Below are 52506 nucleotides of genomic sequence, written 5' to 3'. Positions count from 1 at the left end.
GACCCCCGGGAAGGTGTGTCATCCCGGTGGGCGCCTGACGACCTTGGGGTCGGGGCGTTCGGTGGAAGCCTTCGGGGGGAGTGCCCCCGTGCGCTTCTTCGCATTAATCCGAATGCCGGGGATACATTTAACCCCGTTGATTTAGTGGCTCTGTGAGAAAAATAGACACGAGGCGTGCCATAACTTCACGCGCGGTCAGTTGTGACATCAATTAGACTGAGCGAGAAATCAATGTATTAGTTTCGCGTGCGTGCGAGGTGTCGATAGAATCGACCCGTTGAAGTCGGTTTATAACGGGTCGCTTTATAAGGCCGGAGGTACGATTCACGTGCGAGCAATGAGTGGGCCGGCAGACTCCATCGAGATTCAGAACGTAGTCGCATCGACCGGGATCGGTCAGGAGCTCGACCTCGAAGCCCTCGCCGACGACCTCCCCGGTGCAGATTTCAACCCGGACAACTTCCCGGGCCTCGTCTATCGCACCCAGGACCCGAAAGCCGCTGCGCTCATCTTCCGCTCGGGGAAGATCGTGTGCACGGGCGCAAAGAGTATCGACGACGTGCACGACGCACTCGGAATCATCTTCGACAAGCTCCGCGAGCTGAAGATTCCCGTCGATGACGAGCCAGAGATAACCGTCCAGAACATCGTCTCCAGCGCGGACCTCGGACACAACTTGAACCTGAACGCGCTGGCTATCGGACTCGGTCTCGAAGACGTCGAGTACGAGCCCGAGCAGTTCCCCGGCCTCGTCTATCGGATGGACGAGCCGAAGGTCGTCATCCTGCTTTTCGGTTCCGGGAAAATCGTCATTACCGGCGGAAAGCGGACCGACGACGCGGAGACCGCGGTCGAAGAGATCGTCGAGCGCATCGACGCGCTCGGACTGCTCGGATAGACGCTCCCGAACTATCGATTTTTCGCCGCGTTACGGACCTGAACACCCGCAAGTGTAAAATACGGAACAGTCTAACGGATGGCACATGAGTGCGCGGGAGGACGTTGCGTTCCTCGTCGGGTCGCAAAGCAGGGAGGCTATTCTCCAAGCGCTGGCAGTCGAGCCGCGTCGGCCAACTGACCTCGCGGACATCTGTGACTGTGCGAGGGAGACGGCACAGCGGACACTGGCAGGGTTCTGTGACCGCGGATGGGTCAAAAAGACCGAGGGTGTCTACCATCTCACCGCGGGCGGCGTGATGGTCCACGACCAGTACGCGGAGTTCATCGGTACGGTCGAGTGCGCCGATAGAATGAGCGAGTTCCTGGCGAACGCCGCGGAAATCTGTGAGGGCGCACCGCCCGGCGTCCTCAGCCAGATGAATATCACCACCGCTGCCGACAACGACCCTCACGCACCGCTCAACAGATACCTGACCATCGTCGGGAACGAGCCGGTCGACCGCTTCCGCGGTGTCACGCCCATCGTGAGTCGGGTGTTCAACGAGTCGGCCAAAGAGGTATTGGGCCCGGACACGCGGATGGAACTCGTCGTCGACCGCGACGTCCTCGAACGGTCGATGGACGCCTACCCCGAGTCGTTCGAGCGCGCACAGGACCTCGACCAGTTCGAACTCCGAGTCACCGACGAAGACCTCGACTTCGGCCTCCTACTAGTCGACGGCCACGGAGTCGTCTCTGCCTACGACGAACACGGTAACCTGACGTCCCTCGTCGACGGTGACGCCCCGGAGGTCGTCTCGTGGGTCGAGAGCCTGTACGAATCCGTCTGTTCGACATCAATCCCGCTCGAACAACTGGAATCGTGACTCGCCCTCGACAACCGATGGTGTGACCGGTCCGGTCACACGTGATAATTCCAATCACATACTACTGCAATAAAATATAAGAGGTCGCTCGACAGAGGTGTACTTGCAGCGGTGCAGCGTCCCCCACTAGGCGATTCGGCCCTTACGTGCTTTCGGTCGGTCCCCTGATTCCCCGTCAGGTGTCCGCGTTCTCGGTGAGAACGTCTTTCACTACGTCCGGGTCTTCGAGCAGTTGGTGCTTGGTGTAGCTTCCTTCCGCACTTCCGCCGCTGTGTTTCGACTGTTCGATGATATCGAGAAAGGCGTGTTCTTTCAGCAGGTCGCGGACCCGCCGAAGCGACAGGCTATCGGAACCTTGCTGCCGACAGATGTTCTCGTAAACCTCGTAGACGCGACTCGTCCGGAAGCCATCCTGCTGTTGGTTCGAAAGCGAGAGGATAGCCAGCGCTTGTAACACGTAGCGAGAGTGCGGCGTCGACCCGCGAATCAACTCGCGGAAGCGGTCGGTCTCCGCGCGCTGTCGCGCCTGCGTGACGAAGTTCTCTCTGACCGTGCTCGCCCCCATCGACTGGGCAATCTCACCCGCGTATCGCAGGATATCGATAGCCTTCCGCGCGTCCCCATGCTCGCGGGCGGCGAGCGCCGCGGCCCGTGGAATCGTCGACGGGTCCAACACGCCGTCGCGGAACGCGTCGCTGCGCGCGTCCATGATGTCGCGAAGTTGGTTCGCATCGTACGGCGGGAAGACGAATTCGCGCTCGCAGAGGCTGGATTTCACCCGCTCGTCCATCCGGTCTTTGTACTGGATCTTGTTGCTGATTCCGATGACGCCGAGCTTACAGCCGGCGATTTTGCCGGCCTCTCCCGCCCGCGAGAGCTGCATGAGGATGTCGTCGTCGCTCAGTTTGTCGATTTCGTCGAGGATGATGAGGACGACGTCGTACAGCGAATCGAGGATGCGCCACAGTCGTTTGTAGTACGTCGACGTCGAGAGTCCCTTGTCGGGGACTTTGATTCCGGTAATCGCGGTGTCGTTGACGCTGTCGGCGATAGTCTGGACGGCCTGCGTCTCGGTCGTGTCCTGCGCGCAATCAACATAGGCGAACGTCGCTTTCACTCCCTCTTCTTCGGCCGTCTCGACGAGTCGCTGGGAGACGTACTTCGCACAGAGCGATTTCCCCGTCCCCGTCTTCCCGTAGATAAGGACGTTGCTCGGGCTCTGTCCGAAGATGGCGGGGTTCACCGCGGTCGCGAGATCCGAGATCTCGTCGTCGCGACCGACGATGCGACCCTCCCCCGGGAGGTGGTTTATCTCCAACAACTCCTTGTTGGCGAAGATGGGGTCCTCCCGGGTGAAGAGGTCGTCGCTGGCGTTAGGCATGTTCGCAACACACCACGTTTCCGGTGAAAGGACTTACCATTCGACCCAGCACACACACACCACGTTTCCGGTGAACGACCACGAACCCCGGTTTCCCGTCCACACGAAACGCAGGTATTGATTCACCGGAAACACGGTGTGAGGGAGTCTACCTGACCCGGCGAGGGTCGAGGAATCTCGGCTCGTCTCTCGTCCAGTGACGAGGACGAAAACGAAGGCGAGCCCCGAGAGTCCGGCAATATCGGTGGTAGCTACCCTGGACGTGTTCGTTGTCGCCGTGACAGAACTCAATGAACGTCGCCCGCGGTAACCGTCGATACGACCAGTAGAACAGGTTCTCAGAGACCCGCGAGCTCCGATAGGAGCGGTTAGAACACCGAGAACACGCGTCTCAGGACGTTTCGTTCCGGTCGACTAATACTCGAGTTTCGAGTATAGTCGTGTTTGCGAGTGTATCAATGGTCGGTAACACAAATAAACTATTTAACTATTGTTATACGTGGGCTCCTCTACCACCGACACGGAGAAAGTGGTCAGTTGACCGGCGGAAGTTGACACAGTCCAGTCGCTCACCGGAAACGCGGTGTCTCACACCGTTCCGGAGGGTCGAGCCGATATAGATGGTATAGCGTCTCTCGCGCCGTATTTCACCGGAAACGTGGTGTGCTGGTAATAAGTGGACCGATTCAGTTCAGGCCGAAAACCACGGAGAAGGAACGGGCGTCACCTGCCGCTGTTCGGCGCGCTCCCTACCGAGAGACGCTCGGGCCAGTTCATCGGAAACGTGGTGTGCGCGTGACTCCGTTCCCGTAGCTCACCAGCGAGTCGACACCTATTCCGACGTGATTACTGCCTCCCTCCACCGCGTCGTATTTCACCGGAAACGTGGTGTCTGTCAGCGCTGCTACGTTCTCCGCTCGGTCGGTTGGCAGCGGCTGACTCGGGAATCGGCTGACTTCGAAGCGGGACCACCGCTGCAACGGCTGCTGATGCGACGTTCAGCCGATGCGGCGTTCGGACGACGCGACGGTCAGCCATCGGTCTCGACCGGCGGTCCCAACACTCGCGGTTCGAGGTATCCTCGCCGTCGAGGTCGGATTTCAGCCTCGTATATTTCGACCAATTCACCGGAAACGTGGTGTCTCTGACCGTCTCACGCGGAGTTGCGATTCACCGGAAGCGAGGTGTGGTACTTCCCGCGGGAACGGGTCGGTAACTGACCGGTGCCGACCGACTGCAGTCGCCGACTTTTGTCGAGGTCTACGACTCGCGTTTCGTCCTCTCGTTCACCGGAAACGAGGTGTGCATGCGACTCACGCGCACCCCCGCTCGTCCGCGCTCGGAACGTTCTCCCGCGACGGACTGTGTCGATAGCGTGGCGTCAATGCAATTACCCAGGGGAACGAACCGATACCGTATGCGTGCGCTCAGTCGCGTGTGGGTGCGCCTCAGCGAAGCCGTGTCGGGCCGAGGGAACGACCGAGAGTGGTCCCTCGAACGCTCCCGCTCGACGGAGACGCGGTGGTCTCGTTCGGGAGAGCGAGTCGACTGCTTCCGGTTCGACGACGGTTACGTGACCACCGTCCACTACGAAGACCGCGGGGTCACGTGGCAGTTGACCCCCGGACAGGTCCCGCTCGCGAGCGCGCTCGCGATGGCGAAACTGTACCTCGAACACGAACTGACTCCGCAGACCGACCCCGAGGGACGTCCGTTCGTCGGCCTCACCGAACGCGGTCCGGTTCAGGTGTTCGAAGAGATTCCGCCCGAACCGGTCGAATACGTCTACCTCGACGGCGTCCGGACGCTCGAGGAGTTCCCGGAGTTCCTCACCGTCAGCGACGACTTCAGGTCCGTGTTCGACCGGATGGCACCGGCGCAGTCGAGTACGTCCCGATAGTCGAAACCGCCTCGTTCTCGATAGTGCGAGTCGCTCTCGGTGTCGCAAGCCGTTTCCCCGTCGCGGCCGTACCCGCCTTCGATGACTGCCGAGGACGGGGACCCGAGTCCTCCCGACGGAGACGCCGAGACCGACGAGGCCGACGCCTCCGCAGACGTGCTCGACCGACTGGCAGACGCGACCGACGCGTCGCCAACCGCCGCCGAGGGGGCGAGCGAGGCCGACGACGGCGTCTCGCTCGCGTCGTTCTACGAGGCGCTCGAATCAGAGGGCCGACCCGTCGTGACCGCCCAGCAGGTCGCGCGGCGTCTCGGCGTCTCGCAGGCGGACGCGATGGACGGACTCGACGCGCTCGCCGACGCCGGTCGGGTCCAGCGGGTGAACGTCGAGACCGACCCGACCGTCTGGTATCCGACCGAGTGGGGCGAACTCGCCTCGCGGGAGCGGGTCGTTCTCTTCCCGAAGCGCCGCGAAATCGTCGTCGACAACCCGACCCAGTACACGCGGGCGCGACTCTCACAGTTCGCGCACCTCGTCGATACCACCGGCGACCGCGAGGGAAGAGGCCGAGGCTACCTCTATCGAATCCGGCAGGAAGACGTGTGGCAAGCGCCCTTCGACGACGTCGACTCGCTCCTCTCGATGCTCCGGTCGGTCCTCCCCGAGCGGTCGCCGCACCTCGAAGCGTGGGTCGAAGACCAGTGGAAGCGCGCCCACCAGTTCCGCCTCTACTCCCACGAGGAGGGGTACACCGTCCTCGAAGCGGCCACGGAGAGCCTCATGGGCAACGTCGCCCTCCAAAAACTCGACGACGACCACGTCTACGCGCCCATCTCGGACACGGAGGCGTGGGTCAGAGACGAGGAAATCGCGGCGATAAAGCGCATCCTCTACGATTCGGGGTACCCCGTCGAGGACGACCGCGACCTCGAAGAGGGCGAGGAACTCGACGTCTCGCTTCACGTCGACCTCCGCGACTACCAGCGAGACTGGGTCGACCGATTCGTCGACCAGCGCGCTGGCGTCCTCGTGGGTCCGCCCGGTGCGGGGAAGACCATCGCTGGTATCGGCGCGCTCGCCGCGGTCGGCGGCGAGACGCTCGTTCTCGTCCCGAGCCGCGAACTCGCCCGCCAGTGGCGCGAGGAACTCCTCTCGACGACCGACCTCGACGCCGACCAAATCGGCGAGTACCACGGCGGCGCGAAGGAGATTCGACCCGTCACCATCGCGACCTACCAGACCGCCGGGATGGACCGCCACCGCTCGCTTTTCGACTCGCGTCGCTGGGGGCTCATCATCTACGACGAGGCCCACCACATCCCCAGTCGCGTCTTCCAGCGGAGCGCCGACCTCCAGTCTAAGCACCGCCTCGGACTGTCGGCGACGCCCATCCGCGAGGACGACAAGGAGGCCGAGATTTTCACGCTCATCGGTCCGCCTATCGGGACCGACTGGGGGAAGCTCTTCGACGCCGGTTACGTTCAGGAGCCGGAAGTCGAGATTCGCTACGTGGGCTGGGGCGACGACATGGCCAGAAACGAGTGGGCCTCCAGCGACGGCCGCGAGCGGCACATGCTCGCGGCGATGAACCCCGGGAAGATATTCGAGATTCGTCGGCTCCGCGCCCGCCACGCCGACTCGAAGACGCTCGTCTTCGTCGACTATCTCGACCAGGGCGAGGCGATTTCCGAGGCGCTCGACGTCCCCTTCGTCAGCGGCGAGACCCGTCACCACCGCCGCGAGGCGTACTTCGAGGCGTTCCGAGACGGAGACCTCGACACGCTCGTCATCTCCCGCATCGGCGACGAGGGTATCGACCTCCCGAACGCCGGGCTCGCAATCGTCGCCTCCGGCCTCGGCGGCTCTCGTCGGCAGGGCTCCCAGCGCGCCGGTCGAACCATGCGTCCGACGGGGAGCGCGCTCGTCTACGTGCTCGCCACCCGCGGGACCAGCGAGGAGGACTTCGCCCAGCGACAGATGCAACACCTCGCCGGAAAGGGGATTCGCGTCCGCGAGACGAGTTCTGACGACCTCGACACCGAGGCGAGTGACGGTGACCTCGACACCGAGGCGAGTGACGGTGACCTCGACACCGAGGCGAGTGACGGTGACCCCGACTCAGATGGCGAGGAGTCAGCGTCTGCGGACGGTTCGGAGTCGGCGATGTCCGACGAGTAACCGCGCCGTCGTCGGGCGCTTGGCCGCCCGGAATGAGAATTCTTAAGTCTAACCGTAGATTGAGATTCTCTTGACCGCTCTTAGCTCAGCCTGGCAGAGCAGCCGACTGTAGATCGGCTTGTCCCCCGTTCAAATCGGGGAGAGCGGATTTTGCTTGCAAAATCCGGTCGAGCCGGTTTGAGCAGGTCAGTCGCAGCGCGTGAACGAAGTGAACGCGTCGTCTGACTGGGTTCAAATCGGGGAGAGCGGACTGAACTTCAACACCCGCGAGCGCAGCGAGCGGTGTTGCATGTGACGGACTCCTCGACACGATTTGAGCAGCGAGCAACGCGAAGCGCTGCGAGTGAGTTCAAATCGGGGTTCGACTTATCAGCTTCAAATCGGGGATATACCGTCTGTCACTCCCGCCCACCCCACACCGTCTTCTCGACCAACTCGACGGTCATCGGCTCGTCGACGCGAATCTGACAGGAGAGGCGCGGGTAGCCGAACCGCGCCGCGAGGTCGTCGTGCCAGTGGTGGGCTGTCGGTTCGCCCGAACGAATCCGGACGCCGCACGTGGCACAGAGGCCGCGTCCGCCGCAGTTCGCACGCTTCGTGAGCCGCGCGTACGGCGAGATGCCGGCCTCAAGCAGCGCGTCGCGGAGGACGGTCCCGCGTTCGACGCTGAGGTCGGTGACGCGCTTGCCGTCGGTGTCGCGGACGCGGACCGTGACGGTCGGACCGGCCGGGTCGCGCTCGGGTCGAGACTCGGGGTCGTCCATCAGCCGGTCGTTAGGCCCGACTCGATATGGCTGTACCCCTGCTGGTCACCCTCCGAGTCGTGGCTCTCTCGTCGTCTATGTAGACTCCATACCCGAAGATATCAGTATTATAACGGCTTATGCCGGGCGGATTCGTAGGTGAGCGTGATGGTGACCCTCGCGTCCGCGCCGGTGTTGGTGAACGTCCGCGTCGAGATGAACGACCACGAGACGATGACGGTCGAACTGCACGAGACGAACGAAACGCGCCACCTCGTGGCCTACGAGTCAGAGCGCATCCGCGACACCCTTGCGTCCCTCTCCGAGGGCGCTCGCGTTCCGGTCGAGATGGTCCGCGCCGGCTCGCGCTCGAACGTCTGGAAGGCCGTCGCACTCCACGGTCGACGGCCCGCTCCGGCGGACCAGTCCGCTCGGACGGCGAACTGAGGCGTCTGCGGTCCGTCTTCCTCCCCGCACTCGCCCCGCTGTCTTCTTCACTCGTCTCTCTCCTCTCACCCGTCCCCTCGTCCGCTTTCGTTCACCGGGTCCGCCGGAGACAAACCGTCGGTGCTATACTTCTCGCCTGTGTCGCGCACCGCAATGAGCTTCGTCGCCGAGGTGGAAGTCCGGTTCCGCGACCACGACTCGTTCGGACACGTGAACAACGCCGTCTACGCGACCTACTGCGAGCAGGCCCGCGTCCGCTTCTTCGAGGAGGTCATGGACACGCCGCTTTCGGACCCGCACATCGTCGTCGCGCACCTCGAACTCGACTACCGCGCGCCCATCGAGGGCGTCGGTACCGTCGAGGTGGAAGTCGAGGCCGGCGACCCCGGCGGCAAGAGCTTCCCCATCTACTACACGCTCTCCTACGAGGGCGAGGTCGTCGCCACCGGGGAGACGGTCCAGGTCGCCATGGACGGCGAGGGCCGCCCGACCCGCGTCCCCGACCAGTGGCGCGAGGCAATCGCGAATCAACCGTAGCTCGACCGCGTCCACTCAGCTCGTCTTCGGGCGGTCATCTACCGTCGGCATGGTTCCTTTTCCGGGTGGTCCGCGGCTCGTGAGTCGCTGAATTCGACCCACAGAGCCGAGACAGGAGAATTAAATACTCTCGTGATAATCCTCGGATATGCCTCGGGGAACACTAGAGCACGCACGGTCGGCGGAAGCCGACGACGAGACCCCGCTGTCCCGAGCAGGCGAGCGCGTCCTCCACATCGGTCGCGACCGGCCCATCCGCATCAGCGCCGGCCACCGCCTCCTCCACCACGACGGCAAGTGTAGCCGCCCGCACGGGCACAACTACGAGATTTCGGTTCGCGTCGTCGGCGACCTCACGGACGAGGGCTGGGTCGTCGACAAGGGCGTCGTGACCGACGTCATCGACGAGTGGGACCACCGCTTCCTCGTCGAGTCCGGCGACCCGCTCGTTGAGGCGTTCGAGCGCTCCGGCGACGCCGACGGGACGGTCGTCCTCGACGCGCCGCCGACGGCGGAGATGATGGCCGTCATCCTCGAAGAGAAGCTTCTGTCTGTGCTTCCCGACAACGTCTCCGAGGTCTCGGTCTCGGTCAGCGAAACCTCTGAACTCTGCGCCGGCTTCTGATGCCCGTCTCCGACACCGTCGCCCGCGACGACACCGACGCCGAGGGCGACCGCCTCCCGATAAACGAGCTGTTCGCGTCGTTACAGGGCGAAGGCAAACTCGCCGGCGTTCCGAGCACGTTTGTCCGCACCAGCGGCTGTAACCTCCGCTGTTGGTTCTGCGACTCGTTTCACACCTCGTGGGAGCCGACTCACGCGTGGATGAGCCTCGACGAAATCGTCGCCGAGGTCGAGTCGCGCTCTCCCGAGCACGTGGTCGTCACCGGCGGCGAACCCCTCGTCCACGACGAGACCGACGCGCTCCTGTCGGCGCTCGCCGACGACTACCACCTGACCGTCGAGACGAACGGGACGCTCGAAACCGACGCGCCGGTCGACCTGGCGAGCATCAGCCCGAAACTCGCGTCGTCGACGCCGACGCCCGACAACGCCCCGGCCGACGTGGACCCCGGCGTCTGGACCGAGCGACACGAGAACGCCCGCGTCGACCTCGACGCGCTCGCCTCGCTGGTCGAACACGCGGCGGACTTCCAACTGAAGTTCGTCGTCACCGGCCGCGACGACATCGACGAAATCGAGTCGCTCGTCGCCGACGTGCGCGGCGTTGCGGCCCGCGAAGTCCGCGACAGCGACGTGTTGCTCATGCCCGAAGGACAGACCCGCGAGCAACTCGCTCGGACCCGGACCGAGGTCGCCGACCTCGCCGCGGCGTTCGGCTACCGCTACACGCCGAGACTCCACGTCGACCTCTGGAACGACGCGCCCGAGACCTGAGAACCTCCGAAAACACTCCGAACGCACCTCGAACACACTCCGAACGAACCCCGAATCATTCCACGACAACGATGACTACCGATACCGATACAGACACCACGTCCGACGAGAAACGCGCCGTCGTCCTCCTCTCCGGCGGCATGGACAGCGCGACGACCGCCTACGAGGCGAAGGAACGCGGCTACGAACTCTACGCGCTCCACACCTCCTACGGCCAGAAGACCGAGTCGAAGGAGTTCGACTGCGCCCGCGCGCTCGCCGACGAACTCGACGCCCGCGACTTCCTCCACATCGAGACGAGCCACCTGAAGCAAATCGGCGCGTCGTCGCTCACGGACGACTCGATGGCCGTCGCCGACGCCGACATGGACGCCGACGAGATTCCGACCTCGTACGTCCCCTTCCGCAACGCCAACCTCCTGTCGATGGCCGTCTCGTACGCCGAGGCGAACGACTGCGACGCCGTCTTCGTCGGCGCGCACTCCGAGGACTACTCGGGCTACCCCGACTGCCGCCCCGAGTTCTTCGACGCCTTCGAGGCCATGGTCGACGTCGGCACGAAGCCCGACACGACCATCTCGCTGGAAGTTCCCTTCGTCCACGACTCGAAGACCGACATCGCCCGCCGCGGCCTCGAACTCGGCGTCCCCTTCGAGCACACGTGGTCCTGCTACCGCGCCGAGGAGCCGGCCTGCGGCACCTGCGACTCCTGTGCGTTCCGCCTGCAGGCGTTCCAGAACCTCGGCGAGCGCGACCCCATCCCGTACGCCGAGCGCCCGGAGTACGTGGACGCGGACGCGGCGTAGCGTCGCCCCGTGCGCCGACGACGGGAATAGACTCCGCCCGCCGTTCGACCTGTCTCCCCGTTCCCCTTTTTCACCGCCCTCCGCGAACCTCGCCTCATGAGCGACGAGAAACGCCGAACCGCCGCCCAGTTCGGGAGCGCCGCCGAGTCGTACTTCGACAGCGAGGTCCACCGCCTCGGCGAGGACCGCGAGACGCTCGCGTCGTGGTGCCGCGGCGCGACCCGCGCGCTCGACGTGGCGACCGGGGCAGGTCACACCGCGGGCGCGATAGCCGAGGCCGGCGTTCCCTCGGTCGTCGCGGCCGACGCCGCTCCGGAGATGGTCGCCACCGCGGTCCGCGAATACCCCGTCACGGGCGTCGTCGCCGACGCGGAGCGCCTTCCCTTCGCGGACGATTCCTTCGACGCGGCCGCCTGCCGAATCGCCGCGCACCACTTCCCCGACCCCGAGTCGTTCGTCGCGGAGGTCGCGCGCGTCCTCGAACCCGGCGGCGTCCTCGCCTTCGAGGACAACGTCGCGCCCGAGGACACGACTCTCGCCGAGTTCCTCAACGGCGTCGAGGTGCTCCGCGACCCGACCCACGTCGAACTCCACCCGGTTTCGCGGTGGCGCGAGTGGTTCGAGGCCGCGGGCCTGTCGGTCGAAGCGGTCGAGACCGCAGCGATACGCCTCGAGTTCGACCCGTGGACCGAGCGGACGAACGTCTCGCCCGACGACCGGGCCGAACTCGAACGCCGCTTCCGCGAGGCGCCCGACGAGGCGAAAGCGCTGTTCGACGTGGTGTTCGACGGCGACGAGGTCGTCTCGTTCGCCAACCCGAAGGCGCTGATTCGAGCCCGGAAGGAGTAGCGCTGTCGGGGAAAACCCGTCCCCGCTTCCCGACCCGTTCCCGTCCCTGTTTCCCGCCGGCCGGCTGCGACTCACCGAGACCCACAAACGGTAAGCGGACCCCCCGCGACGTGGGGGTGTGTCAACGCCCGACTCCGACGCTCCCATCTCGCCGCTCGCGGGCCTCGGCATCGCCGTCCTCGCGGTCAGCACGAGCGCCATCCTCGTGCGCTGGAGCGCCGCGCCGAGCCTCGTGAAGGCCTTTTACCGAGTTCTGTTCACTGTGGCTCTTCTCGCGCCCGTCGCGCTCGTCCGCCACCGCGACGCGCTGGCGACCATCTCGGGGCGCGACCTCCTCGCGGCCGGGGGCGCGGGCGTCGCGCTCGCGGCCCACTTCGCGTCGTGGTTCGAGAGCCTCAACCACACGACGGTCGCCGCGAGCGTCACGCTCGTACAGTCCCAACCGCTGTTCGTCGCCGTCGGCGCGTGGGCCGTCCTCGACGAGCGCGTGAGCCGCCGCACCGCCGTCGGCATCGGCGTCGCGCTCGCGGGCATGGTGCTCATGTCCGTCTCCGACTTCCTCACCGCCAGCGGCGCGCCGCGCCCGCTTCTCGGAAACGGGCTCGCGGTCGTGGGTGCCGTGACGGCCGCCGCCTACGTCCTCACGGGCCGGAGCGTCCGAAGCAGGGTCTCGCTCGTCCCCTACGTGGTCGTCGTCTACACGGTCTGTGCCGCCGCGCTCCTCGTCGTCGCGGTCGGCCGCGGCGACCCGCTCACCGGCTATCCGGCCCGCGAGTGGCTCCTGTTTCTCGGGATGGCGGTCGGCCCGGGTATCTTCGGACACACCGTCATCAACTGGGCGCTCGCCCACCTCGAATCGAGCGTCGTCTCCATCTCTCTTCTCGGCGAGCCCGTCGGCAGTACGATTCTCGCGCTCTTTCTCCTCGGTGAGATTCCCACGCTCCCGACCGTCCTCGGCGGAGCGGTCGTCCTCGGCGGTATCTACGTCAGCGCGTCCTGACCTGTCCCGCCACGAGGGGGCTGTCCAGCCTCCGAATGGCCGTCCGGCGAAGCGCCTGTTCGTCTCCCGCCCCCGAGTCAGTTATCGACGCTGATAACCGCGTCACAACGCTCATTACGGTGAGCGGTCGCTACTCCGTATGGACGACGGGTCGGGGGCAGACGTACGTGTCCTCCACGTCGACGACGAACCCAGTCTGACGGACCTCGTGTCGATTTACCTCGAACGCGAGGCCGGCGACGTCGACCTGTCGGTCTCGACGTCGAACTCGGGGGCGGACGCCCTCGAACGACTCCGACAGGAACAGGTCGATTGCGTCGTGTCGGACTACGACATGCCCGATATCGACGGGCTGGAGTTCCTCCGCGCGGTCCGTTCCGAACACCCCGACCTCCCTTTCATTCTCTTTACCGGCAAAGGCTCCGAGGAGGTCGCCCGCGACGCCTTCCGCGTCGGCGCGACCGACTACATGCAGAAAGACACCGGCACGGACCAGTACACGGTCCTCGCCAACCGGGTCGTCAACGCCGTCTCGCAGTACCGCGCGAAGGCGGCCTCCGAGCGGTACGGCACCGCCATCGAGGTGCTCGACAGCGGCGTCTACTCGCTCGATTCGTCGGGTCGCTTCACCTCCGCCGACGGCGTCTTCTGCGAGCTCACCGGCTACGACCGGGAAGCAATTATCGGCCGCGAGTTCGCCGACCTCGCCGCCGAGTCCGACGACGAGATTCGCGCGGCCTTCGAGCGGGTCGTCGCCCCTGACGCTCCCGACACGGAACGCTTCGAGACGGTGCTCTCGCCCGGTCCCGCGTATCCGCACGACGACGACCTCCTGTGCGAGGGTCACCTCGCGCTCCGTCCCACCGAGGACGACGAGCCCGCCGTCATCGGCACGCTACAGGACGTGACCGAGCGCCGCCGCCGCCGGAACCGCCTGCGCTACGAGACGCGCCTGAAAGACGCCGTCTTGGACACGTCCACGTCGCTGATGAGCGCCGAGACCGACGAAATCGGCACGAAAATCGAGTGGACGCTCCAGTCCGTCGGCGAGGTGGCCGACCTCGACCGCTGTTCGGTCTACCTCTACGACGACGAGACGAACGTCGCCGCGCTGATGCACGACTGGCGCGGCGGCGACCCGCGCGAGCATCCCGCGCGCGTCGCCCTCGAAGACGCTCGCTGGCTGGTCGAACGGCTCCATCGCTTCGAAAACGTTCGGCTCCACCGAGTCTCGGACCTCCCGCCCGAGGCGTCGGACACGAAGCGCGTGCTCACCGACGCCGAGACCGGCGGCTTCGTCGCCGTCCCGATGGTCTCGAAGTGGGCGCTCGTCGGCTTCGTCGTCTTCGACGTGGTCGAGACGAGTCGGTCGTGGACCGACACCGAGGTCGACCTCCTGCGCTCGGTCGCCAACAACGTCACCCACACGCTGGCCCGCCAGCGACGCGAGCGCGAACTCCAGCGGCAGAACGACCGCCTCGAGGAGTTCGCGTCGGTCGTCTCCCACGACCTCCGAAACCCCCTCAACGTCGCCAAGGGGTTCGTCGAACTCGCCCGCGAGGAGGACGACGTGGCCTACCTCGACCGCGCGCTCGACGGCGTCACCCGGATGGACACGCTCCTCAACGACGTGCTCAAACTGGCCAGACAGGGCCGAAAGGTCGGGGAGACGCGCTCGGTCGCCATCGAGAACGTCGCCGAGCGGGCGTGGAAGGCGGTCGACACCGGCGACGACGCGGTGCTCGTCGTCGAAGACGGCCTCGGGTCCACGCAGGCCGACCAAGGCCGGTTCCAACAGGCGTTCGAGAACCTGTTTCGGAACGCCGTCGAGCATGGCTCGACGGGCAACCAGACTACGTCTGGTGACGCTGTGGAACACGGTTCCACAGGCAACCGGACTGCGTCCGGTGACGCCGTCGAGCACGGCTCGACAGGCCGCCGGGATGCTCCCGGCGACGCCTCCGCAGACGGGGCGTCGAAGGACGCGGCCGACGACCTGACCGTCCGCGTCGGCCCCACCGAGACCGGCTTCTACGTCGCCGACGACGGCCCCGGAATCCCGGTCGACGAGCGCGACACCGTCTTCGAACACGGTCACACGACCTCCGAGTCCGGGACGGGCTTCGGGCTCTCTATCGTCGAGAGCATCGTCGAGGCCCACGGCTGGGACATCGAGGTCACTGCGCCCGAACCCGACCTCGGCGGCGCGCGGTTCGAGTTCGACATCGGCGGCGTCCGCTCCGAGGTCGAACCGCGCTTCTCGCTCAGCGACGACTGAACCGTCGGCGCGTCCGACCTCCCCGTCCCTATTCTTCTTCCAACAGCCGCTTCGTCTCGGCGTGTCGCGCGCGGAACATCCCCTCGAAGCCGACGCCGCCGAAGACGCCCGCGAGGTCGCCGAGCGGGCCGAACGGTAACTCGTACTCCACGCGGTCTTCGAGAATCGTCTCGTCGCCGTCGGCGACGAACCGGTGGGTGTGGACCCACCGCGAGAAGGGGCCGCCGACCATGTCGTCGCGGAACCACGCCGTTCCCTCGCCCGACTCGCGGTCGAGGATGCGCGAGGTCCACCGCTGGCGCGGGCCGACGCTGAACGGTCGCATCGACATCTCGATTTCCGTCCCGGAAACGAGTTCGTCGGGGTCCTCTTCGCCGTCGGGGCCGCGGACCGACTCGATTTCGAGGTTCATCCACGCCGGGGTGAGCGCCTCCAGTCCGGACACCGCGGAGTGGAACTCCCAGACGCGCTCGAGCGGGGCGGCGATTCGGGTTCGACGCTGGTAGACCGGCATACCCGACCGTTAGGCCGGAGACGGAAAAGCGATGCTGGCGGAATCGAAAAAAATCGACCCGAACGAAAGTCGTTCGCGCCGCCTCAGAGCGTGAAGCGCGAGACGGTCGTGCCGGCTTTCGTCAGGTCCTCGTGGGTCGCCGCGGCGACGGTCACCTGGTTCTCGCCGTACTCGATGGCGACTTCGACTTCGAACGTCCCGTCGTCGGGTTCGACGAGTCGGGTCTCGCCGGGCGTCTTGACCGCGACGACGGCGGCGTCGGTCTGTCCGGTGACGACGAGTTTGTCGCCTTTGAAGCGCGTGCTCACGCGGAGCGACGGCCCGTTGGGGCGGTCCGACTCGACGTATCGCTCGCGGAGGAACGCGGGCGTCTCGACGGGTTCGCCGGCCTCGACGCCGTGGGCGAGGCGGATGAACTGGGCCATCGACCACGCCAGCGGCGTCGCGCTGCCGGTTCCCTCGCCGAACTCCCAGTTGTAGTCGGTCGCGTGTTCGCGGTCCCAGACCTGCTCTGCGAGCATGCGGCCGGAGTTGGCGAAGGCGGCCATCGTCCGCAGCAGGTTGTCCGGCGCGAGGTCGCCCTCGTCGGTCCCGGCGAGCAGTTCGTACTCGCCGCGCTCGCCGGTGAAGATCGGCCAGAGCCGACCTTTCCCTTTGGCGTCGACGGACCACGGCGCGCCCTCTTCGTCGCGCTCGCGCTCGCCGTAGCCGTCGCCGTTGTACCGGTAGAACGCCGGCCCGTGGGGCGTATCGACGCGGATGGTCTCGTCGACTTCCTTCACGGAGTTCCGGATTATCTCGTCGTCGGCGGGCTTGATGCCGAGGCGGGTGAGTTCGAGGAAGCCGGCGTCGATTATCTCGCGTTCGTCGAGCGTCGGCCCGTTGTTCGCGAGCGTCCGCAGGTGCCCGGCGTCGGGCTCGCCGTCGCGGGTGACGCGAACGTAGTACGGCGTGTGCGTGTTGCGGTCGGTGCCGGTCCGCGTCGCGGTCCAGTCGTCGACGCGCTCTGTCCAGTCGTCGGCCAGCGCCAGCCAGACGAGCGCGTCCTCGGTGTGGCCCTCGTCCAGCGCGATCGACGCCGCGCAGCCGAGGCCGGCGATTTCGGCCGCGATGGACGACGGCGAGTAACCGGCTTCCTCCTCCCAGCGCTCCTGTGCGGTCGGCGGCCCGTTCCGCGCGACGTAGTCGGCGGAGTACTTGACGTTCTCGTAGTCGTAGGCCACGTCGTCGAAGGCGACGCCGCGTTCTTTGAGCATGTACGCCATCACCTGCGGGAACGAGATGTTGTCCATCTGTTCGCCGCCCCAGCGGGTACGTCCGTTGAGGTAGGTGTTCTGCGGGATGAAGCCGCGGTCGTCCTGCTGGTAGGTGTAGATGTACTCCAGCGCGTCGATGGCCGTCTCGACGTCGCCGACGGCCTCGAAGACGGTGAAGACCTGATAGAGGTCGCGCGACCAGACGAAGTTGTAGCCGTACCCCTTGGCCTCCTCGGCCGGGACGGCCTCGCCCCACGGCACCGACGGCGAGGCGAGCCCCGCGCCGAGGTAGGTCTTGTCCTCGACCGCCCGCAGGCTCATGAGCGAGGTCTTGTACTGCGCCGCGAGTTCGCCGTCGTCGTCGACCGAGCCGGGGAGCTCCTTGTCGGCGAGGAAGTCGGCCCACGAGTCGGTGTAGGCCGCCCGAGCCGTCTCGTAGCCGCGGGTGAGCGCACCGGCCGCCTCGCCCAGCGCGGCGGCGGTGTCGGCGTGTTCGGCGAAGCCGAGCGCCAGCGTCTCGCCGAGTTCGTCGCCCGTGCCGATGCGCCCGACGAGCACGACGTTCTCGTCGTCGACGCGCTCTTGGGCGCTCGGGAGTTCGCCCTTCGAGAAGAAGTCCGCGAGGTACCGCGAGCCGGCGACGCCGACGGTGGCCCACTCGAACCGGCCGGCGGCGGTGAGCGCGATGGCGACGCTGTACTCTCTGCCGTCCTGGTCGATGAGAAGCGGTTCGTGGCCGTCGCCGGCGTCGAACGCGCCCGCGTCGCGGGCGACGAGGTGATAGCTCCCGAGTTGGCCGAGGCGGATGCCGCGGTCTTTCGTCCCGGTGTTCGCCAGCGCCGTGTCGGCGATGGTGTACAGCTCGTAGTCGTCGCCGTCGATGGACTCGAACTGCACGTCCGCGAGCATCGCGTCGTGTTCGGGGTCGATGACGTACTCGACGGTGAGTTCCCACTCGTGGCCGCGACCGTCGCCCGTCTCGGTGACGACGTGGCGGAAGACGAGCGCGTCGTCGTCGACGATTTCGGCCCGGCGTTTGACCGTGTCCGCGTGGTCGTCCCGCCGGGTCTCGTTGTGAGTGCGCGCCGTGTACTCGTCGTCGGGGTCGGCGTCGACGACGAGGAAGTCGAGCGTCCGGAGGTTCATCAGGTCGACCCGCGGGAAGCGGACCTCGGTCAGCGCGCCCTCGGTCAGGGTGAACCAGACGCGCGAGGGGTCTTCGGCGTAGTGGTCGGCGACGGTGCCGATGCCGTACTTCTCGCCGGTCGTCCACCGCGGTCGGTTCTCCGGGCCGGTCGGCGCGGGCTTCGGCGCGGGGAGCGCGTCGATGTCGGCGAGGATGGCCGTCGTCTCCATCCGAATGGCGTGGGGCCATCCGAGCGGCGTCGCGCTGTCGAAGGTCCCGTCGTCGAACACCTGCTCGGCGAGGTAGCCCGCCTCGGTCGTGAGGGGACCGTCCGGTTGGAGCAGTTCGTAGAGGTTCGTCGCGCGCTCGACGAACCGGCGGCCGTCCTTGCCGATGCGGTCGCAGAGGACGCCGAACTTCGCGGCGGCGTTCGCGCCCCACGCGGTCGAGACGGACCAGACCTTCTCGCCGTCCTGTCCGTCGGCGCGCCAGTAGTCGTCCTCGAACCGGACCAGTCCGGCGACGTCGCCGCGGGGGTTGCGGTAGAGCCCCTTGAGCGTCGCGGCCATGTGCTTGACGAGCCGGTTCGCGGTCTTCGATTCGACCTCCTCGATGTCCGCGTAGGCGTCGATGGCGTCGACGAGGGCGAACGTGGCCGAATCGAGGCGGTCGTCGAGTTCGCCGTTCCGGTCGATGCGGAGGGCGTAGACTTCGCGCTCTTCGGACCACAGTTCGTCGAGCCCCTCGTACACCGCGGTCGCCTGCTCGGCGGCGCGCTCGCGGAGGTCGTCGTTCACGGGCGCGGTGGCGACCGTGGCGTACGCTTGGAGGAACGTCGCGGCCGTGTGCGTGAACCGGCCGCTCATGTTCTCCCACGCGTTCTGACAGGGTTTCGGGAGTCCGTCGGCTTCGAGGCTGCTGTCGAGCCCCGACACGCCGGCGGCGACGGTCGAGCGGATGCGACCGACGAGTTCGTCGTCGAGGTCGTCGCGGCGCTCGGCGAGGAGCGACGCGAGCGCGGCGACGACGCTCGCGGTCTGGTCGGCCTGGTACTCCTCGTCGCCGGAGCCTTCGACGCGGCCGTGGGCCCAGCCGGGGGCGACGGTTCCGTCGACGGCCCAGACGCGGTGAGGCCAGGTGCCGTCTTCGAGTTGCGTCTCGCAGTAGAACTCGGCGCTCGTTCCGAGGCGGTCGCCGAGCCCGAGGCGGAAGGCGTCGTCGGCGTGCGCGAGCGCCTGCGTGACCTCGGCGTCGTCGCGGAACCACGTGTAGCCGTAGCCGCCGGAGTGGGCGTAGAACGGGTCGAACTCGGGGCCGGCGATTCGCGCGCCGCTGGGCGCGGTCAGAAGCGACAGCGCCCGGAGGTCGGCGCGGACGATTCGCTCGCGCGGCGTCCCGTCGGGGACGAACACCTCGGCCTGCTCGCGGGCGGCCTCCCGGAGCGCGTCGGCGGTCGCGTGCTGGACCGAACAGTGTCGGAGGTCGGCGAGGGCGTCGGTCCGAGCCATCTCGTTGTGGTCCGAAAGCTGGGTGACGAGAGTCGTCCGCGCGGCGCGGCCCTCCTGTTCGAGCGGGGCGCTGACGACCACGTCGCCAGAGAGGTGGGTGTCCTCGTAGCGTTCGAGGACGGCCTCCCGCGGGAAGTCGAAAGTGTCGTCGGAGAGAATCTCGTCGAACCGCTCGGGAATCTGGCCGCGAACGTCGGTGAGACCGGTCGACGCGGTGACGTAGTCGTGTTCGTTCCGGTGGAACACCTCGACCGCTTGGGTGTCGTTCGGGCCGCCGGCCTCGTGGATGAGGCGGCCGACCCGCGTCTCTCGGCCCTCGGGGGCGAAGGTGAGAAAGGCGGTCAGGTGGGCGTCGGTGGGGATCGCGCCGCGAAGCTCGACGTGAGTCACGTGGGCGCGACCGAGCGTCAGGTCGTACTGGTGGACGGTGTACTCCCCGGCGTCGTACTCGGTCTCGACGAGGCTCGTCTCCCGGTAGTAGTGCTGTCGCACGGACTCCAACTCGTCGAACCAGTGCGTCTCACCGTCCGCCTCGATGCCGAACCGAGAGCGGTCGATACCGTAGAGGCCCGAAAGCGAAGCAGAGTAATCCCGGAGAGACCCATCGAGGCCGACGTAGACGAGCCGGTCCCCGTGACCGGAGAACGCCCCGTCCGAGGTCCGACACTCCTCTGGGAAGCGTCCGCCCCGGTCGCGTTTGTATTCGTTTAAGGCGGTCCGAAGTCGCATAGAGGTAGACGAGGGTCTCGAACCATAAGTATTGGCCGCCCATCTTGCATCATTTATGCCCGAAAACCGACGAATTCGGGGGACGCCGAGGCGACTCGGTAGAACCCGTCTCCCACCGGAACCTCGGGTCCATCAGGGGTAAACTCAAAGTCACCCGGCACGTTGATTGTGAGTATGCAACACCCAGGACCGCCGCAGTTCATGGCTGTCGGCGAGTCAGTACAACTCGCACCTCGCGACCCCGACCCCGACGCAGACTACTCGTGGCGGGTTCGGAGCGCGCCGGTCGCCAGCAGTCTCGACCTCGAAGAAGACACCGCAGTCGTCCAGTTCACGCCCGACGCGGCCGGCCGCTACGTCGTCGAACTCGACGCGCCCGACGCGACGCACACGCTCACCGTCCGGGTCTTCCCCGGCTCCTACCTGCCCGCCGGCTCCGTCAGGAGCGGCGCGAGCGGGATGAGCGGCTACAGCGGACAGAGCGGCTCCGCGCGCCCGACTGGGTTCAGCGGCGGCGCGTCCGGCTCCGGAAGCGGTGCCGGCGACGCCCAGCGGGGACGGGGCGGTCGGCCGCGCATCAGGCTCGACGCGACCGTCGAAGACGGCGTCGTCGTCGTCCGCGCCGACCCGCAACCGAACCCCGACAGCGACACCGACCGCGACGACCTCGTGGTCGAGTTCGTCGTCGACGACCGCGACGACGTGGACGACGCGGCCGTCGAGACCGAGGGCTGGGAACTCCGCGTCCCGCTTTCGGCGGTCGGCGACCGACTCCGCGTCCACGCGGTCGCCCTCGACGAGACGTACAGCGTGCCCGACACCGTCACCGTCGAGCGCGAGGCCGTCGCCGACGGCGGATTCGCCGAGGCGGAGACTGAAGCGGTCCAGACCGACGTGACCGGCCACGCAGACGGCTCCGGCGCGGGAAGCGCGTCCGTCTCCCGTCCCAACGACCCGCCGCAGTGGGCCCGCGAGGTGACGCTCTACGAGATTTACGTCCGCGGCTACGCCTCGGACGTCGAGGGCGTGGACAACACCTTCGAGGCGCTCGAAACCAGACTCGACTACCTCGAATCGCTCGGCGTCGACTGTCTGTGGCTCACGCCAGTCCTCCAGAACGACCACGCGCCCCACGGCTACAACATCGTGGACTTCTACGACATCGCGGAGGACCTCGGCACCCGCGAGGACTACGAGCGGTTCGTCGAGGCCGCCCACGACCGCGGCATGAAGGTGCTTTTCGACCTCGTGCTCAACCACTCCGCCCGCGCCCACCCGTTCTTCGAGGACGCCTACAAGAACCCCGACTCGGAGTACTACGACTGGTACGAGTGGCAGGAGAGCGGCGAGCCGGGCACCTACTTCGACTGGGAGTACATCGCCAACTTCGACCACCGGAACCTCGAAGTTCGGCGCTACCTGCTCGACGCGGTGGACATGTGGGCCGAGGTGGTCGACGGCTTTCGCTGCGACATGGCGTGGGCCGTCCCCGACACGTTCTGGCAGGAGATTCGCGACCGCGTGAAGGCGAAAGACCCCGAGTTCCTGCTTCTGGACGAGACCATCCCGTACATCGCCGACTTCCACGAGGGCATGTTCGACATGCACTTCGACACGACGCTGTACTTCACGCTCCGGCAGGTCGGCCGCGGCGACGAGCCCGCCGAACGGATTCTCGACGCCGTCGAACAGCGCACGCAGGTCGGCTTCCCCGACCACGCGGCGTTCATGCTCTACCTCGAAAACCACGACGAGACGCGCTACATCGTCGAGTGCGGCGAGGACGAGGCGCTGGCCGCCGCGGGCGCGCTCTTTACGCTCCCCGGCGTGCCGATGGTCTACGGCGGGCAGGAAATCGGCCAGCGCGGCCGCCGGGACGCCCTCGCGTGGGGCCACGCCCGCGACGACATCCGCGAGCACTACGAGCGACTCATCGAACTCCGCGACGAGACGCCCGCGCTCCGGTACGACGGGACGTTCCGCCGCATCGACTACGAGACGGACTCCGACAGCGCGGTCGCGTTCGTCCGCGACCACGACGACGGCTCGTACCTCTGTGCGCTCAACTTCGCCCCCGGCGCGACCACGGTCGACGTCGGCGACCTCGCGGTCGACGCGACCGACATCGTCTCCGGTGACTCCGTCGCCGCCGAGGGCGGTATCCGCGTCGACGACGTGGTCGTCTGCCCGCTCGCGTAACGTCCCGCACGTCCCGTTTCCACGTTCGCGTCGTCTCCGATTTCGCCTCCACCTCCGATTTCGCCGCCGTTCGACCCGACCAGCCCGATACACCATGAGCACGAACTCCCCTATCCCGACCCTGCACGCCGACCGAACGGACGACCTCACCTCGTGGCACGAGTCGGTCGTCGAGAGCAACGACGACGACTTCTCGGCCGCCAAGACGCTGACGACGAAACTCGGCGCGCACCGCCGCGACGGAGTCGTCGAGTTCGGCTTCTGGACGCCGGACCTCGTCGAGGCCGGCGTCCCCGAGGCCGCCGTCGAACTGGAACTGCTGACGCCGCCGGCCGACCTCGACCCCGGCGAGACGGACCACCGGCGCGCGACGTTCGACCGCCACCGCATCCCGATGCGTCGGGTCGGCGAGTACCACTGGACGGCCGTCGAGGGCGTCCGCGCCGGCACGCGCGACACCCTCGGCGCGCTCTACCGACTCGTCTACGAGGGCGACGACGGCGAGGAGCGAACGGTTCAGGATCCCGTCGCGTACTCGGTCCCGTTCGGGGCGTTCGCGCCCGCCGAGGTGTACGACCTCGACAGGCTGGACGAGACCCGCGCCGACCGCGACTACTTCGCGGCGCTCGGCACCGACGACGAGCGGGTCGCCACGACCGAGGACGGCGGTCTCCCGCGCATCGACCCCGCGACGAGCATGCTCGAAATCCACCCCGGAACCGCCACGGCGCGCGGATCGCTCGCCGGGCTCGCGGAGGTGTACCAGGGAATCGCCGCGAAACAGCGCGGCGGCGACGACCTCGCCCCGTGGGAGCACGCCTTCGCCGGGTACGACGGGATTCAGCTGATGCCCGTCGAGCCGCTGACCGAGAACGAGGAGGAACACGACTTCTGGAGCGTCGCCGACGATTCGGCCGCCGAGGTGACGGTCGAGGTCGCCCGCCCGGAGATGATAAACTGGGGCTACGACCTCGTCGTCAGCGCCTTCTCAGCGCCGAATCCCGCCATCCTCGAAACCGGCCGCCCGGACGAACTGGTGGACTTCATCGCCGCGTGCCACGACCTCCCGCGACCGATAAAAGTCGTCTTCGACATCGCGCTCGGCCACGCCGACAACCGCGGCGCGGAACTCCTCTCGGACCGGTACGTCCTCGGCCCGGGAATGTACGGCAAGCACCTCGACTACACGGAGCCGACCGCGCGCGCCGTCTTCTTGGAGATGCAGCGGCGCAAGATGGACTTCGGTGCCGACGGCATCCGCGTCGACGGCGCGCAGGACTTCACCTCCTACGACCCCGAGACGGGCGAGATGTACCACGACGACGACTTCCTCGCGGAGATGGACCGCGTGACGCAGGAGGTCGCCGGCACCGAGTACCGGCCGTGGATGATTTACGAGGACGGGCGGCCGTGGCCGCGGGAGGACTGGGAACTCGCCTCCTCGTATCGCGCGCTCATCGAGCAACACCCCCACTCGTTCCAGTGGTCGCCCATCACCTTCGCTCACAACACCCCCGCGCTCCTCACCTTCTGGGCGACGAAGTGGTGGCGCGTCCGCGAGGTCGGCGAGTTTGGCGGCAACTGGCTGACGGGCGTCGCCAACCACGACACCGTCCGCCGTGGGACCCAAATCGACCCGACGGTCGAGTTCAACCAGTCGCCGGTCAACCCCTACCTCGGCGACGACTACCCGGAGACGCTGGACGAGGCGTACGACAACGCCGCGTCGTCGATGCTGTTTCACTGCTTCCTGCCGGGCGTCCCGATGGACTTCGTCCACGCGAACATGCGCGCGCCGTGGGGGTTCGTCCGCGACACCGACCCGACGTGGAACGTCAAGGTCGTCTCCGACGAGTCGAAGTTCTGCTACTGGCAGGTGCGCGACGAGGACTTCGAGGACGACCGCTTCTTCCGGCGCGTGAAGGGTCTCGGCTTCGATTCTCGCGAGGAACTGTTGACCTTCATGAACGCCCTCTCCTCGGCGGTCGGCGCGACTGACTACGACCTCAACGTGATGGCGGCCATGCTCTCGGCGATGGACCAACCGCTCGGCGACGACCTCTCGGCCGCGGACCTCGAAGCCTACGGCTACGCGTGGATGCGCGACGTGCACGAGTTCGCGAATCTCGGCCACTGGCGCGACGAACAGGACGACGAGCGGACCGCCTTCCGCCTCGAAACCCGCAAGTTCCGCCACGACCGCCCGTGGCTCATCTCTGACCTCGACGCCGACGACGACTACTTCACTTACCGCCACCCGACCGACGGGTCGGTCCTCTACTACGGCTTCCGGACTGCACCGGACGAGGGTGACGGAGGGCAGTTGCTCTTCGCCGCCAACATGGAGGGCGTCCCCGTCGAGGTGTCGCCCGCGACCCTCGCAGCCGACGCCGCTGAAGACGAGAACGCGCCCGCGATTCCGACCGACGGCTGGGAACCGGCGTTAGTCGCTCCCGGCGTCGAGGAACTCGACGACTCAACCGCCTCGACCGACCCGCTCGCGGTCGCACTCACCAACGGGGCGGCCGTCATCTGGCGACGCAACCTGTAACGGTCGCCGAGAACTCACCACCAGATTCATATTCTCAGCGTGTTTTTGGACGTATGTCCACGGTACAACTCGGTATATTATCGAATAATATTGGTAATATTGTTTCTATCTGGTCCAGTTCTCTAAACATTCGATAAGTGTTTATGGGGCATTGTGGGCAGAGCTTTTCAATTAGAACTCTGTGCTATCCGCTACATGATGTCCAAACCAATGCAAGAAAACGGCAGAATTGTACACGATTGTGCTACTGTGTCGGGGGTCTGCGTATGGGTCTTGTAAAGATGACCAAGTGGCGGACGCTGCTTCTCGCCACTATCGGGTTCAACTTCTCCTTCCTCATCTGGTTCTCGTTCGCGCCCTTCACGGGGCCGATGGCGGAGGAGTTCGGGCTCTCGCTCGCAGAAATCGGTATCTTGGCGAGCGCGGCAATCTGGCTCGCGCCCTTCGGCCGCATCCTCACCGGCTGGCTCTCCGATAAGTTCGGCGCGCCGGTGGTGTTCGCCATCGTCCTCGGCTACGTCGGGGTGTTCTCGATGGCGAGCGCCTTCGCCGAGAGCTACACCGTGTTCTTCATCGAACGCCTCATCGTCGCCACGGCGGGCATCACGTTCGTCATCGGCATCCAGCACGTCTCCGAGTGGTTCGAAGAGGAGAACCTCGGCATGGCCGAGGGAATCTACGCCGGCGTCGGGAACGCCGGTGCCGCCGGCGGCGCGCTCATCCTGCCCCGCGTGTTCGGCGCGGACTGGAGCGGGCCGCTCTTCCAGAGCAACTGGCGGGCGGCGTTCTTCTACACCGGTATCGTCTCGATTCTGCTCGCAGTCGCCTACTACGTCCTCGGCGAGGCCGCGGCGACCGACGAGCGCCGGCAGGCGACCGCCGACAACGCGACGCTCAAGCAGTGGGTCCACACGGCCACCCGGTACGGGACCGTCGCGCTCGCGCTCGCCTACGTCATGAGCTTCGGTCTCGAACTCTCGATGAACGGCTGGCTCGCCACCTACTACCGCGAGGCGTTCAACACGAACAACCTCGTGCTCGCGAGCACGTTCGCGGCCACGTTCTCCATCGCGGCCGGTCTGCTCCGGCCCATCGGCGGCTACGTCAGCGACGTGCTGGCGCGCAGGGAGATGGATATCCTGCCCGTGTTCAAGGGTCGCTACCGCGAGCAGTGGACGTTCGTGTCGCTCTCGTTCATCATCGTCTCCATGCTCGCCATGACGCTCGCCGGTCTCTCCGGAGCCGTCCTCATCGCGGTGGCCGCCGGCTTCATGGTCGGCATGGCCTGCGCCTTCGCGGAAGGCGCCATCTTCGCACAGGTTCCGGCGATGTTCCCCAACAGCTCCGGGGCCGTCGCGGGCGTCGTCGGCGGCGTCGGTACCATCGGCGGCATCGCCTACCCGCTCGTCTACTCGTCGGTGCTCCTGCCGAACCTGCACGTCGGCTACGCGCTCGTCGCGGCGACGATGGTTCCCATCGTCCTCCTGAACGCGTGGGTCTACCGCCCGCACATCGCGAAGCGCGCGACTATCGACGGCTTCCTCGGCTCGTCGGGCGCGACCGGCCCGGCGGACGACTGAGCCGCCGACCGCGACGACCGCGACACGTCTGTCCGCGGCACCGACCGCGGACGAAGCGAACGAACTCGAACCGAATCACGGTTTCATTTTTCACCCGATGCCAAGCGCCCGAGAGCCCCCGGCTCTCGCTCAGGCGACGCGCGCGTCGGTCTCGACCGAGACGCCGTCGAGGTAGTCGCCGTCGGGACCGACCCACTCGCCTTCGGTCCCGCAGTCGGTGGTCAGCCGGCAGACGCGGGTCTCCGGCGGCCAGACGACGCGAACCTCGTCGCCGGAGCGCTCGACCGTCACAGTCTGTCGGTACGTGACCGTCTCGCCGAAGTCGCCGACGTAGGTCACCGCGAGGTCGACCTCGCTCGCGCCCGGCGGAATCGACAGCCGCTCGGGACCGAACGCGAGTGGGTGGTTCGTCACGGCCACGCCCGCCGGCGTCAGCGATAGCTCGACGGGCAGGCTCTCGGCCATCGCCGCGTCGTAGCGGGCGTAGCCCTCGTCGGTCTCGACGCGAACCGACACCGTGTTCGTCCCCTCGGGCGCGCCGAGCGTCGTCGTCGCGTCGACCCGCTCGCCCGACAGCACGTCGAGTCGGGTCAGTTCCGGCTCGACCGCGTCCACCGCTCCGGTCCACGTCCCTCGATAAGTGAACCGGTACGGGGTCCGGTTCGTCGCGTCGAGGACCGCGAAGTCCTGTTCGGCCCCGTCGTCGATGGCGTACACCACCGGGCCGTCGAAGCCGGGGTCGTTGCGGAGCGTCTGGAAGGGGTGGGCCGACCAGTCGCCGTAGGGGTCGGGGTGGAAGACGAGCGCCTTCGTCTCGTTGCCCGTCGCGGTCGAGTCGCCACCGAGTCCGATGCCGCCGCCACCGCCCCCGAGACCGCCGGTACCGACGCTCGGAACCGACGGGGTCAGCGGCGGGTGTTCGAAGCCGGCGTCGAGGAGCGGTTCGTAGGTCGCCGCGAGGTTCTCGGTTCGGAGTCGGTTCTCGTCGTAGGGCTCCTCGACGGCCCCGACCGTCACCCCGCCGGCGACGAGCGCCGAGACGAGGAGCACCGAGAAGACGACGCCCCGGGCCTCAGAGGCCGAAAAGCGGCGGTGGGAAAGCCGGCGGAGGAGGCGAGCGCCGGCGACGATTCCGGCCGCGCCGAACACCGCGAGCGGGACGAGCGCGTCGAAGTGGTAGAACGGCCCGAGGAGGTCGATGAGGCCGTTTCGAAGACCGTTGTGCGTCCCCCAGAAGGCGGCGTTGCCGACGAACACCGAGGCGAACACGCCCGCGACGACGCAGGCGAGGGCGTCGTCGGAGAGTTCGGCGAAGGCGCGGTCGCGGCCGCCGAGGCCGTGGTGGCGGCGTCTCGCGCTCCCGCGGAGGTTCCGTCCGGTCTTGTGTCCCCACCAGCGGCGGGCGGTGACGCCGAAGCCGAAGACCGCGGCGACGGTGCCGAACCATCCCATCGGCCCCCAGCGCGTCGCGAGCATGTCGAGCGCTTCGACTGCCGTCTCGACGCCCATCGCGGGCGTGTAGAAGACCTCGTAGCCGAGGATGGCCCGCTCGCCGAAGCCGATGCCGTCCCGCGGGGCGAAGGCGATGTAGGGGAACGTGAGCGGGTCCCCCGTCACGACGGCGTTGTAGGCGAGCGTCAGGCCGACGAACGCGAGTCCGGGGAGCGCGACGGCGGCGTACCGGCGGAAGACGACCCAGCCGGTCCCCGCGCGGCGGGCTGTCGCGAGCGCCCACAGCGAGTGGGCGATGAACGGCAGAGCGAACAGGACGGCGGTGTAGGGCCGGGCGAAGAACGCCGCGCCGACGAGCGCGCCGGCGACGACGGCGTAGCCTGAGGAGTCGCGGCGGGCGGCCCGGACGTAGCAGACGGCGAAGCCGAGGTTGAGCATCGTCGTCGGCGCGTACGCGAGGAACGTCGACGAAGTGAGCAGAAACAGCGGCGAGAGCCCGAGCAGGCCCGCCGCGACGACTCCGGTCGTCCGGTCGAACGCGTCGGCCGTGAGCGCGTAGACCAAGGCGGCGGAGATCGCGGCGATAGCTCCCAACACGAGGTTCGGAAGCCCGAACGCGAGACCGACCGCGAACAGCGCCGGCACGGCCGGCGAGTACTTCGAGTAGAGCTGGACGCCGCCGGGGGCGCTCGGCGTCTCCTGCACCACGAAGAACCACGGTCTGACGGCCTCCGTCAGCGGGCCGGGGTAGAGAAACAGCTTGCCTTCGAGGAGCATCGCGGCCTGCGTGAGATAGACGCCCTCGTCGTCGTTGACGGTGTGGTACGGAAAGAGGTCGACCGCGAACCACGTCACGACGAGTCCGACGAGAAGCGAGACGCAGAGCGCTGCGAGTCGTCGACGCGTTCGCGTCCGGTCGACGTCGATGGAAAAACCGAACGCGAGCCCGCGGACCGCGGCTCGCACGCGGCCACCGAGCGGGAGGGAATCGCCCGTGTTCGAGTCTCGCCGACCCATCCTCAGTCCGAATAAGGGCCGGTCTCGGGGCGCTGTTCGCGCGGGAACCACGCGAGCTCGTGGCCGGCGTCGAGCGTCACCTCGACGCAGCCGTCGGTCGGGACGGTCTCGTCGTGGTTGTGCATACACAGGAGGGTGTCGCCGCCGTGGAGTTCGACCTCGTAGAGGATGGTCGGCCCGAGGTAGCGCTTCCCGACGACTTTGCCGTGGCCCTCGCCGCCGTCGCCGCAGGGGTGGGCCGACACGTCGTCCGGGCGGACGAGGATGTCGATGTCGGTGTCGTCGTACTCGGGCGCGAGGCCGTGTATCTGGTCGCGCGCGACCGACCCGAGTTCGGTTTCGACGACGCCGCCGGCGATGCGTCCCGGCAGGAAGCCCGCGTAGCCGAGGAAGCCGGCGACGAAACGCGATTCGGGGTGCTGGAACACCTGTTCGGGCTCGCCCACCTGTTCGAGGTCGCCGTCGTTCATCACGGCCACGCGGTCGGAGATGGACATCGCCTCCTCCTGGTCGTGGGTGACGGAGACGGCCGTCACGCCGGCCTCCTTGAGGATGCGACGGACCTCCTCGCGCATCTGGACGCGGAGGTCCACGTCGAGGTTCGAGAAGGGCTCGTCGAGGAGCAGGATGGCGGGCTCCGGCGCGAGCGACCGGGCGAGGGCGACCCGCTGTTGCTGGCCGCCGGAGAGCTCGTCGGGGTAGCTGTCGCCTTGGGTCTCCAGTCCCACGAGGTCGAGGAGGTCGCGAACGCGCTCGTCGCGCTCGGCCTCGTCGAGGTCCTTCAGGCCGAAGGCGATGTTCTCGGCCGCGGTGAGGTGCGGGAACAGCGCGAACTCCTGGAAGACGACGCCGACGCCGCGCTCTTCGGGCGCGCGGAAGGTTCCGCCGCCGGAGACGACGTTTCCGTTCAGTCGGACCTCGCCGCCGTCGGGGCGGTCGAGCCCGGCGATGAGCCGGAGCGTCGTCGTCTTGCCGCACCCCGAGGGGCCGAGGAGCGTGAGGATTTCGCCCTCCTCGACGCTGAGCGAGAGGTCGGTGATGACCGACTCGGTTCCGTAGGACTTCGAGACGCCGTCGAGTTCGAGGACGCCGCCGGCGTCCGCGTCGTCGGCCTCGGAGTCGGTGGATTCTGTGCGGTTCGAGCGGTCGGTGGTCGAAAGTGTGCTATTTGACATCGTATCCCTCTTGCGTGATGATGACGAGCATCGAGAGCCCGGAGACGAAAAGCAGGATGAACGCGGGCACGACGGCCTGGCCGAAGTAGCCCTGCTCGTAGGCCGTCCAGATGTGCGTCACGAGCGTGCTGAACCCCGAGGGGCGCAGCAGGAGCGTCGCGGGCAGTTCCTTCATCGTGGTCAGGAAGACGAGCGCCGCGCCGCCGAACAGGCCGGGCGCGACGAGGGGAAGCGTCACGTGACGGAACGCTCCCGACGGGGTCTCCCCGAGCGTCCGCGCCGCCTCGGGGAGCGCGGGGTCGACCCGGAGGAACGACGCCCGGAGCGACCCGATGGCCTGCGGGAGAAAACGGATGACGTACGCGAACACGAGGAGATAGAGCGTCTGGTAGATGGGCGTCGCGTACGAGCTACCGAAGTAGACGAGCGCCAACCCGAGGACGACGCCCGGCACCGCGTAGCCGACGTAGGTCGCGCGCTCGAAGACGGAACTGAGCCGCGAGGGGTGCCGGGCGGCGAGGTAGGCGACCGGCAGGCCGGCGAGCGTCGCCGCGCCCGCGGTCGCGGCCGCGACGAGGACCGAGTTGAGCGCGTACTCGGGCTGGAACGCGAGCGAGCCACTCGTCGCGGCGACTCCCTGCGCGAGCCACGTAAAGAGGATGCCGAGCGGGACGAGGAGCGCGACGGTGGCGACGAGCGCCGCGAAGCCGAGCGCCGGGTACTTCCACTTCCCGAGCGGCATCGGGCTTCCCGAGCGGCCGCCGGTCGTCGTGCGCTCGTCGCCGCGAATCTGCGATTCGAGGGTCAAGATGAGGAGCGTCACGGCGATGAGCTGAAGCGACAGGAGCGTCGCGGTGTCGCGGCCGAACGTCCCGAACTCCACGTAGATGACGCGGGTGAACGCGTCGAACTTCATGATGGCCGGCGTGCCGAAGTCCGAGAGGACGTACAGCGCCGTCAGGAGCGAGCCGGCGGCCACCGCCGGGCGAATCTGCGGGACCGTCACCCGCTTGAACGACTCCCAGCGGGTGTGGTTCAGGGTCCGCGCGGCGTCGATGAGCGTGGTGTCCATCGACTTGAGCGCGGCCCGGGTGGTGATGAACACGTACGGATACGTGTAGAGCGTCAGCACCAAAACGGCACCGGGTAGTCCGTAGATTTCCGGGAGCGACTCGACGCCGAACGGGGCCAAGAGCCGCTGGAACGCGCCCCGCGGGCCGAACGCCGAGACGAACGCGAACGCGCCGATGTAGCTCGGGATAACGAGCGGCAGCGAGACGACGACGGTCCAAAAGCGTCTGAACGGCAGGTCTGTCCGGACGGTCAGGTACGCCAGCGGGACGCCCAGACCGATGCACGCGGTGGTGACGAGCGTGACGAGGACGGCGCTGTTCAGGAACACCTCGACGGTCGTCGGCCGAGTGACGAGCGCCAGCGCCTCGGCGAACCCCACCTCGAGCGCGGTCTTGACGAGCCACAACAGCGGAACGACGACGGCGGCGGCGACGGCCCCGCTGGCGACTGTCAGGCCGAGCGGTTGCTCGTCGTCCCCCCCACCGGTCCCCGTCTGCTGTTCGGTCGCCATGAGTGAGCTACCTCAGAGAACGCCCACCTCACGCAAGAGTTCCACGGTTCCTTCGAGGTCCGAAAGCTGCGTCAGGTCGAGGCCCTCCGGCGGGCTGAGTTCGTCGATGCTCGGAAGCTCGCCGATGGGGTCGACGCCCGAGACGAGCGGGTACTCGAAGGTCGTCCGCGCGAAGTAGTCCTGCGCCTCGGCCGACAGCAGGTGTCGGACGAAGTTGCTCGCCAGTTCGGAGTCGTCGGCGGTGTCGAGGGTGAGCGCGCCCGCGACGTTGAAAATCGAGCCGGCGTCGCCCGCGGTGAAGGCGGTCGAAAGCGGCGCGTTCGGCCGCCCGGCGAGGATGCGCTGGATGTAGTAGTGGTTCGCGAAGCCCGCGCCGATTTCGCCGTCGGCGACGGCCTGCGAGACGAGGAACTCGTCGTTGTACTCCGTGACGCCGAGGTCCTGCATCCCCTGGAGCCACTCTCTGGTCGCCTCTTCGCCCTCGAGGACGCGCATCGCCGTGATGAACGCCTGGAACGAGGAGTACGTCGGGGCCCAACCGACGTTGTCGCGGAACGCCTCCGTGTCCGGGAAGGCCATGATGTCGTCGGGAATCCCCGATTCGTCGAACTGGTCGGTGTTGAACGGGACGGTCCGGGCGCGGCCGGAGGTTCCGGTCCACTGCCCGTCGGGGTCGTGGAACTCGTCGCGGACGAGGTCGAGCACCTCGCTCGGGAGCTCCTGGGTTCGACCGGCGTCCTTCAGCGCGCCGAGTGCCCCGGCGTTGACCGAGAAGAACACGTCTGCGGGACTGTTCTGTCCCTCGGTCTGAATCTGGTTGACTAACTCGGTCGCCGAGTTGTACCGCGGGCGGATGGTGAAGTCGTCGTAGTACTCCTCGAAAAAGGAGATGAGTTCGCCGACGAGCGCCTTGCCGCGGCCCGAGTAGAGCGTGAGTTCGCCCGAGAGGTCGGGCATCTCCGAGACGGACACGCCGCCGGTTATGTCGCGGTCACCGAACGGTGAACGGCCGGAACCGATCTGTTCGACTCCCTCGCCGCTCTCGGGTTCGGTCGTCGTCTCCGTCTCCTCGTCGCCGCCGGTACAGCCGGCGAGCGTGCCGACCCCGAGGGCCGCCGTCGTCGCGATGAACCGGCGACGACTGTGGCCGCGAAGCTCTCGGTCGCGTTCTTGCATACATTGATTTAGGTCTCCCTAAATCATTTATACCTACCGATTCGTCGGGCGAAGCGGGCGAATCGCGGGACAAAGAGACGATTGCCGGTCCGCCGGCGCGGGTCGGTCGGCCGACCGATTGGTCACCCGTCGGGCAATCAGTCAGTCGTCAGCCGGCGCGGCGGCCCGCGGCGCGGCGAGGGCGTCGAGGCAGTCCAGCCAGTCGCGCATGTGCTCGCCGACGTAGTTGAAGAAGTCGCCGTTGCGGTAGTCGGACCAGTCGCCGTCCGCGAGGGCGTCGGCCATCGCCTCGAAGACGCCGGCGTAGCTGTCGGCGTCGTCGCCGACCGCGTCGACGACCTCCCAGAGGTGCTCGTTGAGTTCGAGGCCCGGCACCTCGTTGTTGAGGTCGTCGAACGTCGGGCGGGCGGCCTTGTTGTGCTCGCACAGCGGGTAGCCGGTGAGCACGTCCTTTCCGAGCACGTCGGCGGCGCGCTTGAGGAAGACGCCCGACCAGATGTCGTCGAAGCGGCCGACCTCCCACTCGTTGTCGTCCATCGGTAGCTGGTAGAACGCCGGGATGACTTCGCGTTCGAACGCGAGGTTCATCGAGCAGACGGTGAGGTACTGGCCCTCCTCGGCCACGAAGTCGCCGTCGAAGTCGTCGAAGTCGGTCCGGGTCTGGGCCTGTCCCTCGAGGTCGCCGTCCATCAGGATGCGGACCGCGTCGAGGTCGGGGACGTTCGTCCACAGCCCCTGCGAGGCGACCACGTCGCGGAGTTCTCGCGTCCCGGTCTCGACCGTCTCGTCCATCGCCGAGTAGGGGTACCCGCGGGGGTACAGCCCGTGCTCGTCGGCGTTCTGGTAGAGGACGTTCACCCAACGCTCGTCGCTCGACACCGACTCCACCTCGTCGGTGCGGTCGAGGTTCGCCATGTGGCGGCCGAAGAAGTCCCACTCGTCGTGCGGGAGCGTGTCGTCGTCGATGAAGACGCCGTAGTCGAACTCGGGGTGCGCCCACATGTACAGCAGGCCGAAGCTCGTCTGGGCGTGACTCGCCGCCGGGACGAGATGCGAGTACTCCGAGACGTCGTGTTCGTCGTACCACTCCTCGCGGGCGGTCCCGTCGAAGACCGCGCCCGCGACGCCCTCGTCGTCCAGCATCGACTCCATTCCCTCGGCGTCGCAGAAGTCCTCCGTGACGAGGAGGACGAAGAGCCGGTCGAGGTCGAACCCGTGTTCGCGCGCGTTGTCGAAGTACGACCGCATGCACTCGTACTCCCGAATAGTCGGGACGACCACGCAGATGTCCGCGTTCATTGCTCCTATGAATTTAGGCTTCCCAAAAATAGCTGTTGGTTCCGAATAGCGGGCCTGAAATGCCGATGTAGTGATAATTAACCCGGCGGGTCGGCGAGGGCGGGCGATTCACGGCCGTCCCACTGCCTCAGGCTCGCGTCCCCGTCAACGACTCCAACAGCAGGACCGCCGTGTCCTTCGCCAGCGGGTCGTTCGCGTTCCCGCACTGCGGCGACTGCACGCAGGAGGGACAGCCGTCCTCGCAGTCGCAGTCGGAAATCAGTTCGGCGGTCTGTCGCATCAGTCCCTCGGCGATGTCGTAGCCGGCGCGCGTGATGCCGACCCCGCCGGGGTGGCCGTCGTAGATGAAGATTGTCGATTGGTCGGTGTGGCTGTGGTACGGGGTCGAGAGCCCGCCGATGTCGCCGCGGTCACAGAGCAGTCGGAGCGGAAACAGCGAAATCATCCCGTGTTCCGCGGCGTGGATGCCGCCGTTGAAGCCGTAGTCGCGCCCCTCCGCGCGGTCGCTCGATAGCTCGCGCATCTCCGCTTCCACGTCGCCGGGGACGGTGAAGTACAGCGCCTTCGTCCGCAGGCTCGTCTCCGGCAGGTCGAGCAGTTGCTGGCCGATGGTCGTCCCGCGCTTCGGGTCGCGGCGTTCGAACCCCGTAATCTGCTTGCGCATCGTCACCTCGGCGAACCGGACCTCCACGTCGGACCGTGCCGACAGCGGCTTCGACAGGATGTCCCGCTCGACCGTGATGTGCTTGTCGTGGAGGACGCGGGTGTAGTAGTCCGCCCACGTCGGCTGGAGTCGGGCCACGTCGCGGTCCAAATCGAGCTCCGCGACCTCGTACGTCTGTCCCTGATGGTGGTAGACCGCGCCGGGATGGGCGTCTCGAAGCGCGTCGTCGAACGCCAGCGTGGCGATGGTCTCGTTGTTCCGCGTGTCCATCAGTTGCACCTCGCGGTCGGTGATGGTTCGGAGGCTCATCGCGTGCTGCGGGCTCTCGCTTCCGTCGTGGGTCCACCGGAGCCCGTCGTCCGTCTCCCGGCGCGCCAGCGTTCCGTCGGCTTCGAGGTCCGAGACGACGCCGGGGAACGACCCGCCGAAGTACGACTCGTCGCCGGTCGAGAGCCAGTTCTCGGCGGCCGCGCAGGCGACGTGCGAGGGGAGCAGGTGGTCGTTTTCCGGGTCCGAGACGGCCCGCTCGGGGTCGCCGTCGAAGAACTCCGCGGGGTGGTTCAGCAGGTACTGGTCGAGTTGGTCTTCGCCGCCGACGAGGACGACCAAGGCGGGCCTGTCGCCGCGGCCCGCCCGCCCGGCCTGTTGCCACGCGGACATCCGCGTGCCGGGGTAGCCGTCGATGAGCACCACGTCGAGTCCGCCCACGTCGACGCCGAGTTCGAGCGCGTTGGTGCTCCAGACGCCCGTGATGTCGCCGTCGTGCAGGCCGGCTTCTATCTCCCGTCGCCGGTCGTGAGTCAGGGAGGCCTGATACGCTGCAATCTCGCCGGCGAGCGCGTGTTCGCCGCGGCTCCTGAGGTCGCTCGCGCTCTCGGAGGCGTACCGTTCGGCCGCCTGTCGGGCGCGGGTGAACGCCAGCGTCTGGTGGCCGCGGGCGACGAGGTCGACGAAGAGGTTCTTGGTCTCGACGTGGCCCGAGCGCCGCCGTCCCGACCCGCCGGCCTCGGGGTTCTCGTACTCCGGCGGGTTCCACAGGAGCCAGTTGGTCTCTCCGGTCCCGCTCGTGTCCTCGTCGACGAGCGCGAAGGAGTCCTCCCGCTCGCCCGTGATGCGCGCGGCGTGTTCGACGGGGTTGCCGATAGTGGCCGAACAGCAGACGAACTGCGGGTCGGAGCCGAACCGCTCGCAGACGCGCTTGAGCCGACGGAGGAGCAGCGCGACGTGGCTTCCGAACACCCCGCGATAGCCGTGGACCTCGTCGATGACGACCGTCTCCAGCGAGGAGAAGAACCACTCCCACAGCCGATGGGCGTGCGGGAGCAGCGCGTAGTGAACCATGTCGGGGTTCGAAAGCAGCACCGTCGGCATCCGCTTTCTGACCTCGCGCTTTTCGGACTTCGACAGCCGGCCGGTGTACTGGTCGACCGAGACGCGGCTGCCGAAGCCGAGGCCGCGAACGAGGTCCGACAGCGTGTCGAGTTGGTCGGCGACGAGCGCGTTCTGCGGGCCGAGATAGAGCGTCCGGCCGCCGTGGTCCATCGCCCGCTCGAACGCCGGCACGGTGTACGCGAGGCTCTTGCCGCTGGCGGTCCGCGTCGCCAAGACGACGTTGTTCCCGTCGCGGACCGATTCGACCGCCTCGGCCTGATGCCGGTAGAGTCGGTCGATGCCGCGGTCTTCGAGGGCCGACGCCAGTTGCGGTTCGAGGTCCACGTCGGCGAAGGCGGGCTCGCGCGCTTCGAACCGGCGGTGGGACCGAATCTGCCCCTCGTAGTACGGTCTGGTCCGGAGCCACTCGATGAGGTCGTCCACACGCCTACTGCGGACGTGGCCGCCCTAACGCTGTCGCAGTTCTGACGTGGTAGCACGAGGCATAGTAGCCGCGCCGTTTTTGTTCTTCGCGTCCCGACGGAAGCGCATGAACGAATCCGCGGACGCCGTCCTCATCTACGACGGCGAGTGCGCCTACTGCTCGGTCGCCGCGTCGGCGCTGAAGCGCCTCGACGACGTGGAAGCGATTTCGTGGTACGACGACGCGGCGCAGGCGTTCCTCGACGCCCAGTTCGCGGACGTGCCGTTCGCCATGGTCCTCGTCGACCGTCGGGAGAGCCGCGTCTACGCCGGCCGAGCCGCCGCGAAGGAACTCACCGACCGGGCCGGGATGCCCGGCCTCCTCGGCAGTCTCGTCCGCGACAACTACGACAGAATCGCGAAGGTCGTCGGCGCCGCCAGCGGTCGCGGCCGCGACCCCGACGACGTCCACAGCGTCTACGACCTCGACGCCGACGCGGCCGAGTTGTTTTCGGCCCTCCTCGACAACGCCGAGCCGCGACCCGCCGAGCTTTCGTAACCCGACTGACGCACTCCGGCTATGACCAACTCGAGGAACTCGCCCGACGACGACCCGAGGAACCCGACCGACGACGACCCGAGGAACTCGCCCGACGAGAACCCGACAGTCCACTCGCTCGACCCCGCGGTCCTCGGCACCGACGACGACCCGCTCGCCCTCGGCTCTCGGTCGCCGGTCGGAACGTACGCGCTGGTCTTCGACGCGCCCGCGGCGACCATCGACGTCGGCGCGTTGGGCGAGCACCGCGTTTCCGCCGGTGCCTACGTCTACGTCGGGAGCGCGTTCGGAACGGGCGGACTGCGACGCGTCCTCCGCCATCGGCGCGTCGCGGCCGGCGACCACGACGCTCGCCATTGGCACGTCGACTACCTCGGCGGCCACCCGGCCGTCGGACTCGCGCGCGTCGTCTGCGTTACCGACCGCGACGTGGAGTGCGCGGTCGCGACCGAACTCGCGTCCTCGCTCGGTTCGACCCCAATCGAGGGCTTCGGCTCGTCGGACTGTTCGTGCGACGCGCACCTCGCGCGCGGTGACTCGGTCGAGACGGCGACACCGCTCGTCGAAGCAGCATTTCGAAGCAAAATGTGAAGGGGGATGTCTCCCCCCTCTGACGCCCGAACCGGACCGGGCACCCCGGTTCGGACGAAAAGCCGGTTGTCAGAGGCACCCCGGCATACCCTCATACTGCTGCTACACGCTTTACTTCACCCATCGCATCACTCAGTCATACCGTGACTCGACGTATATAAATACGCTGTTTCTTTATATACTTGTGGCCGATTCTCCTGTTCTTTAAGTAGTACGACGTTCATGTAGCTCGACATGGTTCGGTCCGAGGCTGACGAGGTGTTCGACGTGCTCGCGTCGCGGGCCGACGTGCTCGAGGCCGTCGTTCGCCAGCCTCGAACCACCGCGGAACTCGTGAACGGGCTCCCGGTGTCGCGCTCGACCGTCGACCGCGGCCTCCGGGAGTTAGAGCGCGCGGGCTTCGTCGAGACGAGCGACCGCGTCCACCGCCCGACGCTCGCCGGGCGAATGTCGCTCGACACGTACTCGAACTTCGTCGAGTGTCTGAACGACATCGACGCGGCCAGTACGGTGCTCGATTCACTCGACGCTGGCGCGCCGCTGGCGCCGGTCTTCCTCGACGGCTGTGAGGCTATCGCCGCCGATGACGGCCTCGGACCCGTGCTCTCGAAGCTCACGTCCTTCGTCGAGGGCTCGACGTCGATACGCGGCCTCGTCCGCGGGGCGCTTCCCTCGCAGGTCGACGCCTACTACCGGGCGGTCGTCGAAGACGGCACCCCGGTCGACCTCGTCGCCACCGACGACGTGGTCCAACGGCTCGTCACCGCCTACCGGCCGCAGCTCGCCGAGGCGTGGTCGGTCAGCTCCTTTTCGCTCCGGTCGGTCGAATCGCTTCCCTACAGTCTCGTCGTCTCCGACCTCCCGGACGGCCCCGTCGCGTTCCTGGTCGCGTACTCCGAACGCGGCCTCGCGGGCGTCGTCTACAACGATTCGCCCGCGGCGGTCGCGTGGGCCAGAGAGCGCATCGAGGACTGTCGGGCGGACGCCTCGTCGCTCCCCCGACCGCCGGTCGACGGGAGCTGACGACCCCGCGCCCGCGGCCGATGTCCGCGAGACCCCAACGACTTACGGGAGCCACCGCGAAGGAGTCCCAATGACGACGACGTTCCCCGAAATCCCCTATCTGGAGTGGATTGTCGACCGGGCGGACGAGGCCGCCCACGACCTCGCGACGAGCGACCTCGGGTCGTCCCGGCGCGGCGACGACCTCGTCCCGCCGGTTCTCTCCGGTCGCTCGGACCCCGAGGACGCGACGCTCGCCGGCCAGCTCGCGGCGCGCTACGGCGTCTCCGAGTCCTCGGTCCTCGTCACCGCGGGCGCGACGAACGCGAACTTCCTCGCCGCCTGCGCGCTCCTCGACCTCGCCACCGACGACGACGAAGACCGCGACGAAGACGCCTCGCGCCCGCAGGTGCTCGTCGAAAAACCCGGCTACCAGCCGCTCGTGGCCACTTCCGAGGCGCTCGGCGCGCGCGTCGACCGCTTCGTCCGCCCGCCGGAGTACGACTACGAACTCGAACCCCACCGCCTCGACGGGGCCTCCACCGACGCCTTCGCCTACGCCATCGTCACCAACCGCCACAACCCGTCCGGCAAACTCACGCCGCGCGCCGAACTCGCCGAGGTCGCGTCGGCCGCGGCCGACGCCGGCGGCTACCTCCTCGTCGACGAGGTGTACGCGCCCTTCGTCGACCCCGCCGCCGACGGCCCCTTCGGCGGCATCACGGCGTCGGGCCTCGAAAACACCGTCGTAACCGGGTCGCTGACGAAGTTCTACGGCCTCGGCGGGCTCCGCGTCGGCTGGATTATCGGCCCCGAAGAAGTCGTCTCCCGCGCCCGCTCGGCGTCGATGTACCTGCCCGCCGTCGCCGAGCCGAGCACCAAACTCGCCCGGCGCGCGCTCCACCACGGCGACGAGATAGAGGCCGCCGCTCGCGAACACCTCTCGGCGAACCACGACCTTCTGGCGACGTTCGTCGCCGAGCGCGACGAACTCGACGGCCGCATCCACGCCGGCGGGACGTTCGCCTTCCTCGACCACGCCTCCGTCGACGGCGACGCCGTCGCCGACGCCGCGTGGGACCGCGGCGTGCTCGTCGTCCCGGGTCGCTTCTTCGACGCGCCGGAGTCGTTCCGAATCTCCCTCGGCGGCGACCCCGAGGCGATGGAAGCCGGACTCGCCGCCTTCGGCGACGCCCTCGACGACCTCGCCGAGTAACCCGGCCCGCCGCTCCGACTCGCACCTCCCGGCGGCGCTTCCGGTCTACTGCTCGGTCTTCTCGATGAGCGGGTGCTGGAGGTAATCGTTGACCTCCACGTCCGCGAGCGATTGGAGGCCGCCGAGGCGGGCCATTCGGCGCAGGCCCAACTCGCCGACCTCCTCCGGCGACACCGTGAGGACGTGCGCGAGCATCCGGTCGATGTCGAGCCGCTCCGCGGCCATCGCGCGGTGGTGGCCGTCGACGAGGAGCGTCTCGGGTCCGTGGGAGACGACGATGAGCGGCTCCGCGAGGCCGTTCTGGAGTTCGTACTTCCGGCCTTCGAGTTCGTCGCCGTACACCTCTCGTTGAGTCGGAATCAGCGAGTCCACCTCGACTTCGCGCTCGGCGACGCTGATCGACGCGTCGTGGGTCCGTTCGAGCATCTCGCGGGTGCTCTGGACCTTCGAGGGGGTCGTCCGCTCGATTTGGCTCCGGACCGCGTCGCCGTTCGAAAAGAGGCCGAGCAGCACCCGGTCGTCGTCGACGACGGGGAGGAACTGGTGGCCGGTGCGGAAGATGACGCGCGCGGCGTTCTTCACCGTCATCTCCGGGCGGACGACCACGAGGTCGCGGCTCATCACCGACTCGACCCGCACGTCGCCGTTGACCTCCAAGAGGTCTATCGCGCCGACGAACCCGAGGAGGTGGTTGTCGGCGTCGACGACCGGGAGGCCGCCGTACTGCGGGCCGGCCTTGAGTCGGTCGACCACGTCGGTGACCCACGCGTCGGGCCCGACGGTCTCCACGTCGGTCGTCATGTACGCGTCGACGCGAACGTCGTCGAGTTCCATCGGTGTCATTGGTGGTTCACTCGCATCTCGGTCGTCCCGCGGTTGACCGCGGAGCGCCCTAAACGTATCTGCGACGAAAAACGAGGTGGGAACGACCGGCGTCGCGTCCGAGTCGGGCCCGCGATGCCGCGCCATCGGAGCGCCGTCGGAGTACCGTCGAAGCACCGTCGAAGCGCCGCGGCGTCGCTTACGCGTCGATGGCGCGCGCGAGCACCTCGACCGGGTGCGGCGGGTCGTCGTCCGCGCCATCCATGTCTTCGAGTTGGGTCCGACAGGACGCGCCGGGGGCGACGACCACGTCGCCCGGGCTCTCGGCCACTTGGCCTTCGAGGATGTTCCCGATGGCTTTCGACATGGAGTAGTGTTCGGCCTCGTAGCCGAACGACCCGGACATCCCGCAGCACGTCGAGTCCAGCGGGTCCACCTCGAAGCCGGCGCGGCGGAGGACGCCCACCGCGTGGTGGTCCTTCTTCGTGGACTTCTGGTGGCAGTGGCCGTGGTACGTCAGGGACTCGTCCTGCGGGAGGAACGACAGCGACTCGTCCAGCCGGAACGCGTCGACGTACTCCATGACGCCGTAGGCGTTGGCCGCGACGGTTTCCACGTCGTCGCCGGAGAGCAAGTCGAGGTAGTCCGACTGGAACATCACCGCGTCGGAGGGCTCACAGAGGACGATGTCCCAGCCCTCCTCGACGTAGGGCGCGAGCACCTCGACGTTCTGCTCGGCGTCGGCGCGGGCCTTGTCGAGAAAGCCTTTCGAGTGCGGCGGCCGGCCGGAGCCGGCGACGCCCTCCGGAATCCGGACGTGGACGTTCGCGGCCTCCAGCGCCTTCACGGCGGCCTTCCCGACCTCGGGGTGGTTGTAGTTCGTGTAGGTGTCGGGGAACAACAGCACCCTGCGGTCGGCCTGCGCCTCGGGGATGTCGGCCGACCCGCGGCTCTCGAACCAGTCCACGAAACTCGTCGAGTGGAATCTCGGGAGCGAGCGCTCCTTGGCGATACCGACGGTCTTCTCCATGACCGTCCGCGCGCCCGGTACCTTCGTCGCCGCGTTGGCGAGCGGGGCGAACGCCGACCCGAGCTTCGACAGCGAGTCGATGTTGGCAAAGAGCTTGTCGCGGAGGCTGGAGCCGTTGCGCTGGTGGTACTCGTGGACGACCTCGGCTTTCATCTTCGCCATGTCGACCTCGCTCGGGCAGTCCTTCGAACAGCCCTTACAGCCGACACAGAGGTCGAGCACCTCGTCGACGAACTCGTCGGTGAACAGCTCGTCTTCGGGGAGGCCGCCGCTCATCGCCTGCCGGAGCATGTTGGCGCGGCCGCGGGTCGCCTGAATCTCCTCTTCGGCGGCGCGGAACGTCGGGCACATGACGCCGCCGACCGTGGACTGCTGGCCGCGACAGCCCGCACAGCCGTGGCAGAGTTCGACCATGCCCTCGAACCCGTTGTCGTTGTCCCAGTTCAGCGCCGGTTCGAAGCCGGCGTCGAACTCGTAGTCGGGCGAAAACCGGAGGTTCTCGGTCATGTCGTAGTCGCCGCAGATGTTCCCCGGGTTGAGGAGCCAGTCGGGGTCGAACGCGGTCTTGAGGTCGCGGAAGACGTTCCAGAGGTGGTCGCCGTACAGCTTGCGGTTCCACTGGGTCCGCGCGCGGCCGTCGCCGTGTTCGCCCGAGACGGAGCCGCCGTACTTGACGACCAGGTCCGTCACCTCGTCGGCGATGGCCTCGAACGTCTCGACGCCCTCGGCCGTCTTCGTGTTGACGAGCGGGCGGATGTGCAGGACGCCCGGCCCCGCGTGGGCGTAGTACGAGGCGAAGGTGTCGTGTTCGTCGAGGATGTCCTGGAAGTCCGAGACGTACGCCGGGAGGTTCTCGGCCGGGATGGCGGTGTCCTCGATGTACGCGATGTGCTTTTCGTCGGTCGTCCGACCGAGGAGAATCGGGAGCCCCGACTTGCGCATCTTCCAGAACTTCGCGCGGGTGTCGGCGTCGTGGGCCTCCATGAAGTCGGTCGCGCGGCGCTCCGTTTCGGTCACCGAGGCCGAGCCCTCGTCGGGGTCGAACTCGGTGCCGTCGGGGTCGATGACGCGGTCTTCGATGAGGTTCGCCACCTTCTGTTTGCCGTCCTCGTCGGAGTCGGCGTAGAACTCCACGAGGAGCGTCGAGTCAGTGCCCTCGGGGAGCATGCCGACCACGTCCGCGAACTCGGCGGTGTCGCGCGCGAGGTCGAGCAGCACGTCGTCCATGACCTCGACGGCCGCGGGCTCGTGTTCGAGGATGGGCGCGACGTCGTGCATCGCGTCGATGACGTCGTCGTAGGTGAGAAGCGCCACCGACGCGGTGTTCGGAATCTCCTCCAGCGAGACGGTCGCCTTCGTCACGATGCCGAGGGTGCCCTCGCTCCCGGCGACGAGTCTGCCGAGATTGACGCGGCCAGCCTCCCAGTCCTCGTCGACGCCGGTATCGTCCGGCGTGCGGCGCTCGCCGCGCATCTCGTCGACGAGCATGTCGAGGTTGTAGCCCGAGACGTTGCGCTTCAGGTCGGGGAAGCGCTCGGAAATCTCGTCGGCCTCCTCGTCGAGTATCCGCGCGACCTCCGCGTGGACGCGCGCTTCGAGGTCGCCGTCGGGGTCGCCGGACTCGCGGAGTTCGTCGACGCTCACCTCGCCGAACGTCGTCACCGTGCCGTCCGCGAGGACGAGTTCCAGCTCTTCGATGTAGTAGTCGGTCTTGCCGTACTTCAGTGAGTGCGAGCCGGTGGAGTTGTTGCCGATCGCGCCGCCGAGCGCGGAGCGGTCCCCCCACGCCGGGTCGGGCGCGAACTTCAGGCCGTGGGGGGCGAGTTCCTCGTTGAGTTCGCCGAGGCGGACGCCCGCTTCGGCCGTGGCCGTCCGCGCCTCCGGGTCGATTTCCTCGACGCCGCCCATGTGGCGGACGAGGTCGAGGACGACGGCCTCGTTGACGGTCTGGCCGGCGAGGCTCGTGCCGCCGCCGCGGGGGAGGACGGGAATCTCGCGGTCGGCGCAGTACTCCATCACCGCCGCCACGTCGGCCGTCGAGGTCGGCATGACGACGCCGATGGGGACTTGCTCGTACGCCGACGCGTCGGTCGCGTACAGCGTTCTCGTGTAGGAGTCGAAGCGCACGTCGCCCTCGACGAGGGACTCGAGGTCTTCGACCAGCCCCGGCCGCTCGACGTCGTCGCTGACGTAGTCGTAATCGCCAGCGAGCGCGGGGTCGGTGGCCGGTTCGTGCGTGTTGGATGCCATTGATTAGCTCTGTCGTATGTCGGTTTGCGTGAACGGATAAAGACACCCGGTGACGGGTGTCGGTCCGGGTCGCGCGCGGTTGGTTTGCGCGTCGATTCGCGACCCGAACCGAGTCGGTTCGGTCCGGTTCGAGTCGGGCCGGGACGATTCAGGTCGGTTCCGTCGGGAGTCCCGACCGGTCAGAACACGCCCGGGAACAGCACGTAGCTGAACAGGAGCGTGAGGACGCCGGTCGCGGTCCCGTAGTACAGAAGCGGGATGAGTTCGAGGCGGATGACGCGACCCTCCTCGCCGACGAGGCCGACGACCGCGAGCGCGGCGACGACGTTGTGGACGGCGATGAGGTTGCCGATGGCCCCGCCGACCGCCTGCGCGCCCAGCATGACGGTCTTCGACGTGCCGATCTGGTCGGCGACGCCGTACTGGAAGGTGCCGAACAGGATGTCGGAGACGGTGTTCGACCCCGCGAGGAACGCGCCGAACGCGCCCACGAAGGCGGCGAAGAACGGGTAGGCACCGCCCGCGATGCCGGCCATCCCCTCCGAGAGGACGATGAGCATGCTGTCGGTGCCCGTCGCGTTACCCGACTGGAGCATTATCTGGACGGTCGCGACGGCGAACAGCAGCGCGATGACCGCCGGGGTGACTTTCTCGATGGTCTCGGCCCACGTCGCTTTGACCGCCGCCGTGTCCATGTCGTGGAGGCCGATGGTGACGAGATGGACCGCGAGGAACACCGCGCCGGGCAGGTAGAGCAACTGGAAGTCGCCAGTCAGCCCCGTGCCCCAGATGTCCGCGTACTCGAAGACGAGGTTCGACGTGAGGAAACTCGTCAGCGGGTCGAACACCCGGGTGACGACGAGCAGGGCCGCGACGAGGACGTACGGCGTCCACGCCTTCCAGAGCGACATCTGCTGGGCGACGCCCCCGTCGGCGGCGACCGCACCGCCGCGCTCGCTCGTCTCGCCGGGCTGGATGTCGCCGACCCAGTGGTCGGGCCACTCGGTCCGCGGCGCGAAGTCCCACTCCTCGTCGGGGTGGAAGAAGCCGGCCTTGAGCGCGGAGACGGTGAGCAGCAGTCCGACCATCGCGCCGACGAGGCCGGGGAACACCGGCCCGAGGAAGTAGGCCGTCAGGAAGTACGGCACCGAAAAGGACGCCCACGCGAACAGCGTGAGGGGGAGGACTTCGAGCGCCGGCTTGATGGAGCGCTCCTCGCCGAAGAAGCGCGTCATCATGGCGACGCCGATGAAGGGGAGCACGACGCCGACGACGACGTGGTTCATCGCCGCGAAGACGGCGATTTCGGACACCCACTGTTCGACGCCCATGCCCTGCGCGTCGAGCGCGTTCGTGATGACCGGCACGTCGTCGAAGATGTCTATCATCCCGATGATGAGCGGCGTGCCGACCGCGCCGAAGGTGATAGCCATGAGGTTCCCCGTCAGTGCGACCACGACGGCCGCGAGCGGCGGGAAGCCGAGGCCCACGAGGAGCGGGCCGACGATTGCCGCGGGCGTGCCGAAGCCGGCGGCCGCCTCGATGAACGAGCCCATGAGGAACACGAGCAGGACGACCTGCACGCGGCGGTCCTCGCTGATGGAGGCGAAGCCGTTGTTGATGGCGTCGAACGCGCCCGTCTGCTTGAGCGTGTACAGGAGCAAGATGGCCCCGAAGACGATGTACAGGATGTTCGACGCGGTGATGAAGCCGTTGATGGTCGACGCGATAACCCACTGCGGCGTCATGCCCCAGCCGAGGACGCCGGCCCCGATTGCGACGACCCACGCGACGGGCATCGCCCGCGTCGCGGGCCAGTACCGCCCGACCATCAGATAGGCGATGGTGATGAGCGGGAGCAGGGCGATGAGCGCGTCGGTCGCGTTAACCATGCCGCACACCCCCACAGTTCGTTCCAGCCTGTGCCGTTCCAGATTCGTGCCTGATGCGGTGCATCGTGGAATCCGCTACACAACTTTTGTGATATATATCTATCGTTCGTCGCTATTCCTGACATCTCTGTGGCGGTCGTCTTACTCGGAGTACACAACCCAGTACACTCGAAGATACCGAGCCAAATACGGCGTTAAACGCTCAATTCGTATTCTACACGGTCTATCCTGTCGGTTCGCGGCCGGAGCCGAATCGGAAAAATCGATCCCCAAAACGACCGTTTCACACGTGTTTCCTGGCCATAACACACGACTGAATCGGGAGTTCACTCGTGTGCAAAGGCTTATGCAGTCGTGTGGAAAGGACATATCATGGAAGATGAGTCTCGCGCGCGCTCCCGAAACGAGCACGGACAGTACGTGGGACGCATCTCGCTGGACGCCGTCTTGGAGGTGTTCGAGGCGCGCGACGACGCGGCCCGTCCGCTGACCGCCACCGACGTGATGGAGGCGCTCGACTGCTCGCGGCGCACCGCGCACAACAAACTGAACGAACTCGAAGAACGCGGCGACCTCGCCACTCGGAAGGTCGGCGCTCGGAGCCGCGTGTTCTGGATTCCGATGGCCGCCGACGCGGACTCGACTGCGGGACAGGCCGCGGGTTCGACCGACCCGGGCTCTTCCCCCGAAACCGCGGTTGCGGGCGAGGCCGACGACCCCGACGGCCTCGACCACCCGCCGGCCGTCTCGTCCGCCATCGAGCGCGCCGACCTGCCGGGGAGCGGCCCGATGCTCGACGCCCGCCGCGAGGCGCTGTCGGCGGCGTACCAGTACCTCACCGACCACCCGGAGGCGAAGAAGGCCGACTTCCTGCGGGACGTGTACCGAGACTACCCCGCCGGCTTCGAGTCCGCCGAGGGCTGGTGGAACGCCATTCAACCGGCGCTCAAGCAACTGCCCGGCGTCGACCCGCCGGAAGAGCGCGGCCACATCTGGCACTTCCTCGGCGGGTAGTCCGATTTTCGAACGTGACTCTCACCCTACGAATTTATACAGTATCGGGCCACAATTCCGGCAAACGCATCGATGTCAAGCGATTCGTCGTCTGAGAGTTCCGTCTCGGAGTGTGGCCGCTCGTGAGCGACGGTCGCCCCGGTTCAGACGCGGACGCGTCCGCGCGGTCGGACGTCCCCGACGATTCGGACGACTCCAACGCGGGACCCCCGGAGTCCGCCCCCTCGACGGAACCGAGCGTCGCCGGCGGCGACGACGTCTACGCCTCCGAGGTCGAGGGAAAGCAGTACCGCGGCACCTGGTATCTCCCGCTTCGCTACGAGGAACTGGAGGAGTCGGACGACTCGGACGACTACCCCGATTCGGGCGACGGCGGGTCGTTCCGCCTCGCCGACCTCCCGCGGGTCCCTCGCGTCGGGCACGTCGTCGGCCCCTCGGCCATCATGCTCGGGGCGTCGCTCGGGAGCGGCGAGACGCTCTTTTGGCCCGTGTTGACCGCGCAGTACGGCTGGGCGGTCTTCTGGGCGTTCGTCGTCGGCGTCTTCACGCAGTTCCTCATCAACACGGAGCTTCAGCGCTGGACGCTCGCCACCGGCGAGAGCATCTTCCGCGCGTTCGCACGCGTGGGCTCGTACTGGCCGTGGGCGTTCCTCGTCGGCGGGCTCATCAGCCTCGGCTGGCCGGGGTGGGCCGCCGGCGCGGCGCAGGTCGCCACGACGGCGCTCGGACTGGACGGGTCGGTCGCGCTCTTCGGCGCGTCGCTCGCGACGTGGAAACTCGTCGCCGCCGTCCTGATGGGCGTCATCTGGCTGTCGTATCAGGTGTCGTCGGTCATGTACAACGCCGTCGAGGTGTTCCAGATCGGCCTCCTGTTCGTCGCCATCGGCGCGGCCCTGCTGCTCGTCGCCGTCACCGGCTCGTGGGTCGAGTTCGCCGACCTCCCCGCGGCCGCGGGCTCGGTCGGGACGCTCCCCGAGGGGCTCGACATCGCGGTCTTCCTCGGCGGCCTCGCCTTCGCCGGCGCGGGCGGCTACCTGAACCTCTCGCAGAGCCTCTGGATGCGCGAGAAGGGCTACGGCATGGGCAACTATCAGGGGCGCGTGAAGAACCCGCTGCGCGGCGACGACCCCGAACCCATCGAGCGCGACGGATTCGCGTTCCGTCCGACGCTGACGAACCTCCGCCGCTGGCGCGGCTGGTGGCGCGTCGTCCAACTCGAACACCTGCTCACGTTCGTCCTCGGCCTGCTCCTCGTCGCTCCCGCGTTGATGAGCGTCGCCATCCGCTACGCGTCGGGGTCGACCGCCAACGCCATCCAGATGTGGCTCGGCGACGTCGTCCCGCTGCTCGGCCCGGTCGGCTCCTTTCTCGTCTTCGCCGTCCTCTTCGTCGCGCTCTTTACCACCGAGTACGCCATCGTCGAGTCGTTCGTCCGCAACAGCGCCGACGCCCTCTACGAGTCCTACGGCCGGGAGGCCGGCTGGGACCTCCCGAAGCTGTTCTGGCGGCTCCTCACCGCCTTCTGCGTCTGGGGCGTCGTCATCATCCTGCTTTTCTCCTCGCCGTTCGAGGGCCAAGAGCCGTTTTTCTTCCTCGTCGTCGGGGCCGCGATGTCCGGCGTGATGATGTGGCCCTACACCGCGCTCGTCCTCGTGATGAACACGACTCGGCTCCCCGAACACGTCCAACCCGGCTGGGCGCGCGTCGTCGGTATGTGGTGGGCGACGGGCTTCTACGGCTACTTCAGCGTCCTCCTCATCGGGACGTGGCTGACCACCGTCGGTCTCGAGACGTTCCGGACGGTCCCGACGGTCCTCGGGAGCGGCACCGGCGGCTACCTCCTCTGGGCGGGCTACTTCGTCGTGCAAACGTACGCGGTGACGAAGTCCGCCGCCGGCAAGCGCGAGGCGGCCGGAACGGTCGCCGACGCGGACGAGGCGGTCGGCCGGTTCTCCTGACTCTAATCCTTCATAATTAACCGACAGCGTGGTGCTCGAACCCGAAGAACGATTATGTAGAACGCGCTAGCTCAACGTATGTCAACCGGCACGGTTGCGACGTTCGAGGACTCGCTCGAACGACTCGAAGTAGGCTGGACGCACGCGTCACCCGACGAGTTGGCGGACGTGCTCGAAGGCGTCTGTTCGGACCCGACCATCGGCGTGGAACTCCCGTACGACGGCGTCGACCTCCCCGACTGGGTGAACACGGACCCGACCCCCGCGGACCTCCGCGAGGCGAACGCCGGTATCACGGCCGCGGGATTGGGTATCGCGGACTACGGGAGCGTCGTCGTGCAGGGCACGCCCGACGGCATCGAGCCGGTGAGTCTGTTCGGCGACCTCCACGTCGCCGTCCTCCGGCGGTCGGACATCGTCCCCGGCATGCCCGAGGCGTTCGACTGGCTGGGCGAGGAGTTCCGCACGGGACACTCCTCGGCCATCATCGCCACCGGCCCCAGCGCCACCGCCGACATGGGCGCGCTGGTGAAAGGAGCGCACGGTCCGAAGGAAGTCCACGTGGTGATTCTCGATGAGTAAGGCGCGCGAGGCCAAGGCGGCGAAGATTCGACAGTTGATGGAGACCGAGGGCGACGCCGTCGGCACGAGCACCCGCGGGTTCAACGAGGGTCGCTACCAGTCGGTCCAGACGCTCGACGACTACGAGGGGCTGAAGTCCGAAGCGCGGGCCATCAAGGAAGACGCCATCGAGCGCCTCCCCGAACTCATCGACCAACTGCGCGAGACGGTCGAGTCCAACGGCGGCACGCTCTACATCGCCGACGACGCGGCCGACGCGAACCAGTACATCCGCGAGGTCTGCGAGGACAAGGAGGCCGAACGCGTCGTCAAGTCGAAGTCGATGACCTCCGAGGAGATAGAGGTCAACGAGGACCTCGAAGCCGCCGACATCGACGTGGTCGAGACCGACCTCGGCGAGTGGGTGCTGCAGGTCGCAGACGAGTCGCCGTCCCACATCGTCGCGCCCGCCATCCACAAGTCGCGGGAGGCCATCGCCGACCTGTTCAACGAGACGTTCGAACCCGACGAGCCCCTCGAGACCGCGGAGGAACTCACGATGTTCGCCCGCGAACAGCTCGGCGAACTCATCGAGGGCGCGGACGTTGGGATGACCGGCGCGAACTTCATCACCGCCGACACCGGGACGATGGCGCTCGTCACCTCCGAGGGTAACGCCCGGAAGACGGCCGTCGTGCCCGACACGCACGTCGCGGTCGCCGGCGTCGAGAAAGTTATCCCGACCGTCGAGGACCTCCGCCCCTTCGTCGAACTCATCGGCAAGTCGGGAACGGGACAGGACATCACCTCCTACATCTCGCTTCTGACCCCGCCGGTCGAGTCGCCGACCGTCGACTTCGATGCCCCCGACGCGCCGCTTTCGGAGACCGAGACGGACCGCGATTTCCACCTCGTCCTCATCGACAACGGGCGGTTCGACATGCGCGAGGACGACCAACTGCGCGAGACGCTCTACTGCATCCGGTGTTCGGCGTGTTCCAACGTCTGCGCCAACTTCCAGCACGTCGGCGGCCACGCCTTCGGCGGCGAGACCTACTCCGGCGGCATCGGCACCGGCTGGGAGGCCGGCGTCGAGGGCCTCGACAGCGCCGCGGAGTTCAACGACCTCTGTACCGGCTGTAGCCGGTGTACCACCGCCTGCCCGGTCGAAATCGACATCCCGTGGATAAACACGGTCGTCCGCGACCGGGTCAACCGCGGCGAGGTCTCCGAACTCGACTGGCTCGTCGAGGGGCTCACCCCCGACGAGGAACCCGGCGGCGTCAGCCTCCAGAAGCGCTTCTTCGGCAACTTCGAGACGGCCGCGAAGGTCGGGAGCTTCTTCGCGCCCGTCTCCAACTGGGCGGCCGGACTCGGCGTCTCCCGCGACCTCATGGAGCGGTTCCTCGGTATCGACGCCCGCCGCGAACTCCCCGCCTTCCAGCGCGAGACGCTGAAAGACTGGTTCGAGAACCGAACCTCGCGGGTCGACGACCCGGTCCGGACCGCCGTGCTCTACCCCGACGTGTACACGAACCACGTGCAGGTCGAACGCGGGAAGGCCGCGGTCCGCACGCTCGAAGCCCTCGGCGTCGACGTAATCGTCCCCGACGTTCGCTCGTCGGGCCGCGCCCCGCTCTCGCAGGGCATGATTGCGACCGCGGAAGACCACGCCCACGACGTGTACGCCGGCCTCGCGGAGCACATCGACGACGGCCGCGACATCGTCGTCATCGAGCCGTCTGACCTCGCGATGTTCCGAAGCGAGTACGAGAAGTTCCTGCCCGAGAAGTCCTTCGAGCGCATCTCGGAGGTCAGCTACGAGGTCATGGAGTACGTCTTCGGCCTGCTGGAACACGGCGCGGACGCCGACGCGCTCTCGACGAGCGAGGGAGAGGGCGTCGCCTACCACAGCCACTGCCAACAGCGCACCCTCGGCCTCGAAGGCCACACCGAGGCCGTTCTCTCGGACCTCGGCTACGACGTCGCCACCTCCGACGTGGAGTGCTGCGGCATGGCCGGCTCCTTCGGCTACAAGTCCGAGTACTACGAACTCAGCGTCGACGTCGGCTCCGAGCTACAGGGACAGTTCCAGACCGACGAGAACAGAGACCGCACGGTCGTCGCCAGCGGCACCTCCTGTCTGGAACAGCTCGATTCGCTCCTCAGCCGGCCGACGCAACACCCGATTCAACTGGTCGCGCCGCGGCGGTAACGACCCCGCGAGCGAGCCGTCACCCGCGACGGCTCGAACGTCTTCTTTCAACTGAATATCACGACTCCATCCGGCGATTTCCCGCCGGCGTCGGACGCCCGTCTGCCGCGTGTCTGCGCCCCGAGCCGCGGGCTACGAACAATTAAGACCCGGCATCCCATGTTGGCGGATATGGACGGGACGCCCGAAGAGATTACGACGCTCGTAGGCCGGGAGGTCTACTCGAACAACGGTGTGTTCGTCGGCGAAGTCGAAGACGTCCGCCTCGACCTGGACCACGAGACGGTCACCGGTCTCGCGTTGACGGCGCTGAACGACGAACTGTTCCGCAATCAAATCGAACCCGGGAAGGGCGTTCTCATCCCGTATCGGTGGGTCCGCGCCGTCGGCGACGTCATCCTCATCAACGACGTCATCGAGCGCCTGAAGAATCCCGAAGAAGACGAAGAGTCGCTCGTCGTCTGACGTTCTAGCTTCCGTTTCCGCTC

The 52506-nt window shown here is 67.3% G+C and carries 38 protein-coding genes and 1 tRNA gene (1 of these 39 only partly in view); 25 read left to right on the top strand and 14 right to left on the bottom strand.

Features of this window, described 5'->3' with window-relative positions:
* The first annotated feature begins 337 nt into the window (after positions 1-337).
* Positions 338-898: a TATA-box-binding protein gene (locus tag C5C07_RS09085; protein ID WP_004041616.1), complete on the top strand. Its 561-nt coding sequence runs from the start codon at positions 338-340 to the stop codon at positions 896-898.
* A gap of 298 nt (positions 899-1196) precedes the next feature.
* The gene (locus C5C07_RS09080) at positions 1197-1766 is read left to right on the top strand and encodes a hypothetical protein (protein ID WP_115804919.1); all 570 of its coding nucleotides are present in this window, start codon (positions 1197-1199) and stop codon (positions 1764-1766) included.
* A gap of 175 nt (positions 1767-1941) precedes the next feature.
* Here C5C07_RS09080 and C5C07_RS09075 read toward each other — a convergent pair whose 3' ends face one another.
* Positions 1942-3147: a Cdc6/Cdc18 family protein gene (locus C5C07_RS09075; RefSeq protein WP_004976536.1), complete on the bottom strand. Its 1206-nt coding sequence runs from the start codon at positions 3145-3147 to the stop codon at positions 1942-1944.
* 1417 nt (positions 3148-4564) lie between these two features.
* On the opposite strand from C5C07_RS09075, the gene C5C07_RS09070 reads away from it, so the two are divergent.
* The 3 genes from C5C07_RS09070 to C5C07_RS09060 all read left to right on the top strand — a co-directional run bounded on the left by C5C07_RS09070 (position 4565) and on the right by C5C07_RS09060 (position 7373).
* Positions 4565-5047, top strand: coding sequence for a hypothetical protein (locus C5C07_RS09070; RefSeq protein ID WP_004976537.1), 483 nt, complete (start codon positions 4565-4567; stop codon positions 5045-5047).
* 81 nt (positions 5048-5128) lie between these two features.
* Positions 5129-7225, top strand: coding sequence for a DEAD/DEAH box helicase (locus C5C07_RS09065; protein ID WP_115804918.1), 2097 nt, complete (start codon positions 5129-5131; stop codon positions 7223-7225).
* Between the two features lie 74 nt (positions 7226-7299).
* A tRNA-Tyr gene (locus C5C07_RS09060) sits at positions 7300-7373 on the top strand.
* A gap of 250 nt (positions 7374-7623) precedes the next feature.
* On the opposite strand, the gene C5C07_RS09055 is transcribed toward C5C07_RS09060, so the two are convergent.
* Positions 7624-7989 carry a 2Fe-2S iron-sulfur cluster-binding protein gene (locus C5C07_RS09055; RefSeq protein WP_115804917.1) on the bottom strand — a complete coding sequence of 122 codons (366 nt, stop codon included), beginning with the start codon at positions 7987-7989 and terminating at the stop codon, positions 7624-7626.
* Between the two features lie 147 nt (positions 7990-8136).
* Between C5C07_RS09055 and C5C07_RS09050 the strand changes: the two genes are divergently transcribed.
* The 8 genes from C5C07_RS09050 to C5C07_RS09015 all read left to right on the top strand — a co-directional run bounded on the left by C5C07_RS09050 (position 8137) and on the right by C5C07_RS09015 (position 15283).
* Complete coding sequence (locus C5C07_RS09050) at positions 8137-8415, top strand: hypothetical protein (RefSeq protein ID WP_004976540.1); 279 nt, start codon at positions 8137-8139, stop codon at positions 8413-8415.
* 153 nt (positions 8416-8568) lie between these two features.
* Positions 8569-8952, top strand: coding sequence for a thioesterase family protein (locus C5C07_RS09045; protein WP_115804916.1), 384 nt, complete (start codon positions 8569-8571; stop codon positions 8950-8952).
* A gap of 148 nt (positions 8953-9100) precedes the next feature.
* Positions 9101-9577, top strand: coding sequence for a 6-pyruvoyl tetrahydropterin synthase family protein (locus C5C07_RS09040; protein ID WP_115804915.1), 477 nt, complete (start codon positions 9101-9103; stop codon positions 9575-9577).
* On the top strand, positions 9577-10350 hold the full coding sequence (locus tag C5C07_RS09035; RefSeq protein WP_004976543.1) for a 7-carboxy-7-deazaguanine synthase QueE: 774 nt from the start codon (positions 9577-9579) through the stop codon (positions 10348-10350). Before C5C07_RS09040 ends, C5C07_RS09035 begins: the two co-directional genes overlap by 1 nt.
* Before the next feature lie 71 nt (positions 10351-10421).
* Positions 10422-11156, top strand: coding sequence for a 7-cyano-7-deazaguanine synthase QueC (gene queC, locus C5C07_RS09030; protein WP_004976544.1), 735 nt, complete (start codon positions 10422-10424; stop codon positions 11154-11156).
* Positions 11157-11252: 96 nt separating this feature from the next.
* Entirely contained in the window at positions 11253-12005 is a 753-nt protein-coding gene (locus tag C5C07_RS09025) for a class I SAM-dependent methyltransferase (protein ID WP_115804914.1), read from the top strand.
* 118 nt (positions 12006-12123) lie between these two features.
* A complete protein-coding gene (locus tag C5C07_RS09020; RefSeq protein WP_115804913.1) occupies positions 12124-13005 on the top strand; it encodes a DMT family transporter in 882 nt (293 codons plus the stop codon).
* 139 nt (positions 13006-13144) lie between these two features.
* The gene (locus C5C07_RS09015; protein ID WP_050459177.1) at positions 13145-15283 is read left to right on the top strand and encodes a response regulator; all 2139 of its coding nucleotides are present in this window, start codon (positions 13145-13147) and stop codon (positions 15281-15283) included.
* A 28-nt stretch (positions 15284-15311) separates the two neighbouring features.
* On the opposite strand, the gene C5C07_RS09010 is transcribed toward C5C07_RS09015, so the two are convergent.
* Together C5C07_RS09010 and C5C07_RS09005 are read right to left on the bottom strand one after the other, a co-directional pair.
* The gene (locus tag C5C07_RS09010) at positions 15312-15797 is read right to left on the bottom strand and encodes an SRPBCC family protein (protein WP_004976552.1); all 486 of its coding nucleotides are present in this window, start codon (positions 15795-15797) and stop codon (positions 15312-15314) included.
* A gap of 83 nt (positions 15798-15880) precedes the next feature.
* Positions 15881-20416, bottom strand: coding sequence for a glycoside hydrolase family 15 protein (locus tag C5C07_RS09005; protein WP_115804912.1), 4536 nt, complete (start codon positions 20414-20416; stop codon positions 15881-15883).
* Between the two features lie 174 nt (positions 20417-20590).
* Here C5C07_RS09005 and malA point away from each other — a divergent pair, with 174 nt between their 5' ends.
* The 3 genes from malA (at position 20591) to C5C07_RS08990 (ending at position 26746) form a co-directional block, all read left to right on the top strand.
* Positions 20591-22615 (top strand): alpha-amylase MalA, encoded by a 2025-nt coding sequence (gene malA, locus C5C07_RS09000; protein WP_304999721.1) that lies wholly within the window; start codon positions 20591-20593, stop codon positions 22613-22615.
* Positions 22616-22709: 94 nt separating this feature from the next.
* Complete coding sequence (gene gghA, locus C5C07_RS08995) at positions 22710-25166, top strand: glucosylglycerol hydrolase (RefSeq protein WP_115804910.1); 2457 nt, start codon at positions 22710-22712, stop codon at positions 25164-25166.
* Positions 25167-25447: 281 nt separating this feature from the next.
* Complete coding sequence (locus C5C07_RS08990) at positions 25448-26746, top strand: MFS transporter (protein WP_008093705.1); 1299 nt, start codon at positions 25448-25450, stop codon at positions 26744-26746.
* 129 nt (positions 26747-26875) lie between these two features.
* Here C5C07_RS08990 and C5C07_RS08985 read toward each other — a convergent pair whose 3' ends face one another.
* From C5C07_RS08985 to C5C07_RS08960, 6 genes are all read right to left on the bottom strand, one after another.
* Positions 26876-29215 carry a glycosyltransferase family 39 protein gene (locus C5C07_RS08985; protein ID WP_004976556.1) on the bottom strand — a complete coding sequence of 780 codons (2340 nt, stop codon included), beginning with the start codon at positions 29213-29215 and terminating at the stop codon, positions 26876-26878.
* Positions 29216-29217: 2 nt separating this feature from the next.
* Positions 29218-30390, bottom strand: a complete 1173-nt coding sequence (locus C5C07_RS08980; RefSeq protein WP_004976559.1) for an ABC transporter ATP-binding protein — start codon at positions 30388-30390, stop codon at positions 29218-29220.
* Positions 30380-31975: an iron ABC transporter permease gene (locus tag C5C07_RS08975; RefSeq protein WP_004976561.1), complete on the bottom strand. Its 1596-nt coding sequence runs from the start codon at positions 31973-31975 to the stop codon at positions 30380-30382. Before C5C07_RS08975 ends, C5C07_RS08980 begins: the two co-directional genes overlap by 11 nt.
* 12 nt (positions 31976-31987) lie before the next feature.
* On the bottom strand, positions 31988-33151 hold the full coding sequence (locus C5C07_RS08970) for an iron ABC transporter substrate-binding protein (RefSeq protein ID WP_050459171.1): 1164 nt from the start codon (positions 33149-33151) through the stop codon (positions 31988-31990).
* Between the two features lie 141 nt (positions 33152-33292).
* Positions 33293-34450 carry an alpha-1 4-glucan-protein synthase gene (locus C5C07_RS08965; protein WP_115804909.1) on the bottom strand — a complete coding sequence of 386 codons (1158 nt, stop codon included), beginning with the start codon at positions 34448-34450 and terminating at the stop codon, positions 33293-33295.
* A gap of 127 nt (positions 34451-34577) precedes the next feature.
* The gene (locus tag C5C07_RS08960) at positions 34578-36929 is read right to left on the bottom strand and encodes a DEAD/DEAH box helicase (RefSeq protein WP_115804908.1); all 2352 of its coding nucleotides are present in this window, start codon (positions 36927-36929) and stop codon (positions 34578-34580) included.
* Between the two features lie 106 nt (positions 36930-37035).
* On the opposite strand from C5C07_RS08960, the gene C5C07_RS08955 reads away from it, so the two are divergent.
* The 4 genes from C5C07_RS08955 (at position 37036) to C5C07_RS08940 (ending at position 40276) form a co-directional block, all read left to right on the top strand.
* Positions 37036-37467 (top strand): DCC1-like thiol-disulfide oxidoreductase family protein, encoded by a 432-nt coding sequence (locus C5C07_RS08955; protein WP_004976567.1) that lies wholly within the window; start codon positions 37036-37038, stop codon positions 37465-37467.
* A gap of 21 nt (positions 37468-37488) precedes the next feature.
* Entirely contained in the window at positions 37489-38058 is a 570-nt protein-coding gene (locus C5C07_RS08950) for a DUF123 domain-containing protein (protein WP_115804907.1), read from the top strand.
* A 234-nt stretch (positions 38059-38292) separates the two neighbouring features.
* The gene (locus C5C07_RS08945; RefSeq protein ID WP_115804906.1) at positions 38293-39081 is read left to right on the top strand and encodes a winged helix-turn-helix domain-containing protein; all 789 of its coding nucleotides are present in this window, start codon (positions 38293-38295) and stop codon (positions 39079-39081) included.
* 70 nt (positions 39082-39151) lie between these two features.
* The gene (locus C5C07_RS08940; RefSeq protein WP_004976570.1) at positions 39152-40276 is read left to right on the top strand and encodes a pyridoxal phosphate-dependent aminotransferase; all 1125 of its coding nucleotides are present in this window, start codon (positions 39152-39154) and stop codon (positions 40274-40276) included.
* A gap of 45 nt (positions 40277-40321) precedes the next feature.
* On the opposite strand, the gene C5C07_RS08935 is transcribed toward C5C07_RS08940, so the two are convergent.
* The 3 genes from C5C07_RS08935 to C5C07_RS08925 all read right to left on the bottom strand — a co-directional run bounded on the left by C5C07_RS08935 (position 40322) and on the right by C5C07_RS08925 (position 46270).
* Complete coding sequence (locus C5C07_RS08935) at positions 40322-41110, bottom strand: CBS domain-containing protein (RefSeq protein ID WP_050459166.1); 789 nt, start codon at positions 41108-41110, stop codon at positions 40322-40324.
* A gap of 187 nt (positions 41111-41297) precedes the next feature.
* Positions 41298-44378 (bottom strand): FAD-binding and (Fe-S)-binding domain-containing protein, encoded by a 3081-nt coding sequence (locus C5C07_RS08930; protein ID WP_115804905.1) that lies wholly within the window; start codon positions 44376-44378, stop codon positions 41298-41300.
* Positions 44379-44557: 179 nt separating this feature from the next.
* Positions 44558-46270, bottom strand: coding sequence for an L-lactate permease (locus C5C07_RS08925; RefSeq protein WP_115804904.1), 1713 nt, complete (start codon positions 46268-46270; stop codon positions 44558-44560).
* A gap of 372 nt (positions 46271-46642) precedes the next feature.
* Between C5C07_RS08925 and C5C07_RS08920 the strand changes: the two genes are divergently transcribed.
* The 5 genes from C5C07_RS08920 (at position 46643) to C5C07_RS08900 (ending at position 52483) form a co-directional block, all read left to right on the top strand.
* Complete coding sequence (locus C5C07_RS08920; RefSeq protein ID WP_115804903.1) at positions 46643-47284, top strand: HTH domain-containing protein; 642 nt, start codon at positions 46643-46645, stop codon at positions 47282-47284.
* A 122-nt stretch (positions 47285-47406) separates the two neighbouring features.
* Positions 47407-49242: an Nramp family divalent metal transporter gene (locus C5C07_RS08915; RefSeq protein WP_050459911.1), complete on the top strand. Its 1836-nt coding sequence runs from the start codon at positions 47407-47409 to the stop codon at positions 49240-49242.
* 78 nt (positions 49243-49320) lie between these two features.
* Positions 49321-49824 (top strand): LUD domain-containing protein, encoded by a 504-nt coding sequence (locus tag C5C07_RS08910; protein WP_004976576.1) that lies wholly within the window; start codon positions 49321-49323, stop codon positions 49822-49824.
* Positions 49817-52018, top strand: a complete 2202-nt coding sequence (locus tag C5C07_RS08905; protein ID WP_115804902.1) for an LUD domain-containing protein — start codon at positions 49817-49819, stop codon at positions 52016-52018. Before C5C07_RS08910 ends, C5C07_RS08905 begins: the two co-directional genes overlap by 8 nt.
* A gap of 171 nt (positions 52019-52189) precedes the next feature.
* Positions 52190-52483: a PRC-barrel domain-containing protein gene (locus C5C07_RS08900; RefSeq protein WP_007274456.1), complete on the top strand. Its 294-nt coding sequence runs from the start codon at positions 52190-52192 to the stop codon at positions 52481-52483.
* Between the two features lie 4 nt (positions 52484-52487).
* On the opposite strand, the gene C5C07_RS08895 is transcribed toward C5C07_RS08900, so the two are convergent.
* Positions 52488-52506, bottom strand: partial view of a DHH family phosphoesterase gene (locus tag C5C07_RS08895; RefSeq protein ID WP_004976579.1) — the end only. 1439 nt of this gene lie beyond the right edge of the window; 19 of the gene's 1458 nt are visible here — the last part of the coding sequence; the start codon falls outside the window, past its right edge; it ends in the stop codon at positions 52488-52490.

This window comes from Haloferax sp. Atlit-4N (genome assembly GCF_003383025.1).
GTDB lineage: Archaea > Halobacteriota > Halobacteria > Halobacteriales > Haloferacaceae > Haloferax > Haloferax gibbonsii.
This window is presented reverse-complemented; position numbering and strand designations above follow the sequence as displayed.

Bases quoted from the DNA above. Each gene is read 5' to 3' on its own strand.
- C5C07_RS08990 (WP_008093705.1), top strand. From the start codon at position 25,448: ATGACCAAGTGGCGGACGCTGCTTCTCGCCACTATCGGGTTCAACTTC.
- C5C07_RS09045 (WP_115804916.1), top strand. From the start codon at position 8,569: ATGAGCTTCGTCGCCGAGGTGGAAGTCCGGTTCCGCGACCACGACTCG.
- C5C07_RS09065 (WP_115804918.1), top strand. From the start codon at position 5,129: ATGACTGCCGAGGACGGGGACCCGAGTCCTCCCGACGGAGACGCCGAG.
- C5C07_RS08950 (WP_115804907.1), top strand. From the start codon at position 37,489: ATGACCAACTCGAGGAACTCGCCCGACGACGACCCGAGGAACCCGACC.
- C5C07_RS09070 (WP_004976537.1), top strand. From the start codon at position 4,565: ATGCGTGCGCTCAGTCGCGTGTGGGTGCGCCTCAGCGAAGCCGTGTCG.
- C5C07_RS09010 (WP_004976552.1), bottom strand. From the start codon at position 15,797: ATGCCGGTCTACCAGCGTCGAACCCGAATCGCCGCCCCGCTCGAGCGC.
- C5C07_RS09050 (WP_004976540.1), top strand. From the start codon at position 8,137: ATGGTGACCCTCGCGTCCGCGCCGGTGTTGGTGAACGTCCGCGTCGAG.
- C5C07_RS09035 (WP_004976543.1), top strand. From the start codon at position 9,577: ATGCCCGTCTCCGACACCGTCGCCCGCGACGACACCGACGCCGAGGGC.
- C5C07_RS08980 (WP_004976559.1), bottom strand. From the start codon at position 30,390: ATGTCAAATAGCACACTTTCGACCACCGACCGCTCGAACCGCACAGAA.
- C5C07_RS09055 (WP_115804917.1), bottom strand. From the start codon at position 7,989: ATGGACGACCCCGAGTCTCGACCCGAGCGCGACCCGGCCGGTCCGACC.
- C5C07_RS08920 (WP_115804903.1), top strand. From the start codon at position 46,643: ATGGAAGATGAGTCTCGCGCGCGCTCCCGAAACGAGCACGGACAGTAC.
- gghA (WP_115804910.1), top strand. From the start codon at position 22,710: ATGAGCACGAACTCCCCTATCCCGACCCTGCACGCCGACCGAACGGAC.
- C5C07_RS08900 (WP_007274456.1), top strand. From the start codon at position 52,190: ATGGACGGGACGCCCGAAGAGATTACGACGCTCGTAGGCCGGGAGGTC.
- C5C07_RS08935 (WP_050459166.1), bottom strand. From the start codon at position 41,110: ATGGAACTCGACGACGTTCGCGTCGACGCGTACATGACGACCGACGTG.
- C5C07_RS08910 (WP_004976576.1), top strand. From the start codon at position 49,321: ATGTCAACCGGCACGGTTGCGACGTTCGAGGACTCGCTCGAACGACTC.
- C5C07_RS09075 (WP_004976536.1), bottom strand. From the start codon at position 3,147: ATGCCTAACGCCAGCGACGACCTCTTCACCCGGGAGGACCCCATCTTC.
- C5C07_RS09080 (WP_115804919.1), top strand. From the start codon at position 1,197: ATGGTCCACGACCAGTACGCGGAGTTCATCGGTACGGTCGAGTGCGCC.
- C5C07_RS08955 (WP_004976567.1), top strand. From the start codon at position 37,036: ATGAACGAATCCGCGGACGCCGTCCTCATCTACGACGGCGAGTGCGCC.
- C5C07_RS08925 (WP_115804904.1), bottom strand. From the start codon at position 46,270: ATGGTTAACGCGACCGACGCGCTCATCGCCCTGCTCCCGCTCATCACC.
- C5C07_RS08945 (WP_115804906.1), top strand. From the start codon at position 38,293: ATGGTTCGGTCCGAGGCTGACGAGGTGTTCGACGTGCTCGCGTCGCGG.
- C5C07_RS09085 (WP_004041616.1), top strand. From the start codon at position 338: ATGAGTGGGCCGGCAGACTCCATCGAGATTCAGAACGTAGTCGCATCG.
- C5C07_RS08970 (WP_050459171.1), bottom strand. From the start codon at position 33,151: ATGCAAGAACGCGACCGAGAGCTTCGCGGCCACAGTCGTCGCCGGTTC.
- C5C07_RS09015 (WP_050459177.1), top strand. From the start codon at position 13,145: ATGGACGACGGGTCGGGGGCAGACGTACGTGTCCTCCACGTCGACGAC.
- C5C07_RS08975 (WP_004976561.1), bottom strand. From the start codon at position 31,975: ATGGCGACCGAACAGCAGACGGGGACCGGTGGGGGGGACGACGAGCAA.
- C5C07_RS08965 (WP_115804909.1), bottom strand. From the start codon at position 34,450: ATGAACGCGGACATCTGCGTGGTCGTCCCGACTATTCGGGAGTACGAG.
- C5C07_RS09040 (WP_115804915.1), top strand. From the start codon at position 9,101: ATGCCTCGGGGAACACTAGAGCACGCACGGTCGGCGGAAGCCGACGAC.
- malA (WP_304999721.1), top strand. From the start codon at position 20,591: ATGCAACACCCAGGACCGCCGCAGTTCATGGCTGTCGGCGAGTCAGTA.
- C5C07_RS09025 (WP_115804914.1), top strand. From the start codon at position 11,253: ATGAGCGACGAGAAACGCCGAACCGCCGCCCAGTTCGGGAGCGCCGCC.
- C5C07_RS09005 (WP_115804912.1), bottom strand. From the start codon at position 20,416: ATGCGACTTCGGACCGCCTTAAACGAATACAAACGCGACCGGGGCGGA.
- C5C07_RS08930 (WP_115804905.1), bottom strand. From the start codon at position 44,378: ATGGCATCCAACACGCACGAACCGGCCACCGACCCCGCGCTCGCTGGC.
- C5C07_RS08985 (WP_004976556.1), bottom strand. From the start codon at position 29,215: ATGGGTCGGCGAGACTCGAACACGGGCGATTCCCTCCCGCTCGGTGGC.
- queC (WP_004976544.1), top strand. From the start codon at position 10,422: ATGACTACCGATACCGATACAGACACCACGTCCGACGAGAAACGCGCC.
- C5C07_RS08905 (WP_115804902.1), top strand. From the start codon at position 49,817: ATGAGTAAGGCGCGCGAGGCCAAGGCGGCGAAGATTCGACAGTTGATG.
- C5C07_RS08940 (WP_004976570.1), top strand. From the start codon at position 39,152: ATGACGACGACGTTCCCCGAAATCCCCTATCTGGAGTGGATTGTCGAC.